Here is a 55,846-nt window from a genome sequence, read left to right as displayed (position 1 = left end):
CGGTGTGGTAGCCGGAGGACCACATGCTGCCGGCGACCTTGTACTGGGTGGAGATGCCACCGCCGACCGGGGCCACGAAGGCACCCGACCGCGGCGCTGCGGCCGGGGCCTCGGCCTGGGGCTCGGCGGCGGCCTCCGGCTGCGCCGGGGCGGCCCGCTCGGCCTGCTCGCGGACCGGCTTCGGCGCGGCCTGCTCGGCCGGCGCGGCGTCGGGCTCGGCCTCGGGGGCCGGGGCGGCCTCGGCCTCGGCCTCGGACGGAGCCGGCTCGCCGGGGCCGCCGAGGTGGAGCTTCAGGCCCGGGTGGATCAGCGACGGGTTGCCACCGACGGCCTCGCGGTTGTCGGCGTACAGCTGCTCCCAGCCGCCCGCCAGGTGGCGCTCGGCGGCGATCTTGGAGAGGTAGTCGCCCGGCACGACGGTGTAGACGGTCGGGGCGGACTGCACGGCGGCGGCGGGCGCCGACCGGAGAGCGAGGGGGGCCTGCGTCGCCACCGCGGGGGTCACCGCGGGGGCTGCGGTCGGGGCGCCGGCAGCGTGGGCGCCGGCGGCACCGATCAGCGGCAGGGCGAGGGCCGCGCCACCGGTTCCGGCGACGGCGAAGCCGCGGGAAAGGGAAAGGGACTTGGGACGGCGGTGCTTACCCTTTGCAGGCATGACGAATTCCTCTCCGGCGCCTGCGAGGTGAGCTGTCGGGTTCGGACTGGAGATGTCCGGCCGCACCTGTACGAGACATGAACGACTTCACCCCGAGCCGTCCCGGAGAAAAGATCCCCGGAACAGCGGCTTACCTGGTTCCCCCGCTCCTGCCGCGCGAATAGGTCGGATGCGGTTTCCGGGAGGCGGCAGGATTTGGCGGTCCACCCGGATCGATCGCGAAGGTAATCCCTTGCGGCCACACGGAACAAGCCGTGAATTCCCTGACGGAATCACAGGCATGAGGGACCGACGGAATTACCGTCACCCTCCGTCCATTCCGCACCGCCAACAGCCGCCCCGACGGGGCCATTCGCCTTCGACGATCAGGCACTCACGGTCACCGTATGATCTGGCTCACGGGGGCGCGCCCGATCTCGCCTCCGGATATGGCAAGTTGGCGCCAAGTAGTGTAATTCGGACAGAGGGCCCACGACGTGGCGGAGGAATCGCTTTGACCCAGCAGATACAGGAGCCGGAGCTGTCCGGAGTGCGCAATTTCCGCGATGTGGGCGGATTGCCGACTTCTGACGGACGAACGGTCAGGACGGGACGACTGTTCCGAAGCGGACATCTCGCACATGCCACCGAAAGTGATGCAGACTTCCTCGCCTCACTCGGCCTCCACACCATCTTCGACTTCCGCAACGGCGCCGACCACGCGCTGGAGGGGCCGGACGTCGAGCTGCCCGGCGTCCGGAACGTCAACATCCCGCTCTCGGACCCGGCGGACGGGCGGGAGTTCTGGCGGCTGGTCCGCGACGGCGACCTCGTGCAGCTCCGCGAGATCCTGGGCGACGGCAAGGCCGCGGCCCGGATGTCGAACTCGTACCGCGGGATCATCCGGCAGCGCACCGCCGAGCACAGTCGGGTCGTGCACGCCCTCGCCGAGGACAGCGTCCCCGCGCTCATGCACTGCGCGGCGGGCAAGGACCGGGCCGGCCTGTCGATCGCCGTCACCCTGCTCGCGCTGGGCGTCGAGCGCGCGGCGATCGTGAGGGACTACCTGGAGTCGAACGCCCCGCACCGCCGCTATCGCGTACGCCGCACCGACGAGTCGGCGAGCGCCCGCTCCCCTGAGGTGATGGAGCTGCTCGCGCCGCTCTTCGACGCCCGCGCCGAGTACCTGGTGGCCGCCTTCGACACCATCGACGAGGTCTGGGGCGGGGTGGACCGTTATCTGGCGGAGGGCCTCGGGCTGACGCCCGAGACCCTCGACCGACTGCGCGACCGGCTCCTCGTCTGACGCGGGCGGGACCGGCCGGACCGGTTCCGCCACGGGGTGGGTGGGCCGTCAGCGCGTGGCGACGGCCTGCTTCACCAGCGTCCTGCCGAAGTCCCAGATCAGTCCGGACCCGCCGTGCGCCTCGTCCATGACCTCACGGAAGGCGCCCACGAACCGGTCCACGTCCTCCTCGTCCACGATCAGCGGCGGGATCAGCTTGATCACCTCCAGGTGGTCCCCGGAGACCTGGGTGAGGATCCGGTGCTTCTGCAGCAGGGGCACCACGACCATCTGCGCGAAGAGCCCCTTGCGGGCCGCCTGCAGCATGGCCCACCGGCTGCGCAGGCCCAGCGAGGACGGCCGGCCGAACTCGATGCCGATCATCAGCCCGCGCCCCCGCACCTCGTGCAGCAGCTCGTACTCGTCCACCAGCGCGGCGAGGCGCCCGCGGAGCAGGTCGCCCATGACCCGGGCGTTCGCCACGACCTCCTCGTCCTCCATGACGGACAGGACCGCGAGGCCCGCCGCCATGGCCTGGGCGTTGGAACCGAAGCTCGCGGAGTGCACGAGCACCCGGTCCATGGACGAGTAGACCTTCTTGAAGATCCAGTCCCTGCCCAGGGTCGCGCCGACCGGGACGTAGCCGCCCGAGAGCGCCTTCGCCACGCACACCAGGTCCGGCTCCACGCCCGGCTCGTGCTGGTACGCGTAGAAGTCGCCGGTGCGGCCGAGGCCGGTCTGCACCTCGTCCGCGATGAGCAGCGCGCCCCGCCGGTGCAGCATCTCCTGCGCGGCGAGCAGGAATCCGGGCGGGGCGGCCAGGACCCCCTTGCCCTGGATCGGCTCGACGACGAGGGCGGCCACGTCCCCGCGCTTCAGCTCCCGCTCCAGGGCCGCGAGGTCCCCGAGCGTGATCCTCGTGTCGGGGAGCAGCGGTGCGAAGCCGTCCCGGAACCCGCTCTCCCCGTTCACCGAGAGGGAGCCCGCGGTCAGCCCGTGGAAGGCGTGGTCGCAGTAGAGGATCCTGGGGCGCCCGGTGGCGTACCGGGCGAACTTCAGGGCGGTCTCCACCGCCTCGGTGCCGCTGTTGCCGAAGAAGACCCGGTCCAGGTGCGGGCTGTACGAGAGCAGTTTCTCGGCCAGCAGTCCCGGCAGCGGCTGGCAGTCGAAGCGCGTGAGGTCGGCGAGCTGGGCGTCCAGGACGTCGTGCAGGGCCCGGCGCACGACCGGGTGGTGCCGACCGAGGCCCATCACCCCGAACCCGGCCAGCATGTCCAGGTAGTCGTTGCCCTCGGCGTCCCAGAAGTGGGCGCCCTCGGCCCGCTCGTAGACCTTGTCGAAGCCGATGGTGTGCAGCATGCGGGGCAGCTGGTGGTTGAGGTGCCGGGCGTGCAGCTCGTACCGCTCGGCGCCGCGCTCGGCCAGTAGGGCGCCGAGGTCGAAGCCTTGGCCCCGGCCGCCCCCTTCCTCCCGTGACCGCCCGGTCATGCCGACGTGTCCCGGTTGCCGGCGACCGCTTCCCGGGCCGCGCGCAGGGATTCCTTGAGGGAGCCCATGGTGGCGAGGACGGCGGTGGGCTCGTAGCCGCAGTGCGCCATGCAGTTCGCGCAGCGCGGGTCCTTTCCGCGGCCGTACTTGTCCCAGTCGGTGTCGTTGATGAGCTCGCGGTACGTCGGTACGTATCCGTCGCTCATCAGATAGCAGGGGCGCTGCCAACCGAAGAGGGAATAATTCGGAATGGCCCAGGCCGTGCAGGGGAAGTCGGCCTTCCCTTCCAGGAAGTCCAGGAAGAGCGGGGAGTGGTTGAGCCGCCAGCGCCGCCGGTTGCCGCCCGCGAAGGCCTTCCTGAAGAGCTCTCGGGTCTGTTCGACGCCGAGGAAGTGCTCCTGGTCGGGCGCCTTCTCGTAGGCATAGGCGGGAGAGATCATCATTTCGTCGACCCGGAGGTCGTCATTGAGGTAGTTGAGCACCTCGATGATGGTCTGCGGGGTGTCGGTGTTGAAGAAGGTGGAGTTGGTCGTCACCCGGAACCCGCGCTTCTTCGCCTCCTTGATGGCGGCGACCGCTTCGTCGAAGACGCCTTCCTTGGCCACCGACTCGTCGTGGCGCTCGCGCAGACCGTCGATGTGCACGGCGAAGGCGAAATACGGGGAAGGGGTGAACTTCTCGATCTTCTTGCGCAGCAGCATCGCGTTGGTGCAGAGGAATACGTACTTCCGCCTGGCCACCAACTGTCGGACGATCTCGTGGATCTGCGGGTGCATCAAGGGCTCGCCGCCCGCGATGGACACCATGGGGGCACCCGACTCCAGCACGGCGCCGACGGCCTGGGCGACCGGCATGCGCTGCTTGAGCACCCCGGCCGGGTGCTGGATCTTCCCGCACCCCTCACAGGCCAGGTTGCAGGCGTAGAGCGGTTCCAGTTCGACGATCAGGGGGAACTTCTCGCGCTTGCGGAGCTTCTGTTCGAGAAGATATGTCCCGACCCTGATGGACTGGCGCAGCGGCATGGCCATCTGGCTCACCTCCTGGGGAGCAGCAACGAACGGTGCCATTCATGAAACGCGGGCAGTACGGCACGCAGGACACGGAAGGCCGATATTCCCCCGCGAACCGTGCCGATACGGACGAGCTCGTGCTCCGGAGCGTCCACGATCACCCGGACGGCCGCAACCGGACGGCCACCGCCCCGGGTAGCGGTCCACAGGGTGGCCGCGGACTCCATGTCGACCGCGACGGCTCCGGTGGCGCGCAGCTGCGCGCGCTCCTGGCCGCGGACGACGTGGTCGGATCCGGTCAGCGCGCCGCGGTGCACGGTCCGGCCGGGCGCGGCCCGGGCCAGTGCCTCGGCGAGCAGGGCGCTACCGGTGCAGGTGACGATCCCCCGCGGGTCCCGGGCCTCGTCGGCGACGACCAGGTCTCCGGGGTGCATGCCGGGGACCAGCCCGGCGCAGAAGCCCGTCGCGAGGACGGCGGCCCCGTCCATCCCCGGTCGCTCCAGTGCCCGGCCGACGGCCCGCTCGGCCGCGCGCGGGCCCATCCCGGTGCGCAGCAGGACGTGCCCACCGGTCGACCCGCGACCCGAGCCGCGCCCGGCGCTGCGCAACGCCACCTGCTCGATGCGCAGCGCGCAGGCCACCAGCAGCGGGTCGGTCCCGCGGCCCCGGTCGCCGTCGGCGGCGGACATCACGCCTCCCCGGCCGCTGCCGGGTGCGCTCCGGCCGGGGCGAACGGTTCCCCGTAGAGGTAGCGGCCGAGCGCGGTGAGCGGGAAGACCTGCCGGTACAGGTGGTAGTTGATGGAGAAGTCCCAGGGGAAGCCGGTGCCGGTGAAGTACGGCTCGTCCCAGGTGCCGTCCTCCTTCTGGGTCTCCACGAGGTGGGCGACGCCCCGCTCGACGGCCTTGCCCTCGCGCTCGCCCGCCGACAGCAGGGCCATCAGCGCCCAGGCGGTCTGTGAGGGGGTGGAGGCGCCCTTCCCGGCCCAGGACGGGTCCTTGTAGGAGCGCTGGTCCTCGCCCCATCCGCCGTCCTCGTTCTGTACGGATTCCAGCCAGCGCACGGCCCGCCGGATCGCGGGATGTCCCGGGGCGATCCCGGCGGCGACCAGGGCCGGGAGCACCGAGCCGGTGCCGTAGACGTAGTTGGTGCCCCAGCGGCCGAACCAGGCGCCGCTCCGCTCCTGCTCGGCCAGCAGCCAGGCGATGCCACGCCGGGTCCGGGCATCTCCCGCCCGGCCCTCGAAAGCGAGCATCTCCACCACGTGCGCGGTGACGTCGGCGGAGGGCGGGTCGATGACCTCGCCGAAGTCGCAGAAGGGCAGCTTGTTCGGCAGGGGGCTGGTGTTGTCGGCATCGAAGGCGCCCCACGCGCCGTTCCTCGACTGCATGCCGAGGGTCCAGGACACCCCGCGGGCGATGGCCCCCTCGACCCGGGCCGGGTCCGGGTGCTTGATCCGGCGCAGCGCGAGGACCACCTCGGCCGTGTCGTCGATGTCGGGGTAGGTGTCGTTGTGGAACTCGAACGCCCAGCCGCCGGGGGCGAGTCCGGGCCGGCGCACGGCCCAGTCGCCCGTGCGGACGATCTCCTCGCCGAGCATCCAGTCGGCGGCCTTGACCAGCGCCGGGTGGTCGGGGCGCAGGCCCGCGTCGGCCAGGGCGATCGCGGCCAGGCAGGTGTCCCACACCGGGGACTGGCAGGCCTCGATCATCCGGGCGCCGTCCGCGCGCCACACCGCGAACCGCTCCAGGGACTCCAGCCCGGCACGCATCACCGGATGCCCGAGGTCGTAGCCGAGCAGGTGCAGGGCGATGACCGAGTACACGGCGGGCGGCTGGATCCCGCCCCAGCAGCCGTCGTTCTCCTGGCGTTCGACGATCCAACGGCCGGCGCCTGCCATCGCCGCCTTGCGCAGTCGGCGCGGGGCGAACCGCCGGTAGACGTGCAGGGCCTTGTCCATCCGTTGGAAGGCGCCGTCCCAACTGGTCAGCGGGGCGAGTCTTCTGGCGGGGTTGGGTGTCCGCGCGTCGGCGTGCAGCTCGTCGAGGGTGAAGGGGGCCGGGCGGACCGGGCGCAGTGCGGAGACCACGGTGAGCGGGACGATGGTCTGGCGGGCCCAGCAGCCGAAGTCGTAGATGTTCAGGGGCACCCAGGGCGGCAGGAAGACCAGCTCGGGCGGGAGTTCGGGCAGGTGCTCCCAGTTCCACCAGCCGAAGAGGGCCAGCCAGATCCGGGTGAAGACGCGGGCGGCGGCGATCCCGCCGTGGGCCCGGATCCAGGCCGAGGCGCGCGTCATGTGCGGGGCGTCCGGGGCGTCCCCGGCGAGGCGCAGTGCGACGTAGGCCTCGATGGTGGCGGACAGTTCCGGCGGTCCGCCGTGGAAGGTGGCCCAGGTGCCGTCCTCGCGCTGTTCGCCGCGGATGAAGAGGGCGGCGGCCCGGGTGGTGGCCTCGTCCTGGATCCCGAGGAACTGCCGTAGCAGCAGGTCCTCCGCGTCCATGGTGACGTTGGTCTCCAGGTCGCCCTTCCACCAGCCCTCGGAGTCCTGGCGGTCCAGCAGGTTCCGGGTGGCGCGCGCGGCGGCCTCGTACACCCCCGGCCGGGTGCCGTCCGGCGGGCGGCGCAGATCGGCGGTGGTCCGCGCGGCGTCCCGTACCGTGTCGCGCATCGTGTCCCGGGCGGGGTCCATAGCTGTGTCCCGGGCGGTGTCCCGGGGCGTGGTCCGCCCTGTCCCGGGGCGGGTGGGGCGGCCGAGCAGACCCGGCACGCCCGGTGGGGCGTACTCGGCGCGCGGGCCCGCCCGGCCGGAGCGGGCCGGCGCATGGGGGGCCGGGGGCGGTGCCGGAGGTCCGGCGGCCAGGCCCGCGGTGCGGCCCGTGGGGCCGGGCGGCACGGCGCCCGGGGTGGATTCGCTGCCGGCGCCGGCGCCCTCGGCGCTGCCGTCGGTCGTCGCTGTCATGGCTTCCCCTTAGAACAGTGTCCTCTGCTGTGCTGGGGTCTGCCGTCGGCCGGTGCGCGCCACGTTCAGGTGGCGGCCCCGGCCGGCGACTCGCGATTCATATCCGCTGTCGGGTGGCGATCACCTCTTGCGCACGACGACGAAGTCCGCGAGGGCGACGAGCTGGTCGCGCACGCGCTGCGGCATGTCGACGTCGTCCAGGGCCCGGATGGCCACGGCGTGCTGGCGGCGCGCCTCGTCGGCGGTCCATCCGCGGCCGCCGGCCGCCTCGATGAGGGCCGCGCGGTGGGCGAACTCGGCCTCGGAGAAGTTCTCGAAGTCGCTGCTCTTGGCGTCCTCGGCGAGGAGCCGGGCGAGTTCCTCGGAGGCCTCGCCGCCGGCCGCGAGGGCGGCGACCACCGGCAGGGACTTCTTGCGCTGGCGCAGGTCGCTCCAGGTCTGCTTGCCGGTCGCCTCCGGATCGCCCCAGATGCCGAGCAGGTCGTCGACGGCCTGGAAGGCGAGGCCCAGGTGGTAGCCGTACTCCTCCAGCTTGTCGGCGGTACGGTCGTCCGCGCCGCCGAGCACGGCGCCGATGGAGACCGCGCAGGCGAGCAGGGCGCCGGTCTTGTTGCCCTCCATCTCCAGGCACTCCTCGACGCTGACGCGCTCGCGGTGCTCGTAGGAGATGTCCTGCGCCTGGCCGTCGATGAGCTTGCGGCTGGCGGTGGTCAGGCGGCGGGTCGCGCGGCCGGCCTCCACGGTGCCGAGCTCCAGCAGCACCTCGTTGGCGAGGGCGAACAGGGCGTCACCGACCAGGATCGCGAGGGCGGGTCCGTGCACCTTCCACACCGTGTCGCGGTGGCGGCGCTGTTCGTCGCCGTCCATCAGGTCGTCGTGCAGCAGCGAGAAGTTGTGCACGAGCTCGACCGCGACGGCGCCCGGGATGCCGACCTCGGCCGCGGCGCCCGCGGCCTCGGCGGAGAGCAGCGCGAGCGCGGGACGCACGGCCTTGCCGCCGTCGCCGTCCGCCACGTTGCCCTGGGCGTCGATCCAGCCGAAGTGGTAGGCGGCGACGGTGTCCATGGGCGCCGCGAGCCGCTCGACGGCGGCGCGGAGCGCGGGGGTCGAGAGCGTACGGCCGCGTTCCAGGAGCGCGATCGTGTCCGCCTTCTCCACGCCCCCTCCGGCTGTGCCCACAGTGGCATCCGTGTTCTCGACAGCCGGGTTCCCCGGATTCACTGGCTCTCCTCTTGTTCCTGTACGTGCTGTGCTCGTGGTGCTGGTGGTGCCGGTGCTGCTGATGGTGCTCGTCATGCCGCCTCCTGCAGAGGGTGTTCGCGGTGGCGGCCGAGCGCGGCGAGTGCGGCGTGGGCCGCGCTCAGTCCGCTCCGGACGGCGCTCTCCATGGTCGCGGGCCAGCCCGTGGCAGTCCACGCACCGGCGAGGTAGAGCCCCGGCGTGTCGGTGCGCGCCCCGGGGCGCAGCCGGCCGACGCCGGGGGTGGGGGCGAAGGTTGCCGTCCGCTCCCGGGTGACGAAGAAGTCCCGTACCTTGGCGCCGCGCGCGGCGGGCAGCAGCCGCTCCAGCTCGGGCAGGTACTTGGCGCGCAGGACCGAGACGGGCTCGTCGATGTCGTCCTGGGCGACGGACTGGGACAGTGCCAGGTACTGGCCGCCGTCCGGGAGTCCGGAGGATTCGGTGCGGTCGAAGACCCACTGGACCGGGGAGCCGAGGGCGGCGAAGAAGGGCTGCTTGAGCACCTTGCGGTCGTAGACCACGTGGACGTTGAGGATGGGCGCGGTGCCGATGTCCAGGAGCTTGTCGGGGTCCGGGAGGGCGCCGGCGGGCAACAGTCCGTGCGCCTCGCGCTGCGGGACGGCCAGGACGACGGTGCCCGCCTCCAGGCACTCCTCCTCGGTGTCGATCCGCCACGCCCCCTCGGGCATGCGGGAGATGTCCGTGACCCGGGCGCGCAGCTCGGTCCGTACGCCGGCGGCGTCGAGGGCCTTGCGGGCGAGGGTGTCGTGCAGTTCGCCCAGGGGTACCCGGGCCCAGCCGATGTCGGCGGCGCCGTTCTCGGAGAGCAGGCCGGTCTTGAACACCATGGCGGCCAGTCCCAACGAGGACTGCTCGGCGGTGGCGTTCAGGGTGGCGATGCCGACCAGGTCCCAGAGCGCCTCGATCGTGCGGGCGGACTGCCCGTAGCGGCCGAGCCAGGTCGCGAAGTCCAGGCCGTCCAGCGCCGGGTCGGCGGGGTCCAGGCGGCGCAGCGCGAGGGCGGCGCGCCCGACGCTCAGGCGCTCGGCGAAGGAGAGGTGCGGGTAGCGGGCGAGCGATCCGGCCAGGTGCAAGGGCACGGGCAGGGCGCTGCGGCGCAGCCGGCCGAGCCGCGGACCGCCGGGGCGGGCCACGTCCAGGACGGGTACGTCGAGCCGGTCCTGCAGGGGCGCGAGGGCGGCGCCGTCGACGCGGTCGAGGAACCACCGGTAGGCGGTGCAGCACCGCAGGTAGACGTGCTGGCCGTTGTCGACCTCGAGGTCGCCGCGCTTGAAGGAGAAGGCCAGCCCGCCGAGCCGGGGACGCCCCTCCAGCAGGGTCACGCGCAGTCCGGCGTCGGCGAGTTCGAGGGCGGTGGTGACCCCGGCGAGTCCGCCACCCACGACGACGGCGTGCTCTTCGAAGCCGGTCATGCGCCCTCCCCCGTGGTGCGGTGGCCCTCCGGGCCCGCGGGAAGAGACGCGGCTCCCGCCGAGGTGGTTGCCCGGGCGTCGACCCGACCGGGTCGGACCGGCGTGCGCAGCCGCGCGCGCACCGCGGCAGCGCGCGCCGGGCGTGCGCCCTGGGCGCGGGAGCCCGCACTCGCGCCGCACGGGGTGACGGCGGTCATCAGGCTCGCCTCCGGGTGTTCCGGCGGGAGACGGTTCGGGCGTCGAGCCCGGACAGGCCGCGCACGGCGACGTACGCCTTCTCGTGCGGCGGCAGCGACACGCGGCCCCGCAGCACCGCCTCCGGCTCCCGTTCGATGCGGTCCAGCAGTCGCCGGTAGATACCGGCCATGGCGGCCACGCAGGCGCCGCTGCGCCGGTCGAGCATCGGCAGCAGTCGGTAGCCCTCGGCGAACAGGGCGCGGGCGCGCCGGACTTCGTGGTGGACGAGCCCGGCGAAGTCGGCGCCGGCGGGCATCCGCTCGCTGCGGAAGCCGTCCGAGCAGCCGAACTTGGCGAGGTCCTCGGCGGGCAGGTAGGTGCGTCCGTTGCCGGCGTCCTCGCGAACGTCCCGGAGGATGTTGGTGAGTTGCAGGGCGAGGCCGAGGGTGTCGGCGTACTCCCCGGCGCGTTCGGCGTCGGCCGCGGCCAGGCCCGAGCCGTTCACGGTGCCGAACACGCCGAGCGAGAGCCGCCCGATGGCCCCGGCCACGCAGCGGCAGTAGGTCCTGAGGTCGTCCCAGGTCTCGTAGGTCTCGCCGCGGACGTCCATCAGGACCCCGTCGATGAGTTCGTCGAGGCCGCCGAGCGGGATCGGGAAGCGGCGCGCGGCGTGCGTGAGGGCGACGGCGACCGGGTCGGTGTCGTCCTCGTCGATCTCCTCGGCGCGGATCCGGCCGAGCAGGGCGCGGGTCTCCTCGAGGCGGGCGAACTTGGCCTCGGGCGCCAGCGTGCCGTCGCCGATGTCGTCGACCCGCCGCGAGAAGGCGTACAGCGCGGACATCGCCTGCCGCTTGTCGGTCGGCAGCAGTCGGATGCCGTAGGCGAAGTTGCGTGCCTGGGCACCGGTGACGGCCTCGCAGTAGCTGTAGGCGGCCTGGACCGGTGCGGACGCGTGTGTGAGGCCCTCCACGGTCGGGCTCACCCCTTTCTCGGCGCTGTGCGCAGGACGGCGGCCACCTCGCGGAGCAGGCCGCTCTTGGTGGGCTTGGGCGGGCCGGGGAGTACGTCGAAACCGGCGGCGGTGACGGCTCGTAGAGCCGCCCGGCCCCCTCCCACGAAGCCCGCGAGCAGCAGCCGGAGTCGGCCGTGCACGCTCCCCACGAGCGGGGTGCCCTCGTCGAGCAGCTCGCGTGCGCGCTCGGTCTCGAAGGCGATCAGGGAGCGTACGGACGCGCCGGCGGACGGGGCCGCGAGCTCGGCCTCGGTCACGTGGAAGCGACGCAGGTCCTCGGCGGGCAGGTAGATCCGGTCGCGGCCGAGGTCCTCGGCGACGTCCTGGAGGTGTTCGACGATCTGCAGGGCGGTGCAGACGGCGTCGGAGCGGCGGACGCGCTCGGGCGTGCTGGTGCCGGTGAGGGAGAGCACGAGGCGGCCGACCGGGTTCGCGGACAGCTCGCAGTAGCCGACGAGGTCGGCGTACGTCTCGTAGCGCGCGACGTGCTGGTCCTGGCGGTTGGCCTCGATCAGGGCGAGGAACGGCTCGGGGGTCAGGTCGTGGGCGCGCACGACGGGCCGCAGGGCCTGCAGCAGCGGGTGCCGCGGCGGGCCGGCAGGGCCGCCGGAACCGTTGAAGACGCGGTGCAGGTCCGCTTCGAGGGCGTCGAGCATGGCGAGCCGGTCGTCGACCGCGGCGGGGTCGAGACCGAGGAGTACGGCGTCGTGTCCGCCGGGGGCGAGGTCGCCGTCGCCGATGTCGTCGACGAGGCGGGCGTACCCGTAGACAGCCGTCAGCCCGTCGCGCCATTCGCGGGGCAGGAAGACGGGGGCGACGGGGAAGTTCTCCGCCGTCGCCTTGTCGAGGGTGGCGCTCACGTGGACGGTGTCGGCCAGGGGTCGGATGCCGTGCCCCGGGGTCACCGCCCGCCGCCCGGGGCGGGGACGGCCGTCGTGCCTGGGGGCCGGAGAATTCCCGTAGCCATTGCCGTCACATCTCCCGTTCTACACTGCCGACCCATTACATCCTATTTCGGACACGCCGCCGCGGGGATTCCCCGGGCTGCCCCAAGGCCCTTCACCTGCGGGGAATCGTCCCCTCTTGCCGCGATTGAGGACCGCCTCAGCTTACGCTGCGGAACGTCGCGGAGCCCTCCGGGGTATTCGCTCCGCCACCGAATGTCGCCGCGAAATACAAGAACACGATTGAGGCCCCCGCCGCGCTGAGCGTCGGGGGCCTTCGGGTGAAGCGGAAAAGCGCCGGAAGTGGGCGCCGCGCGACCCGGAGGTCAGCCGTTGGTGGCCTTCTCGTATGCCGAGACGACTTCTTCGGTGGGCCCGTCCATCAGGAGCTCACCCTTCTCCAGCCACAGCACCCGGTCACAGGTGTCACGGATGGACTTGTTGTTGTGGCTCACCAGGAAGACCGTGCCGGCCTTCTGCCGCAGTTCGCGGATCCGGTCCTCCGAACGCACCTGGAAGCTGCGGTCACCGGTGGCCAGGGCCTCGTCGATCATCAGAACGTCGTGGTCCTTGGCGGCCGCGATGGAGAAGCGCAGACGCGCGGCCATGCCGGAGGAATAGGTACGCATCGGAAGGGAGATGAAGTCGCCCTTCTCGTTGATGCCCGAGAAGTCGACGATGCTCTGGTATCGCTGCTTGATCTGCTCGCGGCTCATACCCATCGCGAGACCGCCGAGAACGACGTTCCGCTCGCCGGTGAGGTCGTTCATCAGGGCCGCGTTGACACCCAGCAGCGAGGGCTGGCCGTCGGTGTAGACCTTGCCCTCCTCACAGGGCAGCAGGCCCGCGATGGCGCGCAGCAGGGTCGACTTGCCGGAGCCGTTGGAGCCGATGAGGCCGATGGCCTCGCCGCGGTAGGCGGTGAAGGAGACCCCGCGCACGGCGTGGACCCGGCGGACGCCGGGGGCGTCGCCCTTCTTCCGGCGCACGATCTTGCTGAGCGCGGCGGTGGCCGCGCCCTTGCCGGAGCTGCCGGTGTTGACCCGGTAGACGATGTGGACGCCGTCCGCGATCACGGTGGGGACGCGCCCCTGGGTGTTGTCAGCCACGGCCGTAACGCTCCTCAGACTTCCAGAAGTACACGAAGCCACCGATGCCGATCACCGCGGCCCAGCCCACCGCGAAGGCCCACACGTGCGGGGGCAGGTTGTCGGCCGTGTAGTCGTCGATCAGCGCGAACCGGATGAGGTCCATGTAGATCGCGACCGGGTTCCACAGCAGCAGGTCACTGATCCACGCGGGCTGTTCCTTGAGGTAGATCCCGATCGGGAACATGACGCCGGAGGCGTACATCCAGGTACGCATCACGAACGGCATCAGCTGCGCGAGGTCGGGGGTCTTGGACCCCGCCCGCGCGAAGATCATGGCGAGGCCGGTGTTGAAGACGAACTGGAGCGCCAGGGTCGGGATCACCAGCAGCCAGGAAAGCTGCGGGTAGTTGCCGAAGCAGACGGCGATCACGAAGACGACGATCATCGAGTACAGCAGCTGCTGGAGCTGCTGGAGCGAGAAGGACACCGGCAGCGCGGCGCGCGGGAAGTGCAGCGCCCGCACCAGTCCGAGGTTGCCCGAGATCGCCCGGACGCCCGCCATCAGGGAGCTCTGGGTGAAGGTGAAGACGAAGATGCCCATCACCAGGAACGGGATGTAGACGTCCTTCGGCATCTCGCGGCCGGCCTTGAGGATCAGGCCGAAGATCAGCCAGTAGACGACCGCGTTCAGCAGCGGGGTCGCGACCTGCCAGACCTGGCCGAGCTTCGCCTGGCTGTACTGCGCGACCAGCTTGGCCCTGGAGAAGGCCATGATGAAGTGGCGCCGGCCCCAGAGCTGCCGTACGTACTCGCCCAGCCCCGGCCGGGCGCCGCTGACCGAGAGGCCGTACTTCCTGGCGAGCTCCGCGGGGCTCAGCCCCGCGTCGTCGGACAGTGGCCTGCTCGTGGCGAGGGCACCGTCGTGGGTTGTGTCACTCACAAGTTGAAACTTTCGTCTTCAAGATGCGGCCAGGTGGGCATCAGGCTGGTGGCTCGAGGCCCGTGATCGCGTCATGTTCCCAGACGCGGGCTGGTCAGATGACAGGAGGTCGGCCCAGCCGGGTCAACCGCCAGACCGTTCGCCATCTCATCGGGCGGCGGGGTCCGCAGGGAGTGGTCCATCCCTCCCGGAATCCGCCGAACCAGGCCTTCAACGCGGGCGCCGACGGCCTGCGTACGAGCGTCAGCAGGAGCCAGACGCCCAGGTAGACCGGGACCAGCGGGGCGGGCAGGTTGCGGCGGGCGAGCCACACCCGGTTACGAGCCACCATACGGTGATAGACCGCGTGCCGGGAGGGGGCAGTTGTCGGGTGCAGCAGCACCATGTCCGACCGGTAGTCGATCAACCACCCTGCGTCGAGGGCCCGCCAGGCCAGATCGGTCTCCTCGTGCGCGTAGAAGAACTCCCCCGGCAGCGCTCCGACCTGCTCGAACACGGTCGTGCGGACGGCGTTGGCGCCGCCCAGGAAGGTGGTCACGCGGGAGGAGCGCATGGGGTCGGACGCGCGCAGTCGCGGTACGTGCCGGCGCTGGGTCACACCGGTCTCCGGATCGGCGATCCGGAAGCTGATGATCCCGAGCGCGGGGTCCTCGGCGAAGGCCTGCCGGCACAGCTCGGCGGTGTCGGTGCGCTCCAGCAGACCGTCGTCGTCGAGGAAGAGCAGCACGTCCACGTCGGCGCCACCGGGGCCGAAGGCCTCGATGCCGACGTTGCGCCCGCCCGGGATGCCCAGGTTCTCGGGGAGGTCGATGCTGCGGACCCCCTCGGGCAGGCCGGTGACCCGCACGCCCTGGCCCACGACGACCACGTCGATCGGGGCGCCTTCCTGGCGGGCCACCGAGTCGAGGAGCGCCTTGAGCTCGTCGGGCCGGTTGCCCATGGTGATGATCACGGCGCCCAGCCGCAGCGGGGCGCTCACTTGAGCCTGCTGGAGGCGAGGATGGACACCAGGTGCAGCACGGTCTGGAGCATCGCGATGCCGGCCAGTACGGCGACCCCGACGCGGGACCAGTACAGGTCTCCCTGCACCTGGTCCACGACGGCCAGCACCAGGATGAGCAGCGAGGCCTCGATGCCCAGGATCAGGCGGTGGAACTTGAGCGCGGCGGCGGCCCGGCGGGCGAAGGCCATGCCCTTCGCGCGCGGCTCGGCGGCCGCGTCCTTGACCACGGGCTTGCCGGCCTGGTGGCGGGCGACGCCGACCAGGTCGGTCTCGGCCTTGATCAGAATGGCGCCGAGGGCGGCCAGGGTGCCCAGGAAAGCCCACAGCCAGTCGGCGCCGCCGGGGCCCCACAGGTCGGCGGCGCGCAGGCCGAAGCCGACCAGGACCGCGGCGTCGCACAGGTAGGCGCCGACCCGGTCCAGGTAGACCCCGGAGAGCGAGAACTGCTTCTTCCAGCGGGCGACCTCGCCGTCGACGCAGTCGAGCAGCAGGTACATCTGGACCGCGACCACGCCGAGGACGGCGCCCAGGACGCCCGGCACGAGCAGGGCCGGGAGGGCGAGGACGCCGGCGAGGGTCATCAGGTAGGTCAGCTGGTTGGGCGTGACCTTGGTGGTGACCAGGTAGCGGGTGATGCGCAGGGAGATCTCGCGCATGTAGAGGCGCCCGCCCCAGTGCTCGCCGCTGACCCGGTCCTTCACACCCGCGGGGTGGACGACAGGCCGCAGTTCAGCTACGGATGGTCTTGACATAGTCGGCGTAAGCGTCCCTGATCTCGGCGGCGGACAGGTTGAGGTGCTCCAGGATCGTGAAGCGTCCCGGGCGGGTCTGGGGGGCGTACTCGACGGCCGCGACGAACTCGTCGACGCTGAAGCCGATCTCCTCGGGCCCGGCCGGCAGACCGTGCCGGCGCAGCACCTCGACGAAGAGGCCGGACTGCTCGGCGGCCCCGCGCAGGTGCATCGCGAAGGCGGCGCCGATGCCGACCTGCTCGCCGTGGAGCGCGGAGCGCCCGGGGTGGAGCAGGTCGAAGGCGTGGCTGATCTCGTGGCAGGCGCCGGACGACGGGCGGGAGTCCCCGCTGATCGACATGGCGATGCCGGAGAGCACCAGGGCCTCGGAGAGCACGGTGAGGAACTCGTCGTCGCCGCAGCCGCCGGGGTGACGCAGCACGGACTCGCCGGCGGTACGGGCCATGGCGGCGGCCAAGCCGTCGACGGGCTCGCCGGTGATCTTGTGCGAGAGCTCCCAGTCGGCGATCGCCGAGATGTTGGAGATCGCGTCACCGATGCCGGCGCGGATGAACCGGACCGGGGCTTCCTTGATCACGTCGAGGTCGATCACCATGGCGATCGGCGTCGGCACACCGTAGGAGCCGCGGCCGTTGTCGTTGTCCAGGATGGACACCGGCGAGCAGATGCCGTCGTGCGAGAGGTTGGTGGCGACGGCCACCATGGGCAGCCCGACCCGCGCCGCGGCGTACTTGGCCACGTCGATGATCTTGCCGCCGCCCAGGCCCACGACGGCGTCGTAGCGGCGGCCCTTTATGTCGTCGGCCAGCTTGACCGCGGAGTCGATGGTGCCGTCGACGACCGCGTACCAGTCGGCGTGCGGCAGTACGGGCTCCAGCTTCGCGCGCAGCGCCACGCCGGAGCCTCCGCTGATCGCGATGGCCAGCTTGCCGGAGGCGGAGATCCGCTGGTCGGCCAGGAGGCCGGCCAGGTCGTCCATCGCCCCGCGACTGACGTCGACGACGACGGGCGAGGGGATGAGCCTCGTCAGTACTGGCATGCGATCGTCCGGCCCTTGGCGAGGTCGTCGTGGTTGTCGATCTCGACCCACTTGACGTCGCCGATGGGGGCCACGTCGATGGTGAAGCCGTCGTTGACGAGCTGCTGGTAGCCGTCCTCGTAGTAGAGGTCGGGGTCGCGCTCGAAGGTGGTCTTCAGGGCCTCGGCCAGCTGCTCGGCGGCCTCGGGCTCGATGAGGGTCACACCGATGTACTCGCCGGTGGCGTCGGCGGGGTCCATCAGCTTGGTGATCTTCTGGACGCCCTTGCCGTCGGCCGTGACGACCTTCATCTCCTCGTCGGCCAGGTTCTTGACCGTGTCCAGGGCGAGGATGATCTTCTGGCCGTTGCCGCGGGCGGCGAGCAGGGTCTTCTCGACGGAGACCGGGTGGACGGTGTCGCCGTTGGCGAGGATCACACCCTGCTTGAGGACCTCACGCGCGCACCACAGGGAGTAGGCGTTGTTCCACTCCTCGGCCTTGTCGTTGTCGATCAGCGTGATCTTGACGCCGTACTTGGCCTCCAGGGCCTCGCGGCGGGCGTACACGGCTTCCTTGCGGTAGCCGACGACGATCGCGACCTCGGTCAGGCCGACCTCGGCGAAGTTGCCCAGCGTGAGGTCGAGGACCGTCAGGCTCTCCTCGTCGCCCTCGGGGCCGACCGGCACGAGCGCCTTGGGCAGGGTGTCGGTGTAGGGACGCAGACGGCGTCCGGCACCGGCAGCGAGTACAAGGCCGATCATGCTGGTTCTCCTTCGTCATGTACGGCGGGTGCTCCGGAGGAGACCCAGAATCGGATGCTCTCCACGAGCACCACGAGTGCCACGAACACGGCCAGGGCCGTGAGCGCGACGGGGAAGTCCGCTTCGCGCGACGCGAGGACGGCCGCCAGGACCGTGATCAGCAGGACCCGGCCTTCGTGGCCGCCGATCGTCCGCACCAGCCAGTGCGGGGGCGCGCCGGTGCCACCGCGGATGCGGTACACCGTGTCGTAGTGATGGTAGGCGACCGCCGCGATCAGGCCGAATGCCGCGGGAAGGGCCCCGGGGACGTCCGCCTTGACGGCGAGCGCGAGGACGGTGACGTACTCGGCCGCCCGGAACAGCGGCGGGATCAGCCAATCCAGGGCGCCCTTGAGCGGCGCGGCGACGGCGAGCCCGGCCGCCATGACATAGATCACCGCTACGGCGATCAGTCGGGGGTCGCCGAACGGCAGGAACACGGCGCCCGCGATCATCACCAGCGTGCCGAGGGCCGCCACGTACACGGAGCCGAAGGATCCGGCGCGGCCGCGCAGCAGGCGGGCCTGGAGCTCGGCGAGCGGGCCCGAGTCGGCCAGGTCGGCCAGCGCCTGGGCGGCCCGGTCGGTGCGGGTGGCCTTGCGCGTCAGGGAGCGCAGGACCCGACCGGCGGTGGTGTAGAGCGCGCCGAAGGCGCAGCCGACGAGCAGGGCGTAGAAGACGATCCGGGGGGTGGTGAAGGCGGTCAGCACCGCGATCATCGCCCAGCGCTCACCGATCGGGAGGATGATCATCCGGCGGACCCACACGGTCCAGCCGACGCTGTCGAGCCGGCCGGACAGGGCGGCCGTGGGAGACGTGTTGGCGGTGGCGTCGTGGTTGGCCTCGTTGAAGGAGAAGTCCACCACGTGCCGGCAGGTCATGAGGATCATGGAGCCGACGGCCAGGGCCCAGACGTCGTCGCCGTTCCGGGCCGCGCCGAGGGCGAGGCCCGCGTAGAAGGCGTACTCCTTCGCGCGGTCGAAGGTGGCGTCGAGCCAGGCGCCCATCGTCGAGTACTGGAGCGAGTAGCGGGCGAGCTGCCCGTCGGTGCAGTCCAGCACGAAGGAGACGAGGAGCAGCACGCCGGCCGCCACATAGCCCCAGCGTTCGCCGGTGGCCGCGCAGCCGGCCGCGATCAGCGCGGTGATCAGCGAGGCGGTGGTGACCTGGTTCGGGGTCAGGCCGCGGCGCGCGCACCAGCGGGCGATGTAGCGCGAGTACGGGCTGATGCAGAAGGTGGTGAAGAAACCGTCCCGGGACTTCACGGCGGTCCGCAGACGGACCGCCTCGTCGTCGACGGCGGCGACGGCGGCGACCGCCGCGTCCCGCTCCGCCCGGGCGGCGGGGACGGCCGCGACGAGCGTGCCCAGCTCGGGGCGCTGGACGGTGGTCCCGGCGGCCTCGACGGCGGCCGCGAGCCGGTCCGCGTACGGGCCCGCCTCGTCGGTGGCCGCGCCGGCCGCCTCGGCGGCGGCCTTGTCGAGGGCGCCGCGGGCCCCGGCCTGCACGGCCAGGGCGCCGGTGACGGCGCAGGCGTCGAAGCGCGGGTCGGTCAGCGCGAGGCGCAGCGCGTGCACGTGCCCGACGAAGGCACTGTCCACGACGGCCACCCGCTGGTCGGCGGGTACGTCCGCCAGCGCGGCGGCGGCGTCCTGGGGACCGGCGGCCGGGCGGACGTCGAAGCCGAGGGAGCGCAGCTCGTCCGCGAGCGGTGATCCGGGGACCGGCAGGCCGGTGAGGATGACGGTCGGCAGACGAACTCACTCCTTGTAACGGATTCCGAACGCGCGCCCTTATGGGGCGGCGGCACGTCGGCAGAGGCTATCGGATGAATGGAAGCAGGGGTTCACCACCCGTTTACGCCCTGATAAGCCGAATATTCGGGCCTCGGGCCGGGTTCCGATCATCATTGACGATCACGGCGCGGTACCACAAACGGCCCGGATGTTACGGTGGACACGCCCTTGAACGTGTCGAGTGGGAAGAGGTGGGTCGATGACCGTCGTAGTGGTCGCTGCCATGCGCGGCGAACTCCGGTACATCTCCCCTTCCTTCCGGGCGTCCGGCCGGGCCTGACCACACAGCTGGGCCTCGTCGGCCGGAGCCCCCGTTCCAAGGGTTCACGTTGACCGACAGCAATTCCACCGACGGCAATTCCACCGACAGCGCTTCCTTCGACGACACCGTCGACCTCGACGGCGCCGACGACTTCACGCACGCCTTCTTCGCCCTGCACCACGGCCTGCCCCGACAGGCTCCGGGCTCCGACGCGAGCACCCGCCATCTGCTCTCCCTGTGCGGACCGCTGCCCGAGCGGCCGCGCGTCCTCGACCTGGGCTGCGGTCCGGGCCGCAGCGCACTGCTGCTCGCCGCCGAGGCGGGCGGGGCCGGGACGGACGGCGCCGAGGTGACCGCCGTCGACCTGCACGCCCCCTTCCTCGACGAGCTCCGCGCGGCCGCCGCGGCTCGCGGTCTGGCCGACCGGGTCCGCACCGTGGAGGCGGACATGGGCGCCCTCCCGGGCGGGGGCTTCGAGGACGGCTCCTTCGACCTGGTGTGGGCGGAGGGCTCGGCCTACATCCTCGGATTCGACGCCGCGCTCGCGCGGTGGAAGCGGCTGCTCGCCCCGGGCGGCACCCTCGTCCTGACCGAGTGCCAGTGGTCGGTCGCGCGGCCGTCCGCGGGCGCCCGCGCCTTCTGGGACCCGCACTACGCGCTGCGCAGCACGGCCGGCAACCTCGCGGCCGCCCAGGCGGCCGGGTACCGGGTGCTCGGCGTGCACGACCTGCCCGACTCCGACTGGGCCGAGTACTACGGCCCGCTCGCCGAGCGGGTCCGTGCCCTGTCCGGCAGCGGGGGTCCGGCGATGGCGCGGGCCGTGGCCGCGACGCGCGAGGAGCTCGACGTACGGGCCCGCCACGGGCACGAGTACGGGTACACGGGCTACGTCCTGCGCCCGGTGAGCGCCGGGGACGGCGACGCCTGGCCCGCCCGGCCGGAGACCGCGGCCGACGTGGCGGCCGTACGGGAGGTGAATCTGGCGGCGTTCGGAACTCCGCTGGAGGCCGACCTCGTGGACGCGCTGCGCGCCGACGACGCCTGGCTGCCCGGGCTGTCGTACGTGGCCGAGGCCCCGGACGGTTCGGTGGCGGCGCACGCCCTGCTGACCCGGTGCGAGGTCGGCGGCGCCCCGGCGCTCGCGCTCGCCCCGGTGGCGGCCGATCCCGCGCGGCAGCGTTCGGGCGCGGGCAGCTCGGTCGTACGGGCCCTGCTCGCGGCGGCCAGGGAGCGCGGGGAATCGCTGGTCCTCGTCCTGGGACACCCGGAGTACTACCCGCGCTTCGGTTTCCTGCCCGCGTCGCACTTCGGGATCCGGGCACCCTTCGAGGTACCGGACGAGGCCATGATGGCGCTGGTGCTGGATGATTCCCGCCCGGTGCCGGTGGGAACGATCGGCTATCCGGCCCCGTTCGGAGTCTGACGCGCATACGGTCACATGAGTGACACATGAGGTGATCCGCCCTCGTCGCCTAGCACGCGACGGGGGGCGGACATGCGTGGATCTCCGAAGTGGGGACAAGCCGCTTTTGTACGGCAGACTGAAGGCCGAAGTCCGAAGCGAAGGATGGGTATGCCGACCACACCAGCCACCGCCGCGAACAGCGCGTCCACCGGCACCGGTACTCAAGAACCGATCATGCTTGAACTGGTCGACGAGGCCGGCAACACCATCGGCACGGCGGAGAAGCTCTCCGCCCATCAGGCGCCCGGTCAGTTGCACCGGGCGTTCTCCGTGTTCCTCTTCGACGAGCAGGGCCGTCTGCTGCTCCAGCAGCGGGCCCTCGGGAAGTACCACTCCCCCGGCGTCTGGTCGAACACCTGTTGCGGTCACCCGTACCCCGGCGAGTCGCCGTTCGCGGCCGCCGCCCGTCGGACCCATGAGGAGCTGGGGCTGTCGCCCTCGCTGCTCGCGCAGGCGGGGACGGTGCGCTACAACCACCCGGACCCGGCGTCGGGTCTGGTGGAGCAGGAGTTCAATCACCTGTTCGTGGGACTCGCGCAGACCGTCGTGCGGCCGGATCCGGAGGAGGTCGAGGACACCGCCTTCGTCACCGCCGAGGAACTGGCGAAGCGGCACGCCGAAGTGCCGTTCTCGGCCTGGTTCATGACCGTGCTGGACGCGGCGCGGCCCGCGATCCGCGAGCTGACCGGCGACGCGGCGGGCTGGTAGCCCGTACGCCGTCCCGCTGTCCGCCCGCCCCGGCGGCCGCCGCTCAGCCGGCGGTCGGCGGGACGGCGAGCGGCAGGGCCGCCCAGATCACCTTGCCGCCGGTGGAGGTGTGCTCGACGTCGCAGACCCCGCCGGCCTCCAGGGTGATCTCCCGGACCAGGAGCAGGCCGCGGCCGCCGGTCTGGCCGAAGTCGGCCTCGAGCGCCTTGGGGCGGTAGGGGTGGTTGTCCTCCACGGCCACCCGCACCCACTCCCGGCCGATCGCGACCTCGACCGCGACCTCCGGCGAGAGCAGGGCGGCGTGCCGGACCGAGTTCGTCACCAGCTCGGAGACGATCAGGAGCAGGGAGTACACGAGGTCCTGATGGGCCGGCACCCCCTGGCGCCCGAGCAGGTCCCGGACCGCGCGGCGGGCCTGCGGAACGGATTCTTCAACGGCGGGCGCGGTGAACCTCCACACTCCCTCGTAGGCGAGGGGGTCGGCCGGAGCCTCCACCTCACCCGCCTTGGCTGGCGGGACGCTCCCGCTGACATCCATCTTCCGTCCCCCGTCTTCACGCTCGATCGTCTCCACGCGACAAGAGTGGGGAACGGGCTGGTCCGGACCCGCCGGCTGACCATAAGTCAGCGCCTATCGGACACTTTCTGACCGCCGGCGTATGACGGAGTCAGTTGTTGGACTGTTCCTGATCTTCTGCGGGCCGCTTCGCGGCCGTCTCGCCCGACCCGTCCACCGCCCCACCCGCGGCCGCTGCCTCCGCCGGCCCCTCGTCGTCCCTGACCAAGCCCAGGATGCGCCGGGATCCCATGCCCATCGCCACCAGGCTCAGCCCGTCGAACAGCAGGGCGAGGGAGAAGAACGTTCCGATCACGTACAGACTGTTGCCCGGCCAGTTGGAGAGGATCAGGAAGCCCAGCAGGATGCCGAACGCGCCCTGCACGACGGCCAGCCCGAAGTGGGAGCCCCGCACCACCAGGGCCCCCACCAGCCGGAACACCCCGCCGATGAGGAAGAGCAGTGCCGCGAACATCGTCAGCGCCTCGGCGCTCGCCTCGGGGCGACGCAGGATCACGAAGCCCGCGGCGAGATTGATCGCGGCGACGACCACGGCGAGCCAGAAGTAGTTGCTCCTGCGCGATTGCACGGCCAGCAGCAGGCCCACCACGCCGCCGATCAGCAGCAACCACCCGAAGAGGAACATCGAGGTGAGCGTGGCCAGACCGGTGTAGACGAGACCGACGAGGCCGGCCAGCACCAGGATCACCCCGAGCCCCGTCATCAGCGCGAAGCTGCGGCTGAGCTTCTTCTTCTCCCGCTGCGGTTCCGGGCCGCCGATCTTCGCCCCGGTACGGTCTGCACGGTCTGTGCCCATGGACGCGCCACCTCCTCGCACCCCCGACGGACTCCCTTGATCATAGGTATGACCGCCCGGGATAGCATCCGGCGCATGGACGCAGCCCTCGACGCACACCTCCTGCACACGGTCGCCGACGGGGTGGCCACGGTCGTCATCTCGCATCCCGCCAAGCGCAACGCCATGACCGCCGCCATGTGGCGGGCGCTCCCGGAGCTGGTGGCGGGCCTGGCGGACGATCCGGCCGTACGGGTGCTCGTGCTGACCGGGGCCGGACCGACCTTCTGCGCGGGCGCCGACATCTCCTCGCTGACCGGGGACCCCGACGCTGCCGGGGCCGAGGACCCGCGAGCCTTGGCGGTGGCCGCCGAGGAGGCCCTGGCCGCCTTCCCCAAGCCCACCCTGGCGGCGATCCGCGGCTTCTGCGTGGGCGGCGGCAGCCAGCTGGCGGCCGCCTGCGACCTGCGCTTCGCCGAGGAGGGCGCCTCCTTCGGAGTGACCCCGGCCAAGCTCGGCATCGTCTACCCGGCGTCCTCCACCCGCAGGCTCGCGTCGCTGGTCGGCCCGGCCTGGGCCAAGTACCTCCTCTACTCCGCGGAGCTGGTCGACGCCGGGACGGCCTTGCGCGCGGGGTTCCTGAACGAGCTGCTGCCGGCCGGTCGACTGGACGAGCGGGTCACCGAGTTCGCCCGGATCCTGGCCACGCGCTCGCAGCTGACGCAGGCGGCGGCCAAGGAGTTCGCGGACGGCCGGACCGACCGGGACGCGTACTGGGAGGACCAGGCCGCCGGCAGTGCGGACACCGCCGAAGGGGTCGCCGCGTTCCTGGAGCGCCGGACCCCGCGCTTCACCTGGACCCCGTGACGGTCGGGCCGGCGCCTCAGCCGGGCATGTTGTTCGCCCGCATCATCTCGACGAGGGCGGCCGGGGCCTTCTCGGGCGAGCCGGCGTCGTAGGGCGGCTGGGGGTCGTACTCGGTCATCAGCTGCACGGCGCGGGCGTAGTCGTCCCCGGCGATCCGGCCGAGCAGCGTGAGCCCCATGTCGATCCCGGAGGACACCCCGGCGGCGGTGACGTACTTCCCGTCGAACACCACCCGCTCGCCGGTGGGCTCGACCCCGAGCTTCGGCAGCTGGTCCAGGTACAGCCAGTGGCTGGTGGCCCGCCGGCCGTCGAGCAGCCCGGCGGCGCCCAGCAGCAGGGATCCGGTGCACACCGAGGTGGTCCAGGTGGTGGTGGCGTCGACGGCGCGCAGCCAGTCCATGACCACGGGATTGGCCATCTCCCGCTCGGGATGCGGCCCGCCGGGCACGATCACGATGTCGGGGCGGGTGACCTCGTCGAGCCCCTTGTCTGCGACGAGCGCGAGTGCGCCGTTGTCGGTCCGCACGGGGCCCGGCCGCTCGGAGACGAAGACGACCTCGGCGTCGGACAGCCGGCCGAGGGTGTCGAAGGGGCCGATGGCGTCGAGGGCGGTGAAGTGGTCGTAGAGCAGTACGGCGATCTGCATGGCTCCTCCGGAGCGTCGGTCGGAACACGGCTCCGCCCCCTTGCGGGGCGGCTCTTTCTTCTCGGACTCGGACGGCCGGGCCGTCAGGGGCGCGAGGTGCCGAAGCGGCGGCGGTACTCGGCAGGCGGCTGGCCGAGGGTCCGTACGAAGGCCCGGCGCAACGCCTCCGGGGTCCCGTACCCGCAGGCCCGGGCTATCTGTGCGATCCCTTCCCCGCTCTCCTCCAGCAGCCGCCGCGCGTGGTCCACCCGGACCCGTTCGACGTACCGGCCGGGCGTCACCCCGGTCTCCGCCTGGAAGGCACGCGCGAAGTGCCGCGGTGACAGTCGGGCACGGGCGGCGAGGTGCTCGACGCCCAGCTGCTCCCCCGGGTGCTCGGCGATCCATTGCTGCACGTCCCTGAGCGGGTCCCGGCGGGCCGTCTGGGCGGCCAGGTGCGCGCTGAACTGCGCCTGGTTGCCGGGCCTGCGCAGGAACACCACCAGGTGCCGGGCGATCGTCAGGGCGACGTCCTGCCCGTGGTCCTCCTCCACCAGGGCCAGGGCGAGGTCGATCCCCGCCGTGACCCCGGCCGAGGTGGCCACCGGCCCGTCCCGTACGTAGATCGGGTCGGGCTCGACGGCGACGGCCGGGTAGTCCCGCGCCATCCGCTCGCAGGCGTACCAGTGCGTCGTCGCCCGCCGCCCGTCCAGCAGGCCCGCCTCGGCCAGCAGCAGTCCTCCCGTACAGACGGAGACCAGCCGTTCCGCGCCACCCCCGTGGGTACGGAGCCAGTCGGTGAGCCGGGGCTCGAAGTCCCCCGTGAAGCGTCCGCCGGGGACCAGCACCGTGGTCCCGGGCCCCGGCCGGGCGCTCTCCAGGTCCCCGTCCGGCACCAGCGTCAGCCCGCTGCCGGTGCGGACGGGAACTCCGCCGGGAGAGACGGTCCGGATCTCGTACGGGGCCCGCGCGGGAAAGCGGTCGAGTGCGGCGAACACCTCCACCGGCCCCGTCACGTCCAGGCTCTGGACCCCGTCGTGGAGGAGGACGAGGACGTTGCGCGGCGATGACGACATGACTTCATGGTGTTCCGCCCCCGCGGTGGCCGCAATGACGGGCTTCCCACCTATCCGGCCATCCCGGGCGCCGTCCGGGCGCGGATAGGATCGGCACATCATGACTGCAACCCTCGTCGCCAAGAAGCTCACCGCCGCGCACGGTGAGCGCACCCTGTTCGCCGATCTCGACCTCGTCGTCGCCCCCGGCGACGTCATCGGCCTCGTCGGCGTGAACGGCGCCGGGAAGTCCACCCTGCTGCGGATGCTCGCCGGGCTGGACACCCCCGAGACGGGCGAGCTGCGGCTCTCCCCGCCCGGTGCGGCCGTCGGCCACCTCCCGCAGGAGCCGGAGCGCCGGCCCGAGGAGTCGGTCCGGGAGTTCCTGGCCCGCCGTACGGGTGTGGCGGCCGCCCAGGCCGAGCTCGACGCGGCGACGCAGGGCCTGGTCGACGGAACGCCGGGGGCGGACGACGCGTACGCGGACGCGCTGGACACGTGGCTGAACCTCGGCGGCGCCGACCTCGACGAGCGGGCCCAGGAGGTCGCCGACGAGCTCGGCCTCGCCGTCGGTCTCGACCTGCCCATGACGGCGCTCTCCGGAGGCCAGGCGGCCCGCGCGGGGCTCGCCTCGCTCCTCCTCTCCCGCTACGACGTCTTCCTGCTCGACGAGCCCACCAACGATCTGGACCTGGAGGGTCTGGAGCGGCTGGAGCGGTTCGTCAAGGGGCTGCGGGCCGGCACGGTCGTGATCAGTCACGACCGCGAGTTCCTCACCCGGACGGTCACCAAGGTCCTCGAACTCGACCTCGCCCAGCAGCAGATCAACCTCTACGGCGGCGGCTACGACTCGTACCTGGAGGAGCGCGAGCGCGCCCGCGACCACGCCCGTGAGGAGTACGAGGAGTACGCGGGCAAGAAGTCGGCGCTCGAGGGCCGGGCCCAGATGCAGCGCAACTGGATGGACAAGGGCGTGCGCAACGCCCGCCGCAAGTCCTCCGACAACGACAAGATCGGCAAGAACCTGCGCGGCGAGTCCAGCGAGAAGCAGGCCGCCAAGGCCCGCCAGACCGCGCGGGCCATCGAGCGGCTGGAGGTCGTCGACGAGCCCCGCAAGGAGTGGGAGCTGCGCATGGAGATCGCCGCGGCCCCCCGCTCGGGGTCCGTGGTGGCCACCCTGCGTGAGGCGGCCGTGCGGCGCGGGGACTTCTCCTTCGGCCCGGCGAGCCTCCAGATCGACTGGGCGGACCGGGTGGCGATCACCGGGGCCAACGGCGCCGGCAAGTCCACGCTCCTCGCCGTCCTGCTGGGCCGGCTGGCCCCGGACTCCGGATCCGCCACCCTCGGCTCGGGCGTGCTGGTCGGCGAGGTGGACCAGGCGCGCGGCCTGTTCCTCGGCGACGAACCGCTGCTGGAGGCCTTCTGCGCGGCGGTCCCCGACACCGAGCCGGCCGAGGTCCGCACCCTGCTGGCCAAGTTCGGCCTCAAGGCGGCCCACGTCCTGCGCCCGGCGGCCACCCTCTCCCCGGGCGAGCGCACCCGTGCGGCGCTGGCCCTGCTCCAGGGCCGTGGGGTGAACCTCCTGGTCCTGGACGAGCCGACCAACCACCTCGACCTCCCGGCGATCGAGCAGCTGGAGGCCGCGCTCGACGCCTACGAGGGCACCCTCCTGCTGGTCACGCACGACCGCCGGATGCTGGACGCGGTGCACGTGACCCGCCGCCTGGAGGTCTCCGGCGGCAAGGTCACCGAGCTCTAGGTCCGACCCGTCGGGTGGATACGACTACGGCTCCGCCCGTGCGACGGGCCGGTCGCCGGTCGTGCCGTCGAGCATCTCGCGCAGAATGTCCAGGTGGCCGTTGTGGCGGGCCGTCTCCTCGGTGAGGTGGAGGAGGATCCAGCGCAGGTCGACGTGGAGGCCGTCGCGGACGGCCCGCCGGGCCCGCTCGTCCAGGCCGTGCCCGGCGGCAAGTTCGCGGTAGCGGGTGCTCTGTTCGGCGTATTCGTCGAGCAACTGCGGGAGCGGGAAGTCGACGGCGATACGCATCTCGCGGTCGGGATCCTCGTCGGTCCAGGGGCCCCGGTCCTCCTCGCCGAGGAAGACCACCTGGAACCAGTAGTACTCGACCCAGCGGAGATGGTTGATCAGTCCGCTCATGGTCATCAGCGGTGACCCCGGCAGGAGGGCCTTGCGCGCGTTCTCCGCGGAGACGCCGAGGCACTTGGCGCGGGCGGTGTCACGTGCGTAGTCGAGAAACGTGGAGAGCTGGGTGCGCTCGTCCCACGCGGGCGGTGTGTCGTCGATTCCGGTCATCACGCGAAGCGTCCCCGATCACCGCGACCGATGTCGAGGCGTTTTCCGACGGACCCCGGCTCCACCCGGCTCCGCCTTCCTGCCGGTCACCGCGGTGACTCGGCGCCGGAGGTGCTAGGACCAGACCGGGCCCTGGTCGGTCCAGGTGACGCCCTTGTTGCGGCACAGGCAGAAGGGGTGGCCGACCGGGTCCGTGTAGATCCGCCAGCCGTAGCCTTCGGGACCGATGAAGTCCTGCCGCAGCGTCGCGCCGAGGGCCAGGACGCGACGCTGCTCCGGCTCGATCTCGTCCACTTCGAAATCGAGGTGGAACTGCTTGGGATGCTCGCTGTCGGGCCACTGCGGAGCCCGGTGGTCGTCCACCCGGATGAAGGCCAGCTCGATCTCGCCGAACGTGATGCCGGCCCAGTGCTCGTCGCTGCCTTCCTTGATCGGGCGGCCCGTCACCTCGGAGTAGAAGCCCGCCAGCTTCATCGTGTCCGGGCAGTCGATGATGAAATCGGTGAGTCGCAGCATCCCGCGATCCTGTCACATGATCAAGAAAGCGGTGGGGTGGATTTCGCGGGCCCGCTCACGTGGCCGGTCCGGCGGGAGCCCGGCGTGCGCGGGCCATCCTGGCGGCCACGAACGTGCGCGGGAGGTGCCGGACGGCGAGGGCGTAGGCGCGGTAGCGGCGACCGGTGATGCTGACCGGGCGCCGCAGGGCGAGGTCCTTCAGGGCCTGGGCGACCACGGCCTCCGGCTCCAGCCAGACCGCGTCGCGCAGTGCGCTGACGTCCATCCCGGCCCGCTCCTGGAACTCGGTGCGGGTGAAGCCGGGGACCACGGCCAGCACCCGGACCCCGTACGGTGCCATGTCCACCCGCAGCGACTCGCTGAAGGCGGTGATCCAGGCCTTGGCGGCCCCGTAGGTCCCCGTCGGCAGGAGGCCGGCCACCGAGGAGACGTTGAGGACCGCGCCCCGGCGGCGGGCGCGCAGGCCCGGCAGGAGGGCGTGGGTGAGCCGCAGCGGGACCTTGACCAACAGGTCGAGCATCCGCTCCTCGTCCTCGACCGGGCTGTACGGGAAGGGCGCGGGCAGCCCGAAGCCCGCGTTGTTGACCAGGATGTCCACGGGCCGCCTCGACGCGGCGAGCCGCTCGGTGACGGCCGCGCAGTCCGCCGGGTCCAGCAGGTCGGCGGGCAGCACCTCGGACGCGGTGCCGTACTCCCGGGCCAGTTCGGCGGCGACGGCGTCGAGCCGGTCCTTGTCGCGGGCGACGAGGACCAGGTCGCAGCCCTTGGCGGCGAAGCCCCGGGCGAAGGCGGCACCCAGTCCGGCACTGGCGCCGGTGATCAGTACGGTGGTCACGGCTGTTTCACTTCCTTGTGGTGGCGGGCGCGGAGTACGCCTGGGCGACGTCGACGAGGAACCGGGCCTCGTCCGCCAGGTCCCCGCCCTCCTGCGAGGTGTGGATCGCGGCGGGCAGTTCCAGCGCGGCCGCCTCCCCCGGCTGTCCGGGCGCTCCCTCGAGCTTGGCCTGCCGGGCCTCCTTCAGTACGCGGGCCAGCGCGGCGGCGGTGGCCCGCTGCTCGGGGACCCCGATCCCGGTGACCTGGCCGCGGGCCTCTTCCAGGGCGCCCGGGGCCACGTACTCGCCCAGGATCAGGATCGCGTCGCGGGTCTCGATGACCTTGCGGTACACGAGCAGGTTGCGCGGGACCGGCGGCCACAGCAGCTCCATCACACGCCAGGCGCGCGGCTTGTTGAGGGCCACGTGCGGCACGGCTTCGACGAGGTCGCGCCACAGCGGCCACAGCCGCCAGGTCGTGGCGATGTCGGCGCAGGTGCGGCGGAGCGTGAACAGGGTGGGTACGAGGATGGCGGCGGCGCGCAGCAGGCCGTGCAGGTTCATGAGCAGCGGGAGGGCGGGCATCGCCCAGGTGCTGCCGAAGAGGGCCTTGAGCAGGTACGCCAGCCAGAACAGTCCGGCGAGCGCGGTACCGAGGCCGAACAGCCGCAGCCCGGCGGCCAGGCCCCGGCTCTCGGTACGGCGGCTGTAGCGTGAACACAGGCTCACGCAGACGATGTTGGCGACCACGTGCGCGGAGATCAGCACGAGCCAGTACGCGAGGGAGGGCACCGGGTCGCCGACCGGGGGCATGGTGTGCGTGCCGTGGTCGGGCGCGGCGGCGTCCAGGGCGACGAGGGTGGCGAGCCAGGCCACCGTGGCGACGCAGGCGGCGAGTTGGAGCTTCCGGCCGCGGGTGGTGGCGGCCACGAAGTAGAGCACGGCGCCGGCCGACAGCACGCCGATGAGGTTGCGGACGAGGCCGATGCTGTGGGCGTAGCCCGGGCCGCGGCTCATCGCGTACGAGACGACGTCGGGAAGGTTGAGGGTCATCGCGGCGGCGGCGGTGGCGACGGCCAGCCACAGGCCGCGCTGCTGGGGGGAGCGCAGGGCTCCGGGGGCGCGGAGCAGGACGGCGGCCCACAGGCACACCACACTGGGGACGGCGAGCCAGTTGCCGAAGTCGGTCAGGTCAGTTGCCATCGGTACCCCGCTCGTATCCCATGGCGGACTCCAGCCGGGCCAGGGTGCCGCGTGCGCCGTTCGTGGACCGCGGGCCGAGGTGCGCCGTGCGGATGCGGATCATGCTGGCGAGCATCTCCGCCTCCTGCTCCTGCCGGGTGGTGTAGTTGGTGCGCCCGAGCACCACGGGGGCGTGCCCGTCGGTCTCCTCCCCTTCCAGGGAGTGGTGTCCGAAGAGGATGTGGCCCAGCTCGTGCAGGACGATGTGCTCACGGTGCAGCGGGGTGGTCTGCGCCTCGTAGAAGACGTAGTCGACCCTTGCCGTGCCCACCCACAATCCACAGACTCCGGACTCGGCCGCCTCCTTGGGGAGCGGGTGGAGCCGGATGGGGCGACCGCGCCGCTCGGCTATCCGGTGGCACAGGTCGTCGAGGGAGAAGGGGTGGGTCAGATCCAGATGGCCGAGAATCTGCTCGCACCTTTTGCGAATGCTGAGTTGCCGGTGAGGCATGTGATCCCTCTTCGGACCCTTTCCGGGGCAACGGCGGTAGGCGTGTGGGGGCATGGGCATGGCGTCCTGTGCCTTCGAGGCGGCCTCGGGGAATACGGTCCTGAGGGGAAAACGCGGAAGCCCGTCCGCCGGGTGACGAACGGGCGTTCCACCATGCCTACAGATCTTGTACGGGAGTTGGCAAGGCAAGTCCCCAGGTGGGGAAGCTATTCGGCCACTCCGTACGCGGACCCACCTGTGCCGGGTGGCTTCAAGCCACCCTTGACGGCCGTTATTTCTTGCGGCGCTCCTCGGGGGAGGTGAGGCCCGCGCGGCGCAGGGCGTCCGCCATCGCGCTGTTGGCGGGGGCGGGGGCGCCGCCGCCCTGCCGACGGCCCTGACCGCCCTGACCACGTTCGCCCTGGCCCTGGTTCCGGCCGCCCTCGCGGGCACCGGACCCACCGCGCTGCTGCGGCGGTCGGCCACCTCCACCGCCGCCGCGCCGGTCCTCGCTCCGGCGGGGAGTGCCCGCGCCGCGCTCCGCACCGGCCTCGTCCTCCAGCCGCAGGGTCAGCGAGATGCGCTTGCGCGGGATGTCCACCTCCATGACCTTGACCCGGACGATGTCACCCGGCTTGACCACGTCCCGGGGGTCCTTGACGAAGTTCTTCGACAGCGCCGAGACGTGCGCGAGCCCGTCCTGGTGGACGCCGATGTCGATGAAGGCGCCGAAGGCGGCCACGTTGGTGACGACGCCCTCCAGGATCATCCCGGGGGCCAGGTCGCCGATCTTCTCGACGCCCTCCTTGAAGGTGGCCGTCCTGAAGGCCGGGCGCGGGTCGCGGCCCGGCTTCTCCAGCTCGCGCAGGATGTCCGTGACAGTGGGCAGACCGAAGGCCTCGGTGACGAACTGTTCCGGCCGCAGCGAGCGCAGGACACCGGAGTTGCCGATCAGGGCCGCCACCTCGCTGCCCGCCGTCTTGGCCATGCCCCGGACCACCGGATAGGCCTCGGGGTGCACGCTGGAGAAGTCCAGCGGGTCGTCCCCGCCGCGGATCCGCAGGAAGCCCGCGCACTGCTCGTACGCCTTGGGGCCGAGTCGGGCCACGTCCTTGAGCCCCTTGCGGCTGCGGAAGGGGCCGTTGGCGTCACGGTGGGCCACGATGTTCTCGGCGAGGCCGCCGCTGATGCCCGACACCCGCGAGAGCAGCGGCGCGGAGGCGGTGTTGACGTCCACGCCGACGCCGTTCACGCAGTCCTCGACGACCGCGTCGAGCGAGCGGGAGAGCTTCACCTCGGACAGGTCGTGCTGGTACTGGCCGACGCCGATCGACTTGGGGTCGATCTTGACGAGTTCGGCGAGCGGGTCCTGCAGCCGGCGCGCGATGGAGACGGCGCCGCGCAGCGACACGTCCATGTCCGGCAGTTCCTGCGAGGCGAAGGCGGAGGCCGAGTACACGGAGGCGCCCGCCTCCGAGACCATCACCTTGGTGAGCTTCAGCTCCGGGTGCCGCGTGATGAGGTCCCCGGCCAGCTTGTCGGTCTCGCGGGAGGCGGTGCCGTTGCCGATGGCGACCAGCTCGACGGCGTGCTCCTTCGCCAGGCGGGCCAGCTTGGCGAGGGACTCGTCCCACTTGTTGGCGGGGACGTGCGGGTAGATCACGTCCGTGGCCACGACCTTGCCGGTCGCGTCCACGACGGCGACCTTCACGCCGGTACGGAAGCCCGGGTCCAGGCCGAGCGTCGCCCGGGTGCCGGCGGGCGCCGCGAGCAGCAGGTCGCGCAGGTTCGAGGCGAAGACCCGTACGGCCTCGTCCTCGGCGGCCTGGCGCAGCCGCATCCGCAGGTCGATGCCGAGGTGCACCTGGATCTTCGTACGCCAGGCCCAGCGGACGGTGTCGGCGAGCCACTTGTCGCCGGGGCGGCCGCGGTCGCCGACGCCGAAGCGACGGGCGATCATGCCCTCGTACGTGGACGGGCCGGGCACCGCTGTGTCTTCGAGGTCCTCCGGCTCCAGGGTGAGGTCGAGGACGTCCTCCTTCTCGCCGCGCAGCATGGCGAGGACGCGGTGCGAGGGCAGGGCGGTGAACGGCTCGGCGAAGTCGAAGTAGTCGGCGAACTTGGCGCCCGCCTCCTCCTTGCCCTCGCGGACCTTCGCCGCGAGCCGGCCGCGGCCCCACATGCGCTCGCGCAGCTCGCCGATCAGGTCGGCGTCCTCGCCGAACCGCTCGGTGAGGATCGCCCGGGCGCCCTCCAGGGCGGCCGCCGGGTCGGCGACGCCCTTGTCGGCGTCGACGAACGCGGCCGCGGCGGCGGCCGGTTCCACCGACGGGTCGGCCAGCAGCCCCTCGGCGAGCGGCTCCAGACCGGCCTCGCGGGCGATCTGCGCCTTGGTGCGCCGCTTGGGCTTGAAGGGCAGGTAGATGTCCTCCAGCCGGGCCTTGGTGTCGGCCGCGGCGATCCGCGCCGCCAGTTCGTCGGTGAGCTTGCCCTGCTCCCGTACGGAGTCCAGGACCGCCGCGCGGCGGTCCTCCAGCTCCCGCAGATACCTCAGCCGCTCCTCGAGGGTGCGCAGCTGGGCGTCGTCGAGCATCTCGGTCGCTTCCTTGCGGTAGCGCGCGATGAACGGCACGGTGGAGCCGCCGTCGAGCAGCTCGACGGCGGCCTTGACCTGCCGCTCCCGTACGCCGAGCTCCTCGGCGATCCTGCCTTCGATGGACGTCGTCACGATCGGGTCCCGCCTGCCTTCGTTTGCACTGGAAGGCTGCCAATTGTGGCAGGTGGCGGTGGCGGACGGCGGGAGCCCTGCCCGTCAGGCCCTGCCCATGAGGTCCCTCGGGAAGGCCCCGGCGGTCACGGCCTTGACGACGAGGGCGCCGCCGAGCTCGGTCAGGCGGGCCAGGCCGTCCGTGCCGAGGTGCTCGTAGGGCGCGGCGTCGAGGCGGTCGGTGTCGCTCTCCAGCCGCTCCCGCAGGGCCGTGCCCTCCTCGGTCAGCCCGCCGGTGGCGTCGAGGACGCCGCGCTCGCGGAGCCTGCCGGCCGCGGCGTCGAGGTCGTCCTGCGTCCAGCCGCGCATGGCCTTGAGCCACTTCGGGGTCATGCCCTTGCCGGTGGCGGTGTGGCTGACCAGGGCCTCCACCGGGTCCAGGCCCGCGAGCAGCAGGGCGGCGAGGTGGCCGTCGCCGCGGTGCTCGCGCAGCAGGGTGGTGGCGTGCCACAGCCGCAGGTGCGGCTCCTCGGGTACGGGGAGGTCGGCGTGGGCGGCGTACAGGGTGCGGGCGTGCCGGGTACAGGCCTCGGTGGCCCGCATCGCCAGGTCGGCGGCCTCGGCCACTTCGGGGGACTTCACGGTCTCGGCGCCGAGGAGGCGGGTCAGGGCGGCGTCGGCCGCGCGCAGCCGGGCGGCGAGGGCCTGCTCGGGGGCGACGGCGTCCCAGACGGCGGGCAGGTGCCGGGCGACGAGGTCGTGCCGGTAGTTGTAGAAGGTGGCGGTGACCGCACCGGCGCCGACGGCGCCCATCGCGGCGGAGCGGTGCGCCAGGTTCACGGCGACGGGGTCGGTCATCCCGTGGGCGGCGAACTCCTCGGCGATCTCCGGCGAGAAGTAGACGGTGGAGTGCAGCGGGTTGATCGCAGCATGCCAACAGCGACGGGCGGCGAGCGGGTGAAGGGTCATGCGCGGCAGGTTACCGACTGTTCGGTATGGCGGGTAGACCGATCCGGTGGCGCGTCTGGCCGGTGCCGTGTCAGCGGCCGGGCAACCGCCAGGACCGACTCTCCGCCCGAGCCCGCTCGGGCGGCACCTCCCGGACGAGGTGGTAGAGGTTCTCGAAGTACTCCTGCCACCGGTTGGGATCCGGCAGGGAGTTCTGAGCCCGCCGGGACCGCTCCGCCGCCACCAGCGGCTGCATCTTCTCCCACACCGTGATCACCGATCCGCCCAGATAGCCGGAGACGGGCTCGATCTCCACCACGCCGTGCGTCACGAGCGCGCCGAGGTTGTCGTAGTACCAGGCCAGTTCGCGGACGAGTTCCTGCCCTTCGGCGGGCAGGCCGGCGAGCCCCAGCGACAGGTCGCAGGCGGGCAGTTCCTCGTGCACGAAGGTGCGCGCCCGTGCCAGCCGTACGCTGCGGTGCTCCCTGAACAGGTCGACCACCACAGGCAGCGTGTTGGCATGCTCCGTGAGCCGCAGTTGTCGCCACGACACCGCGCCCGAAATCGCGAGCGCCACCAACGACACCGCCAATGCCGCGATCTCCATGACGTCCCCCTCCGGCCGACACTCACGAACCTGCGTTCCCCACCCGGTATCGCCCCACACCGCCGAGCGGGCTCGAGAGTCACCGCACACCCACCGGAGCGGCTGCGCTGCGCGGGGGCGTCGTGTCGATCCGGACGTTCCCGTGGGCGGGGTCGAGCGCTCGCCGGCGGCTTCGGGGCCGGGGCTCCGGGCGGCCGGGCCGCAGGCCGGGGCGGGTATGGCGCGGTGGGCGGTAGCCGCGCGGCCGGCCTCGACACCGTTCCACGCGCGGACGCGTGTCGGCCGAATGGCGATCGTGTGACAGCAGGGGCCATGGACATGACCTGAGCGGTCAAGGGTGAATACGGTCGAGCGACAAGGCCTTGGACCACTCTGTGAACCGATCTGTCTCCCCTACCACTTGGAGCCATTCGTGCACCGCAAAGTCATCGCCCCGAGCGTGCTCGCCGCTTCCCTCCTGCTGGTGATCCCGGCATCGGCGGCGGGTTCGGGTTCGGGCGCCCCGGGTATCGGCGATCCCTACTACCCGGCGAGCGGCAACGGCGGATACGACGTGTCGCACTACGACCTGCGCCTGCAGTACCAGCCGAAGACGGACCTGCTGGAGGGCACGGCCACCCTGCTGGCCACCGCCAAGCAGGACCTGTCCCGCTTCAACCTGGACTTCGGGCTCCAGGTCAGCGAGATCCGGGTCAACGGGGTCAAGGCGAAGTTCGCCACGTCCGGCTCCCACGAGTTGGAGGTCACCCCGGCGAAGCCGCTGGCGCGCAACACTCCCCTGTCCGTCGTCGTCAAGTACGCCGGCAAGCCCTCCGAGCTGAAGGTGGACGGCTGGACGGCCTGGCAGCGCACGCCCGACGGCGGGGTCGCGGCGCAGGAGCCCGACTCGGCGGTCTGGTGGTTCCCGAGCAACGACCACCCGCTGGACAAGGCCACCTTCGACGTCTCGATCAACGTGCCCGACGGCACCCAGGCGATCAGCAACGGCGTGCTGCAGTCCCAGACCTCACGCCTCGGCTGGACCCGGTACAACTGGCGTTCCAACAAGCCGCAGGCCACCTACCTGGCCACCCTCGCCGTCGGCAAGTTCGACATCACCACGGACAGGACGGCGAGCGGACTGCCGATCCTCAACGCGTACAGCAAGGACCTCGGCGACAACGCCGGCGCGGCCCGGGCGAGCGTGGAACGCACCGGGGAGGTCGCCGAGTGGCTGGAGGGGGTCTTCGGGCCGTACCCCTTCAACGCGCTGGGCGGCTACGTGCCGAACGTGACCGCCGGTTTCGCCCTGGAGACCCAGACGCGGCCGTTCTACGGTCCGGCGCAGTTCCGCAACGGCGCCAACGTCTCGGTGGTCGTGCACGAGCTGGCGCACCAGTGGTACGGCGACAGCGTGTCCGTCGAGGGGTGGAAGGACATCTGGATCAACGAGGGCTTCGCCCGCTACAGCCAGTGGCTGTGGTCGGAGAAGGAGGGCGAGGGCACGGCGCAGGAGCTGGCCGACTGGGCCTACGCCCTGCGCCCGGCCGAGGACACGTTCTGGCAGGTCAAGCCGGGTGACCCGGGTCCGGAGAACCAGTTCCACGGGGCCGTCTACGACCGAGGTGCCATCGCGCTGCAGGCGCTGCGCAACGAGATCGGCGACGAGAAGTTCTTCGAGATCCTCAAGGGCTGGCCGACCGAGCGGGCGTACGGCAACGCGAAGGTCGGGGACTTCGTCCGGTACGCCGAGAAGGTCTCGAAGAAGCCCCTCGCCCAGCTCTTCGAGACGTGGCTGTACACCCCGGGCAAGCCGGAGGCCTCGGCGCTCGCCCCGTCGGCGGCGGCCAAGCCCTCGGCCCGTTCACCGCAGTCCGCTCCGGCGAAGCCGGGGCAGCAGAAGGAGCCCAGGTCCTGGAAGAAGATCGCTGAGACGAACACGATCCACCAGCACGACGAGCACTGAGTCCGGGCCCCGTCAGCGGGCGGCGGCGCGCCGACGGGCGCGCGCCGCCCGCGCGATGGGCAGGTACCGCAACCGCTCGGGCAGCAGCGGTACGAGGAGTCGTACGGCCGTGCTGAACCGCCGGAGCGTGCGTTCCTGCGCCGGGCTCCACTCCAGCCCGATCGCGGCGCGGGCCTCGGGCGGCATGTAGCCGACGGTGACGAAGGCCCGTAGGCGCAGGAAGGCGGCGCGCAGCACCGGCCAGGTCAGCCGCAGCAGCAGGCGCAGGGCGGGCGAGTCGACCTCCGGCCGGGGCAGCCGGACCTCGGTGGAGATCAGCTCGCGGGCGACCGCGGTGGGTTCGATCTCCTCGGCCAGCATCCGGCCCCAGTAGGTCCAGTACTCCTCGATGCTCTGCGGCATGTCCCGGTCGCGCAGGCCGAGGATGCGCCCCACCTGGAGCCACTCCTGGTAGAGCTGCCGCTCCTGGGCGGGGGTGAAGCGGCGCAGCAGGTAGCGCCCCGCGTAGAGGTAGACCGGGAAGCCGGTGGCGTGGACCCAGGCGTAGCAGGCGGGGTCGAGGGAGTGGTAGCGGCGGCCGCGGGTGTCGGTGCCCTGGATGTCCTTGTGCAGGCGGCGCACCCGGCGCCCCTCCTCGGCGGCCTCCTCCCCGCCGTACACCCACAGCTGGACCGAGCGCAGGGAGCGCTCGCCGCGGCCCCAGGGGTCGGTGCGGAAGACGGAGTACTGGTCGACGCCGGCCGCGATCGCGGGGTGGGCGACCTGCATGGTGAAGGCGGCCGGCAGCATCAGCAGGGCCCGGACGTCACCGGCGATGGTCCACAGCACCCCGCCGGGCGGCGGCGGCTCGGGATCGGCGCGGCGCGCGGCCGCAGGTCCGGCGGGGTGTACGGAGTCCGTCTTCGTCATACGACAAGTATGCGAGCACCGGACGGCCGTCTCACGGACAGAAAGTCTCTGCACGGGTGTTACCCAGAGGTAACTGCTGCTGCTTGTATGACGGGCGTCGATCTTCCCCCGCAGGAATGATGGAGACCTCCATGCTGCTTTCCTCGCCCCGCTCGCGCCGCGCCGCCGCCACGGCCGTCGCCGCGGTCGCCGCAGGCGCGCTGGCCGCCACCACCGCGCCCGCCGCCTCGGCGGCGGAGACCGCCGCCGCGCAGCCGCGGCTCAGCGTCCTGTCGTACAACGTGTTCCTGATGAGCAAGAACCTGTACCCGAACTGGGGCCAGGACCACCGGGCCGCCGCGATCCCCAGGACCTCCTTCTACCAGGGTCACGACGTGGTCGTGCTCCAGGAGGCCTTCGACAACAGCTCCTCGGACGCGCTGAAGGCGAACTCCGCGGCGCAGTACCCGTACCAGACCCCGGTCGTGGGCCGCAGCAAGAGCGGTTGGGACGCCACGGGCGGCGCGTACTCCGCCACCACCCCGGAGGACGGCGGGGTCACGATCCTCAGCAAGTGGCCGATCCTGCGCAAGGAGCAGGTCGTCTACAAGGACGCCTGCGGCGCCGACTGGTGGTCCAACAAGGGCTTCGCCTATGTCGTGCTGAACGTGAACGGCACCAAGGTGCACGTGGTCGGCACGCACGCGCAGTCCACCGACCCGGGCTGCGGCGCGGGCGAGGCCGCGGAGATGCGTGCCCGTCAGTTCCGTGCCGTGGACGCCTTCCTGGACGGGAAGAACATCCCGGCGAGCGAGCAGGTCATCGTGGCGGGCGACCTGAACGTCGACTCGCGCACCCCCGAGTACGCGAGCCTGCTCGCCAACGCCGACCTGGCCGACTCCGACAGCCGCACCGGGCACCCGTACTCCTTCGACACCGCGCTGAACTCGATAGCGAACGACCGCTACCCGACCGACCCGCGTGAGGATCTGGACTACGTCCTCTACCGCAAGGGCAACGCCCGCCCGGCGGGTTGGGAGAACAACGTGGTCAAGGAGCAGTCGGCGCCCTGGACGGTCTCCAGCTGGGGCACCTCCTACACGTACACGAACCTCTCCGACCACTACCCGCTGATCGGACGCTGAGGGCGCGCCGGCGGACCGGGCCGGCCCTTCCCGGGCCGGTCCGGTCCGACAGCCCCGCCGGGTCAGCGCCGGTCGTCGGGCGGCGAGGACACCACCGGCGGCCGGTCCGCGTCCGCCTCCGGTTCGCCGGAGGGGCCGATGCGGATCTCGAACGCGCCGCCGTACTCCTCGTGGCCCGCGGCGACGGCCACCGCCACGGCCTCCTCCCCCTGTTCGCCCTGGATGATGAGGGGGTCCCGGCGCAGGTCGCGCATGAGTGCCACGCACATACCGATCATGACCACGGTGAACGGTGCCGCCACGAGGATCGTCAGGTTCTGCAGTCCGGCGAGCGCGTCGCCCTCGCCGTTGCCGATGAGCAGCATGACGGCCGCGACGGCGCCGGTGACCACTCCCCAGAAGACGACCACCGGCTTGGCCGGTTCGAGGACGCCCTTCTGCGAGAGCGTGCCCATCACGATGGAGGCGGCGTCCGCGCCGGAGACGAAGAAGATCGCGACGAGGACCATGACCAGCAGGCTCATCACGGTGGCGGCGGGGAACTGCTGGAGCAGTCCGAAGAGCTGTCCCTCGGGGGTGTTCTCGCGGGGGAGGTCGCCGCTTTCCTGGAGCTTCATGGCCGTGCCTCCGAAGACGCAGAACCACAGCAGGCTGACCGTGCTCGGTACGAGGATGACGCCGCCGATGAACTGCCGGATGGTGCGGCCGCGGCTGATCCGGGCGATGAACATGCCGACGAACGGGGTCCAGGAGATCCACCAGGCCCAGTAGAAGACCGTCCAGCTGCCCAGCCAGTCGGCGACCTCACCGGCGCCCGTGGCCTCGGTGCGACCCACGAGCTGCGGGAGGTCGCCGAGGTAGGCGCCCAGGGACGTGGGCAGGAGGTCGAGCACGATGATGGTCGGCCCGGCGATGAACACGAAGACCACGAGCACGAGGGCGAGCACCATGTTGATGTTCGACAGCCACTGGATGCCCCGCTCCACGCCGGAGACCGCGGACGCGACGAAAGCGACGGTCAGGACGGCGATGATCGCCACGAGGAGTCCGGTGCCGACCGAGTCCATCCACCCCAGCTGACTGATCCCGCTGCCGATCTGGAGGGCACCGAGGCCCAGCGAGGCGGCCGAGCCGAAGAGGGTGGCGAAGATCGCCACGATGTCGATGACCCGGCCGGCGCCGCCATGGGCGTGCCGGGCGCCGATCAGCGGCTCGAACACGGCACTGATCGTCTGGCGCCGGTCGCGACGGAAGGTGCTGTAGGCGATGGCGAGCCCGACGACCGCGTAGATGGCCCACGGGTGGAGCGTCCAGTGGAACAAGGTGGTGGCCATCGCCGTCTGCATCCGCTCGGCGGAATCGACCGGATGCGTGCCGGGCGGGGGCGTCCCGTAGTGCGCCAGGGGTTCGCTGACGCCGTAGAACATGAGCCCGATGCCCATGCCGGCGCTGAACATCATGGCGACCCAGGAGACGGTCCGGAACTCCGGGACCTCGTCCTCGTGGCCGAGGCGGATCCGGCCGTAGCGGCTGATCGCCAGCCAGAGGGCGAAGACCACGAAGCCGCTGGCGGCCAGCATGAAGGCCCAGCCGCCGTTGTGGATGAGCCCTTCGAGCAGGCTGCTCGACACGCTCTCCAGCGAGTCCGTCGCCACGGCGCCCCAGAGCACGAAGGCGAGGGTCAGGCCCGCGGTGACCCCGAAGACCACCTTGTCCGTGCGGGAAGACTGATCGGCCGGCAACGAAGCCCCCTTCCCCGAAGGGCTGGAACCGCACATCCTGACAGAGCATTATGTTCTCAACATTTAAGCCCATATCGGACGATGAGGGTCGCAGGGCGGCGGTGCGGCGGGTCCCACCGCTCCGCGGCACCGGTGCGGTGGGCTCGATCCCGCCCACCGCACCGGTGCGTCCGCGCTACGCGGACGCGTGCGGCTCCTGGTACGACTCCTCGTACGGCTCCTCGTACGGCTCCTCGTACAGGCCGTCGATCAGTGCGCCGTACTTGTCGCGGACCACCCGGCGGCGGAGCTTGAGCGAGGGCGTGAGTTCCCCGGTCTCGGGGCCCCACTCCTCGGTCAGCAGTCGGTACCGCTTGATCTGCTCGGTCCGGTTGAGCCGGGCGTTCGCCGCCTCCACCGCACGGGCGATCTCCTCCCGGACGGTGGGGTGCGCGGCGAGCTCGGTCAGGGAGGCCGCGTCGATGCCGCGGGCGGCGGCCCAGACCGGCGCCAGCTCCGGGTCCAGGACCAGCAGGGCGACGAGGTAGGAGCGGCCGTCGCCGTGCACGAGCGCCTGGCCGATCAGCGGGTTCTCCTTGACCGTGTTCTCCACCAGGGCGGGCGAGACGTTCTTGCCGTTCGAGGTGATGATCAGTTCCTTCTTGCGGTCGGTCAGCCAGAGGAACCCGTCCTCGTCGACCCGCCCGATGTCACCCGTGGGGAACCACCCCTCGGTGTCCGCGGCGCTCTCCACCGAGCCGTCCGGCCGCAGGTAGCCACCGAAGACGGTCGCCCCACGGGTGAGGATCTCCCCGTCCTCGGCCAGCCGCAGCTCCAGCCCCTCGATCGGGCGGCCCACCGAGCCGAGCCGGAAGCCGTCCGGGCTGTTGACCGTGCACACCCCCGAGGTCTCGGTGAGCCCCCAGGCGTCCATGATCGTGATGCCCCAGCCCGCCCAGAAGCGGACCACGTCGATCGGCATCGGCGCGGTGGCGCTGGCCGTCCACATCAGCCGGTCCATTCCCGCGAGCCGCAGCAGCGGGTCCAGCACCTGCTCCTTGGCCCCGGCGTACGAGGCTTCGAGCGCGGCCGGCACCTCCTCGCCCCGCTCCCGGTGGGCGGCCCGGGCGCGGGCCAGGTCGTTCGCCGCCTCGATGGCCGCGCGCTGCGCCTCGGGAAGCCGGGCGAGGACCGCGCGGACCGAGGCGGCGAGCTTCTCCCACACCCGGGGCACCCCGAAGAACTGCACCGGGCGCAGCTCACGGACCGCCCCCGACACGGCGGCGGGATCCGCGCACAGCCGTACGTGCGAGGCCCTCAGCAGGGGCAGGTAGATCCCGAGCACCCGCTCGGCAATGTGGGCGAAGGGCAGGTAGCAGATGTGCTCGGCGTGCTCGGGCAGCTCCACGTGCCGATCGAGGCGGATCGCCTGGAGCATGAGGTTGCGGTGCGTCAGCCGCACGCCCTTCGGGTCCCCGGTGGTCCCTGAGGTGTAGACGACCGTCAGCGGGTCCTCGGGGCGCGTCTCCCGCCAGGCCTTCTCGAAGGCGTCGGCGCGGTGGAGCCGGACCCCGCCGGCGTGCAGGGAGCCGTAGGTGGAGTGCGCTCCGGCCTCGGCGGCCTCGGCCACGACGAGCCGCTCCAGGGGCACGTCGGGGTCGGCCAGCAGCGGTTCCCACCGCAGGAGTTCGCGGGCGCCCTCGACGACGGCGACCCGGGCGCGGCTGTGCCGGGCGATGTGGGCGATCTGCTCGGGCGCGGAGGTCCCGTACACGGTGACGGGTACGGCGCCGAGGTGGACGAGGGCGAGGTCGCTGAGCCAGTGCTCGGGGCGGTTGCCCATCATCATCAGCACGTGTTCGCCGCGCTCGACACCGAGCGCGGCGTATCCGGAGGCGAGGACGGCGACCTTGCGGCGCACCTCGCCCCAGGTGAGGGTCGTCCACCCGTCGGCGTCGGGGCCGGACCGCCAGGACAGGGCGGGGAGCTCCCTGTACTCGGCGGCGTTGCGGGCCAGCAGGGCCGGCAGGGTGATCTCTTCGGGTCGTCCGGGCAGTCGCAGGTTCGTGGTCATGGGCAGCTCCTGGCCGTTTCACATCGTTGGTGCGACAGCAATACTGTTGAACCCAAGCTGTGGAGCAGAGAGCGAGGCGCAGACGATGGCCGACCAGGCACCCGAGCCGATGCTCACCGTCGACGAGCTGGCGGCCAGGGCGGGGGTCACCGTGCGCACCGTTCGTTTCTACAGCACCCGCGGGCTTTTGCCCCCTCCCGTGATCGGCCCTCGTCGGGTGGGGCACTACGGACCGGAACACCTGTCGCGGTTGGCCCTGATCGAGGAGCTCCAGCACCAGGGCATGACCCTGTCCGCCATCGAGCGCTATCTGGACGCGTTGCCCGACGACCTGAGCGCCCACGACCTGGCGATCCACCGGGCGATGGTGGCCAGTTGGGCTCCGGACGCGGCCCAGACGGTGTCGCGGGAGGAGCTGGAGAAGCGGGCGGGGCGGAACCTGTCGGACACCGATGTCCGGCGGCTGACGGCGATGAACGTGCTCGCCGCCGCGGGGGACGGGTTCCGGGTGGACGTGGGGCTGCTGAGGCTCGGGGTCGCGCTGCTCGACGTACCGATCGCCCACGAGACGATCCTGGCGGCGCGCGGGGTGCTGATGGAGCACACCAGGTCGGCGGCGCACGAGTTGACGGCGCTGTTCCGGGACGAGGTGTGGGGGCCTTTCACCCGGGACGAGAGCGATCCGGAGCGGGTGGAGTCGATGAAGGCGCTCTCCGCGCACATGCAGCCGATGGTGGTCCAGGCGCTGGTGACGGCCTTCCAGCGGTCGCTACGGGAGGAACTGCGGGCGGCGTTCGCCTCGGAACCGGAGGTTTAGGGCGGCCCGATCGGCCGGTCGTCACCGCTGCCGCCCGGGTAGGTTGCGGATCATGGCTGTCATCCACCGCACCACCATGTCGCCCGGCAAGCTCGAACTCCTGGCCGGCTGGTTGCCCCCGCGCCCCTGGTACCGGGGCGGGTCGGGCCCTCCCCAGCTCGCCAAGGCCGGTGGTTTCCGGCTCGACGACCGCGAGGGTGAGGTGGGCATCGAGTTCATGGTGGTCACCGACACCGCCGGGGACGGACCGGTGAGCTACCTGGTCCCGCTGACCTACCGCGGAGCACCGCTGAAGGGCGCCGAGGACGGCCTGATCGGCACCTCCGAGCACGGGGTGCTGGGCCGTCGCTGGATCTACGACGGGGCCCACGACCCGGTCCTGGTCGAGCAGTTGCTGTCCCTGCTCGCGGGCCGTACGACGGCCCAGGACCAGAACGAGAACGACACCCCCGACCCGACGGTCGAGGTCCTCGGCGAGGGGGCCGGGGTGCCGCACGGCCTGACCGGCCCCGGGACGGTGACGGACACCGCCGACGCGAGCCTCGTCACCATGGGCCCGCTGATGTCGGAAGGCCCGGTGTCGACCCTGACCGTGTCCCGCGTGCTGCACGACGGTGGCGCCACGGCGGGTGACGGCGCGGGGCGACGGGTCCTGGCCGGCTGGACCGCCCCGGACGGCTCCCGACGGCACGGGGTGTTCGCCCACCTGGCCGTGTCCGAGGGCTGACCGGAGGAACACCTCGGGCCCGCCCCTGCGGGCGGGCCCGAGGCCGTCACCGGATCAGTCGGCGTAGGTCTCGCCGCGCTCCGCCTTCGCGACCAGCGAGGCCGGCGGGATGAAGCGCTCGCCGTACGTGTCGGCGAGCTCGCGAGCCCGGGCCACGAAGCCGGACAGGCCGCCCTCGTAGCCGTTGATGTACTGGATCACGCCGCCCGTCCAGGCCGGGAAGCCGATGCCCATGATGGAGCCGATGTTGGCGTCGGCGATCGAGGTGAGCACGCCCTCGTCGAGGCAGCGGACGGTGTCCAGGGCCTCGGAGAAGAGCATCCGCTCCTTCATGTCCTCGAACGGGATCTCGTACCCGGGCTTGGCGAAGTGCTCGCGCAGGCCCGGCCAGATGCGGGCGCGCTTGCCGGCCTCGTCGTACTCGTAGAAGCCCGCCCCGCCGCTGCGCCCGGGGCGCCCGAACTCGTCCACCATGCGGTCGATGACCGCGTCGGCGGGGTGCTCGGTCCACGCCTTGCCCTCGGCCTCGAAGGCCTTGCGGCTCTCGTTGCGGATCTTGCGCGGCAGGGTGAGGGTCAGCTCGTCCATCAGCGAGAGCACCTTGGCCGGGTACCCGGCCTGGGCGGCGGCCTGCTCGATCGAGGCGGGCTCGGCGCCCTCGCCGATCATCGCGACGCCCTCGTTGATGAACTGGCCGATGACGCGCGAGGTGAAGAAGCCGCGCGAGTCGTTGACCACGATCGGGGTCTTGTTGATCTGGCGGACCAGGTCGAAGGCGCGGGCGATGGCCTCGTCGCCCGTCCGCTCCCCCTTGATGATCTCCACCAGCGGCATCTTGTCGACCGGCGAGAAGAAGTGCAGCCCGATGAAGTCGACCGGCCGCGAAACACCTTCCGCGAGGCCCGTGATGGGCAGCGTGGAGGTGTTGGAGCACAGCAGCGCGTCCGGCTCGATGACGTCCTGGATCTCCTGGAACACCTTGTGCTTGAGGGCGGTGTCCTCGAAGACGGCCTCGATGACGGCGTCGCAGCCCGCGAGGTCGGCCGCGTTCGCGGTCGGGGTGATCCGGGCGAGCAGCTCGGCGCGCGCGGCCTCGGTGGTCCGGCCCCGGGAGAGCGCCTTGTCGAGCAGCTTCTCGGAGTACGCCTTGCCCTTGGCGGCGGCCTCGGCGGTGACGTCCTTGAGCACCACCTCGATGCCCGCGCGGGCACAGGAGTAGGCGATGCCCGCGCCCATCATCCCGGCGCCGAGGACGGCGACCTTGCGGACCTTGCGCGGCGCGACGCCCTGCGGGCGGCTGCGGCCCGCGTTGACGGCCTGGAGGTCGAAGAAGAACGCCTGGATCATGTTCTTGGCCGTCTGGCCGGTGACCAGCTCGGTGAAGTAGCGGGCCTCGATGGTCAGCGCGGTCTCGAAGTCCACCTGGGAGCCCTCGACGGCGCAGGCCAGGATGTTGCGCGGCGCCGGGTACGGGGCCCCGTTCAGCTGCTTCTTCAGGTTGGCCGGGAAGGCCGGGAGGTTGGCGGCGAACCGCGGGTTGGACGGCGTACCGCCCGGGATCTTGTAGCCGGGTACGTCCCAGGGCTGCTTCGACTCGGGGTTCGCGTCGATGAAGGCGCGGGCCTTGGTCAGCATCTCCTCGGGGGTGGTGGCCAGTTCGTGCACGAGGCCGTTGTCCAGGGCGCGCTGCGGGGTGTACTGGGTGCCCTGGAGCAGGACCTTGAGCAGCGCGTCGGCGATGCCCATCAGGCGCACGGTACGGGTGACACCACCACCGGCGGGGAGCAGGCCCAGGGTGACCTCGGGCAGGCCGATCTTGGAGCCGGGCGCGTCGAGGGCGACGCGGTGGTGGGAGGCGAGGGCGATCTCGTAACCGCCGCCGAGGGCCGCGCCGTTGATGGCGGCGACGACGGGCTTGCCGAGGGTCTCGATGCGGCGCAGCGAGCGCTTGATCTCGGTGCCGGTGTCGAAGGCGATCTGCGCGTGCTCCGGGCGGAGCCGGATCATGTCCTTGAGGTCGCCGCCGGCGAAGAAGGTCTTCTTGGCGGAGGTGTAGATGATGCCGCGGATGGAGTCCTTCTCGGCCTCGGCGCGGTCGGCGATCGCCGCGATGGAGTCCTTGAAGGCCTGGTTCATCGTGTTGGCGGACTGGTCGGGGTCGTCGAGGATCAGGGTGACGACGCCGGTCTCGTCCTGTTCCCAGCGGATCGTGGTGGACTCGCTCATGGTCACTGCTTTCGTTTCGGAAGGTCCGGTGGGCAGGGGGAACAGGACGGATCAGAGGCGTTCGACGATGGTGGCGACGCCCATGCCGCCGCCGACGCACAGGGTGACGAGCCCGTAGCGCTTGTCCTGGCGCTCCAGCTCGTCGACGATCGTGCCGAGGATCATCGCGCCGGTGGCGCCGAGCGGGTGGCCGAGCGCGATGGCGCCGCCGTTGACGTTGACCTTGTCGAGGGACAGGCCCATGTCCTTGACGAAACGCAGGACGACGCCCGCGAAGGCCTCGTTGATCTCGACGAGGTCGATGTCGTCGATGGTCAGTCCGGCCTTGGCGAGGGCCTTGCGGGTGGCGGGGGCGGGCCCGGTGAGCATGATGGTGGGCTCGGAGCCGGAGACGGCCGCCGAGACGATCCGGGCGCGCGGGGTCAGACCGTTGCGCTCGCCCGCCTCGCGGGAGCCGATCGCGACGAGCGAGGCGCCGTCGACGATGCCGGAGGAGTTGCCCGCGTGGTGGACGTGGTCGATCTTCTCGACCCAGTGGTACTTCTGCAGCGCGACCGCGTCGAAGCCGCCGAGCTCGCCGATGTCGGCGAAGGAGGGCTTCAGCTTGGCGAGGGTGTCGGCGGTGGTGCCGGGGCGGACGAACTCGTCGTGGTCCAGGACGATCAGGCCGTTGCGGTCGGTGACCGGGACCACGGACTTCGCGAAGCGGCCGTCCTTGATGGCGGCGGCGGCCCGCTCCTGCGACAGGGCCGCGTACTCGTCGACGTCGCGCCGGGAGAAGCCCTCGATGGTGGCGATCAGGTCGGCGCCGATGCCCTGCGGGACGAAGCCGGTGTCCCAGTTGGTCATCGGGTCGGCGAACCAGGCACCGCCGTCGGAGGCCATGGGCACGCGGGACATGGACTCCACGCCACCGGCGAGGACCAGGTCCTCCCAGCCGGAGCGGACCTTCGCGGCGGCCAGGTTGACGGCCTCCAGGCCGGAGGCGCAGAAGCGGTTCTCCTGTACGCCGGCCACGGTGTCCGGGAGTCCGGCGGCGATGGCCGCGATACGGGCGATGTCGGAGCCCTGGTCGCCGACCGGGCCGACGACGCCGAGCACGATGTCGTCGATGGTGGCGGGGTCGAGGCCCGGGTTGCGCTCGCGCAGGGCGTCGATGAGTCCGACGACCAGGTCGATCGGCTTGGTGCCGTGCAGGGCGCCATTGGCCTTGCCGCGGCCGCGCGGGGTGCGGATCGCGTCGTATACGTAAGCTTCGGTGCTCACTGGTCAAGCCTTTCGGAGGTGTCCAAGGAGGAGGTGTCCAGGGGGAGGTGTCGAGGAGGAGGCCTCGAAGAGGAGGCGTCGAGGGGAGGTCAGCCGAGCAGGGACCGGCCGATGATCTCCTTCATGATCTCGGTCGTGCCTCCGTAGATGGTCTGGATGCGACCGTCGGTGAAGGCGCGGGCGACCCGGTATTCGGTCATGTAGCCGTAGCCGCCGTGCAGTTGCAGGCAGCGGTCGGCGACGCGCTTCTGCAGTTCGGTGGCCCACCACTTGGCCATCGAGGCGTGCACGTGGTCCAGTTCGCCGTTGGAGTGGTCGGTGATGCAGCGGTCGAGGAAGGTCCGGGTGACGGCGACCTCGGTGGCCATCTCCGCTATCTCGAACCGGATGTGCTGGAGCTTGGCCAGCGGCCGCCCGAAGGCCTCGCGCTCCTTCACGTAGCGGGTGGTGATCTCCAACAGGTGCTCGGCGGCGGCGATGCCGGCCATGGCGATGCCCATCCGCTCCTGGGCGAGGTTGGTCATCAGGTGGACGAAGGCGCCGTTCAGCTCACCGAGCAGGTTCTCCTTCGGGACGCGTACGTCGTCGAAGAACAGCTCGGCGGTGTCCTGGGACTTCTGGCCGATCTTGTCGAGGTTGCGGCCGCGCTCGAAGCCCTCCGTGCCGCGCTCGACGACCAGCAGCGACAGGCCGTGCGCCCCGCCCTCGGGGGTGGTCTTCGCGACCACGATCACCAGGTCGGCGAGGATGCCGTTGGAGATGAACGTCTTGGAACCGTTCAACACCCAGTGGTCGCCGCGGTCCTCGGCGGTGGTCCGGATGCCCTGGAGGTCGGAGCCGGCGCCCGGTTCGGTCATCGCGATGGCGGTGATGGTCTCCCCGGAGCAGAAGCCGGGCAACCAGCGGCGCTTCTGCTCCTCGGTGGCGAGCGAGGTCAGGTAGGGCCCGATGATGTCGTTGTGCAGGCCGATGGCCAGGCCGGGGGCGCCCGCGCGGGTGAACTCCTCGGCGATCACGGCGGCGTAGCGGAAGTCGGTGTTCCCGCCACCGCCGTACTCCTCCGGGACGGCGAGGCCCAGCAGCCCCTGCCGGCCCGCGGCCCGCCAGGCCTCGCGGCTGACGATGCCGTCCTTCTCCCACTGCTCGTAGTGCGGCAGCACCTCCTTGCCGAGGAAGGTGCGTACGGTCTCGCGGAACGCCTCGTGGTCGGCGTCGAAGATCTGGCGTTTCATCGGACGGCTCCCTAAAGCCAGTTCTTGACGGTTTCGATCAGCTTGGCCGGCTCGGGCCCGACCGGGGTGACGTTGAGCATGGTGACGCCCGCCTCCCGGAAGGCCTCGACGCGCTCGCGTACGTAGCCCTCGGGCCCGCACAGCGTCATCAGCTCGCAGAACTCGTCCGGGACGGCGGCGGCGGCGTCGCGCTTGCGCCCGGCGAGGTACAACTCCTGGATCCGCCGGGCCTCTTCCTCGTATCCGTAGGCGACGGCCAGGTCGTTGTAGAAGTTCTTGCCGACCGCGCCCATCCCGCCGACGTACAGCGCGATCTGCGGGCGCGCGAGGTCCCGTACGGCCGCCGCGTCCGCGCCGATGGCCAGCAGGCCGCCCGCGACGGTCTGCAGCGGGCCGAGCTCCGGCGCGCGCTCTGCCGTGCCCTCGGCGAGCGGGCCGCCCCATACGGCGGCGGCCTTCTCGGGGATGAAGAGGGTGGGCAGCCAGCCGTCCGCGATCTCGGCGGTCATCCGCACGTTGACCGGGCCGAGCGAGGCGATGTACACGGGCACGGTGGGGCGCACCGGCCGGGTGAGGATCTTCAGCGGCTTACCGAGCCCGGTGCCCCGGTCCGGGGGTAGCGGCATGTGGGTGATGCCGTGGTGGTCGATCGTCTCGCGGCGCCAGATGCGCCGGCACAGCTCGACCGTCTCGCGGGTCCGGCCGAGCGGCTTGTCGTACGGCATCCCGTGCCAGCCCTCGACGACCTGCGGTCCGGAGGCCCCGAGACCGAGCATCGCCCGGCCGCCCGAGAGCGCGTCGAGGCCCGCGGCGGTCTGGGCGATGAGGCCGGGGGTGCGCGAGTAGACGTTGAGGATCGCCGAGCCGATCTTCAGCCGTTCGGTGCGGGCGGCGAGGTAACCCATGATCGTCGGGGAGTCGAACCCCCATGCCTCGGCCACCCATACGGCGTCGAGCCCGGCCGACTCCAGCGCGGCCGCCTGGTCGGCGGCCCGGCGCGGGTCCCCGGCGTAGTCGAGCATCATGGACAGTTCCATCAGTTCTCCCCCTTCTCCCGCACGAGCAGTGCCGGCACGTCCCAGTCGGCCGCGACCGACCCGGTGTGCGCACCCGGCCGCGCCGGTCCTGTGGTGAGGGCGCCCGGGGTCGTCGAGAAGCGCGGTGCGGGCGCGGGCTGGACGATCCCGCCGAAGTCGGTGAAGGTCCCGCGGGCGGCGAGGTGCGGGTGGTCCGGGGCCTCGCGCAGCGAGAGCACGGGCGCCACGCAGGCGTCGCTCCCCTCGAAGACGGCCGTCCATTCCGCGCGCGTACGGGTTCTGAAGCGCTCGGCGACGACCTCCCGCAGTTCGCCCCAGCGGGCGAGGTCCTTGCGGGCCGGGGCCCGGTCCTGGATGCCGAGGAGCTCGACGAAGGTGTCGTAGAACTGCTGCTCCAGCGCGCCGACCGCCATGTGGCCGCCGTCCGAGGTCTCGTAGGTGCCGTAGAAGGGGCAGCCGCCGTCGAGGAGGTTGGCCCCTCGGCGGTCCTGCCAGCCGCCCGCCGCCATCATGCCGTGGATCATGGCGGTGAGGTGGGCGGTGCCGTCGACGATGGCCGCGTCGACGACCTGGCCGGTACCGGTGGCGCGGGCGTGGTGCAGGGCGGCGAGGACCCCGATCACGAGGTAGAGCGAGCCGCCCGCGTAGTCCCCGACCAGGTTGGCGGGGACGGCCGGCGGCTCGCCCGGCTTTCCGATCATGCCGAGGGCGCCGGTGACGGCGATGTACGCGATGTCGTGCCCGGCGGTCTCGGCGAGCGGGCCGTCCTGGCCCCAGCCGGTCATCCGGCCGTAGACGAGCTTCGGATTGCGGGCGTGGCACTCGGCCGGTCCGACCCCGAGGCGCTCGGCCACCCCCGGCCGGAACCCCTCGACGAGCACGTCGGCCCGTTCGACCAGGTCCAGGACGCGGGCGGGCCCGTCGGCGGACTTGAGGTCGAGCAGGACGGAGCGTTTGCCGCGGTTGGTGATGTCGTAGGCCGGATCGACCGCGAGCCCGCCGCCGCCAGGCCGGTCCACCCGTACGACGTCGGCGCCCAGGTCGGCGAGGAGCATGGCCGCGAACGGTCCGGGGCCGATGCCCGCCAGCTCGACGACGCGCACCCCGGCGAGCGGGCCGGGCCCGCTCGCGTCCCGGTTCCCGTTCCCTGTCACTGCCATCGGGCCCCCAGCGGCTCTGGTGTGCATGGTGTGCGTGGTGTGCGGCTATGTGACACAACTGATGTAACACCAGTGATGCTAGGAACGTGTTCCATCGAACACAAGCCCCCCGGGCGGGGCTCCTGGGGGATCGCGCCGCCCCGGAGTCTCCGGCTCCGCGCGTCGTTCTCCCCCGCCCGGCGCGCCGTACCCCGCTCGTACCCGCCCGTGCCGGCGGCCGGGCGTCACGCTAGCCTCGGCCACCGACACCCCCTGGGAGGAGCCGCTCATGAACGCAACTGTCCCGCACGACCGGCCGGAACGCGCCTATGACGTCGTGTTGTTCGGCGCCACCGGGTTCGTGGGCGCGCTCACCGCCGAGTACCTCGCCGCGCACGCGCCCGCCGGCTGCCGGTGGGCCCTCGCCGGCCGGGACACCGCGAAGCTGGAGCGGCTGCGCGAACGGCTGGCCTCGATCGACCCGGCGTGCGCGCGGCTGCCGCTGCTGCGGGCCGACGCCCAGGATCCCGCGGCCGTGCGCGAGCTGGCCGCGTCCACCCGGGTACTGGCCACGACCGTGGGACCGTACATCTGGTACGGGGCCGAGCTGGTGGCCGCGTGCGCCGAGTCGGGCACGGACTACGTGGACCTCACCGGCGAGCCCGAGTTCGTGGACCGCATGTACGTCGAGCACGACGCACGGGCCCGGGAGACCGGGGCCCGGATCGTGCACGCCTGCGGCTTCGACTCGATCCCGGCCGACCTCGGCGCGTACTTCACGGTCCGGCAGCTGCCGCAGGGGGTACCGCTGGCGGTCGACGGGTTCATGCGGTCCAACGCCTTCTTCTCCGGCGGCACCCTGGCCTCCGCGCTGACCGCCCTGAGCCGCGGCCCCCAGACCCTGGCCGCGGCGCGCGAGCGCCGGCTGCACGAGCCCCGGCTGCTGGGGCGGCGGGCCCGCGGTCCGGTGGGGGTACCGCGCTTCAGCCGGGAGACCGGTACATGGGCGATGCCGCTGCCCTCGCTGGACCCGCGGATCGTGGCCCGGTCGGCGGCCGCGCTGGAGCGGTACGGCCCGGACTTCCGCTACCGGCACTACGCCTCCGTCCAGCACCTGCCCGTCGCGGTGGGCGGTACGGCGGCGCTCGGCGCGACGGTGGCGCTGGCCCAGGTGCCGCCGGCCCGGCGGTGGCTGATGAACCGCTGGGAGCCGGGCCAGGGGCCGGACGCGGAACGCCGCGCACGCAGCTGGTTCACCGTGCGGTTCGTGGGCGAGGGCGGCGGCCGGCGCGTGTTCACCGAGGTCGCGGGCGGCGACCCCGGCTACGGGGAGACGGCGAAGATGCTGGCCGAGTCGGCGCTGTGCCTCGCCCACGACGCCCTGCCGGAGGTGGCCGGACAGCTGACGACGGCCGTGGCGATGGGCGACGCCCTGATCGCCCGCCTCCAGAAGGCCGGGATCACCTTCCGGGTGGCGGACGCCCGCTGACGGGCGGGGTCCCGTGGACCCGACCCGGGTGCAGGCGGCCCGGGGGCAGGCCCGGGTGGGTCAGGAGGCCTCCCGCAGCGCCTTGCGGCACAGGGAGTCGGCGTGGCGGGTGGTCTCGGGGATCCGGAAGCGGGGGCTCAGCGCCAGGGCGTGCGCGCAGGCGTTGTCCAGCGAGACCCGGTGCCCGACGGACACGTAGACCGGCTTGATCCCGTCCTGCGTGCGCAGCGCCCGCCCGACCTCGGTCCCGTCGGCCGCGAGCAGCGCGGCGCCGTCGCCCCGCCGGGCGCCCGGTTCCTCGTAGGTGAAGGTGAACGGGTTCTTCGCGACGCCGATGGTCGGGAGCCCGGTGACCACCCCGAGGTGGCAGGCGAGTCCGAAGCCACGGGGGTGCGCGAGGCCGTAGCCGTCGCAGACGACGAGGCCGGGACCGGTCCTCAGGGAGTCGAGGGCGGCCAGTACGGTCGGCAGCTCGCGGAAGGCGAGCAGCCCGGGCACGTAGGGGAAGCTGACGTGCCCGACGGCGGTGGCCTCCTCGACGACCTCCAGGGTGGCGGCGTCGAGCACCACGGCCGCGGCCGCGACCAGGTCGCGCGCGTCGTCGTAGGCGACGTCGACTCCCGTGACGAGGCCGCTGCCGGGTGGCGGGCCGGGCTCGGTGAGCACGACCTGGTGGCGTAGTTCGTCCTGTATCGCCCGGGCCTCGGCCTCGTCGGCGGGGGTCTTCACACTCGTCATGATGGAGCGAGAGTAGCCTGGCGATCATGTTCGTCATGGAGCTCACCTACACCGCCCCCATCGAGTCCGTCGAAGAACAGCTGGACGCTCACAACGCCTGGCTGGACGGCTACTACGCCGCCGGAATCTTCCTCGCGTCGGGGCGCAAGGTCCCGCGTGACGGCGGGGTGATCCTGGCCGGTGGGGTGTCCCGGGCCGAGATCGAGCGGATCTCGGCCGAGGACCCCTTCACCCTGGCGGGCGTCTGCACCTACTCCATCACCGAGTTCCTCGCCACGAAGACCTCCGCGGACCTGGCGACGGTACGGGAGAACCCGGTCGTCTAGGCCGTCTCCTCCGGATCTTGACTGACCCGCGCCGCCCGGCACCACACCTCGTCCCCTGGACTCCGTCCGGGGGACCCCCGGGTTGTCGAGGCACCCGAGTACGTCCGGTACACGGGCGCCTCTCCGCCTTGCGATGCTTCCCCCCGGCCCTGGCGGGCCTGGGGAGACCCCGTGGCACCGGACGACGCGGGCTCGATCGGCACGATCCGAAAGGGACGACCAGGTGCCGTGCCGGGCGCGGTCCCACCGGGTGGCGACGCCCGGCACGCCGCCCCGGGGCCCAGACCCCGTCCGGGGCCCCTCCCGGCCGTGGCCGAGGAAGACGCACCGCGCCGGATGCCACGGCCCGGCAAGCGCTTCCGACCACGGCACAGCCGAGGGAGGACGGCGCCGACCCTGGAGGGCCCACCCTCCTCCGCCCTTCGTCCGACCCGTCCGACGGGCCCGACCCCGCCGCATCGGCCCGACCGTCCGCCTCGCCCCCGCCGGAGTTCCCATGCAGCCCCGCCTCGCCGTTCCCGCCGACGTCCCCGAGCTCATACGCCTGCGCGCCGTCGCCCTCGACGCCCTCGGGGTCGATCCCGGGCCCGCCGACGCCGCCTGGCGGCAGGTCGCCCGCACCTGGTTCCTCGCACGCGTCGGCGAACGCCCCGACGTGCGCTGCCTGGTCGTCGGCGGCGCTCCCGGGGAACCGCTGCTCGCCACCGGCATGGCCTGGGTCACCCACCACCTGCCCGGCCCGCTGTGGACCGACGGTCGGCGCGGCTACCTCGACGGGATCGTCACCGACGCGCCCGCCCGCGGGCGGGGTCACGGCCGCCGGATCGTCGACGCGCTGGTCGCCTGGCTCGACGGCATCGGCATCCACTACGTCCAACTGCACGCCAGTCCCGACGGCGAGCCCGTCTACCGGGCCGCGGGCTTCACCGCCGGGCGCTACCCGGGAATGGACCTCGTCACCACCTCGGCGCCCCCGGCCCCGCCCGTCGCGACCGCATCCGAGAGCTGATCAGCGCCGCCGTTCCAGCCGCGCCACCCGTCCCTTCTCCCCCGCCGCCCAACATCCCGTGTCGGCAGCGCAGTCGACCGTGTCGAAGGAGCCCGTCTCCAGGGACCGCCAGCCGCGGCCCCCGTCCGTGGTCACATCGGTGCCCGTGGGTCCCACCGCGAGCGCCGTCCCCCGGCTGTACGGGAACCAGGCCGCGCCCGAGCGGTAGGCCGGCGGCGGCGTCGCGGCCTGGCGCCAGGTGCGGCCCCCGTCGGCGGAGACGGCCGCGGCCTGCGGGGAGGCCTGCCCGGTGCGGTAGTCACCGCCGACCGCGAGTCCCCTCGTACGGTCCCGGAAGGCGAGGGCGAAGACCCCGCGCGCCGGGTCGCCCGCCGGGACGGTGGATTCGGCGACGCGCCAGGTCAGGCCGCGGTCCGCGGAGTGCAGCACGCGGGCCCGCGCGCCGCCGCCGGTGGCCAGCCAGACGTCGCGCGGGCCGGAGCTCACCAGGCACTGGCCGCTCGCGGCGAAGCCCGCCTCGCCCGGCAGGGCCTCGGGCATGCCCTCGTTCGACCGGACCCGCCAGTTCCGGCC

General features: G+C 72.1%; 51 protein-coding genes and 1 riboswitch (2 of these 52 running past the window's edge). Of the genes, 13 read left to right on the top strand and 38 right to left on the bottom strand.

The window, feature by feature from the left end:
• Window positions 1-655, bottom strand: partial view of a peptidoglycan DD-metalloendopeptidase family protein gene (locus ACGFYY_RS12550; protein ID WP_393708784.1) — the 5' portion only. 320 nt of this gene lie to the left of the window's left edge; the window shows 655 of its 975 coding nt (coding positions 1-655); it begins with the start codon at window positions 653-655; the stop codon falls past the left edge of the window.
• 4 nt (window positions 656-659) lie between these two features.
• A riboswitch (cyclic di-AMP (ydaO/yuaA leader) is annotated at window positions 660-856 on the bottom strand.
• A 292-nt stretch (window positions 857-1,148) separates the two neighbouring features.
• Between ACGFYY_RS12550 and ACGFYY_RS12545 the strand changes: the two genes are divergently transcribed.
• Complete coding sequence (locus ACGFYY_RS12545) at window positions 1,149-1,940, top strand: tyrosine-protein phosphatase (RefSeq protein WP_393708782.1); 792 nt, start codon at window positions 1,149-1,151, stop codon at window positions 1,938-1,940.
• Window positions 1,941-1,988: 48 nt separating this feature from the next.
• On the opposite strand, the gene ACGFYY_RS12540 is transcribed toward ACGFYY_RS12545, so the two are convergent.
• The 15 genes from ACGFYY_RS12540 to ACGFYY_RS12470 all read right to left on the bottom strand — a co-directional run bounded on the left by ACGFYY_RS12540 (window position 1,989) and on the right by ACGFYY_RS12470 (window position 19,386).
• Window positions 1,989-3,407: an aspartate aminotransferase family protein gene (locus tag ACGFYY_RS12540; RefSeq protein WP_393708780.1), complete on the bottom strand. Its 1,419-nt coding sequence runs from the start codon at window positions 3,405-3,407 to the stop codon at window positions 1,989-1,991.
• A complete protein-coding gene (gene hpnH, locus ACGFYY_RS12535) occupies window positions 3,404-4,435 on the bottom strand; it encodes an adenosyl-hopene transferase HpnH (protein ID WP_365277590.1) in 1,032 nt (343 codons plus the stop codon). Before hpnH ends, ACGFYY_RS12540 begins: the two co-directional genes overlap by 4 nt.
• A gap of 5 nt (window positions 4,436-4,440) precedes the next feature.
• Window positions 4,441-5,106 carry a 1-hydroxy-2-methyl-2-butenyl 4-diphosphate reductase gene (locus ACGFYY_RS12530; RefSeq protein WP_393708777.1) on the bottom strand — a complete coding sequence of 222 codons (666 nt, stop codon included), beginning with the start codon at window positions 5,104-5,106 and terminating at the stop codon, window positions 4,441-4,443.
• Entirely contained in the window at window positions 5,106-7,106 is a 2,001-nt protein-coding gene (gene shc / locus ACGFYY_RS12525; protein ID WP_393708943.1) for a squalene--hopene cyclase, read from the bottom strand. Before shc ends, ACGFYY_RS12530 begins: the two co-directional genes overlap by 1 nt.
• Before the next feature lie 390 nt (window positions 7,107-7,496).
• A complete protein-coding gene (locus ACGFYY_RS12520; RefSeq protein WP_365277599.1) occupies window positions 7,497-8,672 on the bottom strand; it encodes a polyprenyl synthetase family protein in 1,176 nt (391 codons plus the stop codon).
• Window positions 8,669-10,048: a hydroxysqualene dehydroxylase HpnE gene (gene hpnE, locus ACGFYY_RS12515; RefSeq protein ID WP_365277601.1), complete on the bottom strand. Its 1,380-nt coding sequence runs from the start codon at window positions 10,046-10,048 to the stop codon at window positions 8,669-8,671. Before hpnE ends, ACGFYY_RS12520 begins: the two co-directional genes overlap by 4 nt.
• A 196-nt stretch (window positions 10,049-10,244) precedes the next feature.
• Window positions 10,245-11,207 (bottom strand): presqualene diphosphate synthase HpnD, encoded by a 963-nt coding sequence (hpnD, locus tag ACGFYY_RS12510; RefSeq protein WP_393708774.1) that lies wholly within the window; start codon window positions 11,205-11,207, stop codon window positions 10,245-10,247.
• Complete coding sequence (hpnC, locus tag ACGFYY_RS12505; protein ID WP_393708772.1) at window positions 11,204-12,097, bottom strand: squalene synthase HpnC; 894 nt, start codon at window positions 12,095-12,097, stop codon at window positions 11,204-11,206. The genes hpnD and hpnC overlap by 4 nt, the downstream gene beginning before the upstream one ends.
• A gap of 410 nt (window positions 12,098-12,507) precedes the next feature.
• Entirely contained in the window at window positions 12,508-13,290 is a 783-nt protein-coding gene (locus ACGFYY_RS12500) for an ABC transporter ATP-binding protein (protein WP_030010274.1), read from the bottom strand.
• Window positions 13,283-14,212 carry an ABC transporter permease gene (locus tag ACGFYY_RS12495; protein WP_393708769.1) on the bottom strand — a complete coding sequence of 310 codons (930 nt, stop codon included), beginning with the start codon at window positions 14,210-14,212 and terminating at the stop codon, window positions 13,283-13,285. Before ACGFYY_RS12495 ends, ACGFYY_RS12500 begins: the two co-directional genes overlap by 8 nt.
• Before the next feature lie 94 nt (window positions 14,213-14,306).
• On the bottom strand, window positions 14,307-15,191 hold the full coding sequence (locus tag ACGFYY_RS12490; RefSeq protein ID WP_393708767.1) for a glycosyltransferase family 2 protein: 885 nt from the start codon (window positions 15,189-15,191) through the stop codon (window positions 14,307-14,309).
• The gene (locus ACGFYY_RS12485; protein WP_365277616.1) at window positions 15,188-15,967 is read right to left on the bottom strand and encodes a CDP-alcohol phosphatidyltransferase family protein; all 780 of its coding nucleotides are present in this window, start codon (window positions 15,965-15,967) and stop codon (window positions 15,188-15,190) included. Before ACGFYY_RS12485 ends, ACGFYY_RS12490 begins: the two co-directional genes overlap by 4 nt.
• The gene (locus ACGFYY_RS12480) at window positions 15,945-17,006 is read right to left on the bottom strand and encodes an iron-containing alcohol dehydrogenase family protein (RefSeq protein WP_365277619.1); all 1,062 of its coding nucleotides are present in this window, start codon (window positions 17,004-17,006) and stop codon (window positions 15,945-15,947) included. The genes ACGFYY_RS12485 and ACGFYY_RS12480 overlap by 23 nt, the downstream gene beginning before the upstream one ends.
• Window positions 16,994-17,746: a sugar phosphate nucleotidyltransferase gene (locus ACGFYY_RS12475; RefSeq protein ID WP_393708763.1), complete on the bottom strand. Its 753-nt coding sequence runs from the start codon at window positions 17,744-17,746 to the stop codon at window positions 16,994-16,996. Before ACGFYY_RS12475 ends, ACGFYY_RS12480 begins: the two co-directional genes overlap by 13 nt.
• The gene (locus tag ACGFYY_RS12470) at window positions 17,743-19,386 is read right to left on the bottom strand and encodes a DUF5941 domain-containing protein (RefSeq protein WP_393708761.1); all 1,644 of its coding nucleotides are present in this window, start codon (window positions 19,384-19,386) and stop codon (window positions 17,743-17,745) included. The genes ACGFYY_RS12475 and ACGFYY_RS12470 overlap by 4 nt, the downstream gene beginning before the upstream one ends.
• Between ACGFYY_RS12470 and ACGFYY_RS12465 the strand changes: the two genes are divergently transcribed.
• The 3 genes from ACGFYY_RS12465 (at window position 19,363) to idi (ending at window position 22,016) form a co-directional block, all read left to right on the top strand.
• Window positions 19,363-19,500 (top strand): hypothetical protein, encoded by a 138-nt coding sequence (locus tag ACGFYY_RS12465; RefSeq protein ID WP_365277628.1) that lies wholly within the window; start codon window positions 19,363-19,365, stop codon window positions 19,498-19,500. The two genes, ACGFYY_RS12470 and ACGFYY_RS12465, sit on opposite strands and share 24 nt — an antisense overlap.
• Before the next feature lie 515 nt (window positions 19,501-20,015).
• Entirely contained in the window at window positions 20,016-21,266 is a 1,251-nt protein-coding gene (locus ACGFYY_RS12460; protein WP_393708941.1) for a GNAT family N-acetyltransferase, read from the top strand.
• A 150-nt stretch (window positions 21,267-21,416) separates the two neighbouring features.
• Window positions 21,417-22,016, top strand: coding sequence for an isopentenyl-diphosphate Delta-isomerase (gene idi, locus ACGFYY_RS12455; RefSeq protein ID WP_365268580.1), 600 nt, complete (start codon window positions 21,417-21,419; stop codon window positions 22,014-22,016).
• 43 nt (window positions 22,017-22,059) lie between these two features.
• Here idi and ACGFYY_RS12450 read toward each other — a convergent pair whose 3' ends face one another.
• On the bottom strand, window positions 22,060-22,554 hold the full coding sequence (locus ACGFYY_RS12450; RefSeq protein WP_393708939.1) for an ATP-binding protein: 495 nt from the start codon (window positions 22,552-22,554) through the stop codon (window positions 22,060-22,062).
• Between the two features lie 130 nt (window positions 22,555-22,684).
• The gene (locus ACGFYY_RS12445) at window positions 22,685-23,389 is read right to left on the bottom strand and encodes an HdeD family acid-resistance protein (protein WP_393708758.1); all 705 of its coding nucleotides are present in this window, start codon (window positions 23,387-23,389) and stop codon (window positions 22,685-22,687) included.
• A 75-nt stretch (window positions 23,390-23,464) separates the two neighbouring features.
• On the opposite strand from ACGFYY_RS12445, the gene ACGFYY_RS12440 reads away from it, so the two are divergent.
• On the top strand, window positions 23,465-24,235 hold the full coding sequence (locus ACGFYY_RS12440; RefSeq protein ID WP_393708756.1) for an enoyl-CoA hydratase/isomerase family protein: 771 nt from the start codon (window positions 23,465-23,467) through the stop codon (window positions 24,233-24,235).
• Window positions 24,236-24,251: 16 nt separating this feature from the next.
• Here ACGFYY_RS12440 and ACGFYY_RS12435 read toward each other — a convergent pair whose 3' ends face one another.
• Together ACGFYY_RS12435 and ACGFYY_RS12430 are read right to left on the bottom strand one after the other, a co-directional pair.
• Complete coding sequence (locus ACGFYY_RS12435) at window positions 24,252-24,881, bottom strand: DJ-1/PfpI family protein (RefSeq protein ID WP_365268569.1); 630 nt, start codon at window positions 24,879-24,881, stop codon at window positions 24,252-24,254.
• Between the two features lie 83 nt (window positions 24,882-24,964).
• Entirely contained in the window at window positions 24,965-25,936 is a 972-nt protein-coding gene (locus ACGFYY_RS12430; RefSeq protein WP_393708753.1) for a GlxA family transcriptional regulator, read from the bottom strand.
• 100 nt (window positions 25,937-26,036) lie between these two features.
• On the opposite strand from ACGFYY_RS12430, the gene ACGFYY_RS12425 reads away from it, so the two are divergent.
• Entirely contained in the window at window positions 26,037-27,674 is a 1,638-nt protein-coding gene (locus tag ACGFYY_RS12425) for an ABC-F family ATP-binding cassette domain-containing protein (RefSeq protein WP_393708751.1), read from the top strand.
• A gap of 24 nt (window positions 27,675-27,698) precedes the next feature.
• Here ACGFYY_RS12425 and ACGFYY_RS12420 read toward each other — a convergent pair whose 3' ends face one another.
• From ACGFYY_RS12420 to ACGFYY_RS12385, 8 genes are all read right to left on the bottom strand, one after another.
• Window positions 27,699-28,229 (bottom strand): DinB family protein, encoded by a 531-nt coding sequence (locus tag ACGFYY_RS12420; protein WP_365268561.1) that lies wholly within the window; start codon window positions 28,227-28,229, stop codon window positions 27,699-27,701.
• A 114-nt stretch (window positions 28,230-28,343) separates the two neighbouring features.
• Complete coding sequence (locus tag ACGFYY_RS12415; RefSeq protein WP_393708749.1) at window positions 28,344-28,745, bottom strand: VOC family protein; 402 nt, start codon at window positions 28,743-28,745, stop codon at window positions 28,344-28,346.
• 55 nt (window positions 28,746-28,800) lie between these two features.
• Window positions 28,801-29,580, bottom strand: a complete 780-nt coding sequence (locus ACGFYY_RS12410; RefSeq protein WP_393708746.1) for an SDR family NAD(P)-dependent oxidoreductase — start codon at window positions 29,578-29,580, stop codon at window positions 28,801-28,803.
• A gap of 7 nt (window positions 29,581-29,587) precedes the next feature.
• Window positions 29,588-30,763 (bottom strand): MAB_1171c family putative transporter, encoded by a 1,176-nt coding sequence (locus ACGFYY_RS12405; protein WP_393708744.1) that lies wholly within the window; start codon window positions 30,761-30,763, stop codon window positions 29,588-29,590.
• Window positions 30,753-31,253 carry a hypothetical protein gene (locus tag ACGFYY_RS12400; protein WP_393708742.1) on the bottom strand — a complete coding sequence of 167 codons (501 nt, stop codon included), beginning with the start codon at window positions 31,251-31,253 and terminating at the stop codon, window positions 30,753-30,755. Before ACGFYY_RS12400 ends, ACGFYY_RS12405 begins: the two co-directional genes overlap by 11 nt.
• A 271-nt stretch (window positions 31,254-31,524) precedes the next feature.
• Window positions 31,525-33,960 carry a Tex family protein gene (locus tag ACGFYY_RS12395; protein ID WP_393708740.1) on the bottom strand — a complete coding sequence of 812 codons (2,436 nt, stop codon included), beginning with the start codon at window positions 33,958-33,960 and terminating at the stop codon, window positions 31,525-31,527.
• Between the two features lie 84 nt (window positions 33,961-34,044).
• Entirely contained in the window at window positions 34,045-34,908 is an 864-nt protein-coding gene (locus tag ACGFYY_RS12390; protein WP_393708738.1) for a hypothetical protein, read from the bottom strand.
• Between the two features lie 70 nt (window positions 34,909-34,978).
• Window positions 34,979-35,494, bottom strand: a complete 516-nt coding sequence (locus tag ACGFYY_RS12385) for a hypothetical protein (RefSeq protein ID WP_365268541.1) — start codon at window positions 35,492-35,494, stop codon at window positions 34,979-34,981.
• A 412-nt stretch (window positions 35,495-35,906) separates the two neighbouring features.
• Between ACGFYY_RS12385 and ACGFYY_RS12380 the strand changes: the two genes are divergently transcribed.
• Complete coding sequence (locus ACGFYY_RS12380) at window positions 35,907-37,439, top strand: M1 family metallopeptidase (protein ID WP_393708735.1); 1,533 nt, start codon at window positions 35,907-35,909, stop codon at window positions 37,437-37,439.
• A 12-nt stretch (window positions 37,440-37,451) separates the two neighbouring features.
• Here the strand turns inward: ACGFYY_RS12380 and ACGFYY_RS12375 are convergent, their stop codons facing one another.
• Window positions 37,452-38,348 carry an oxygenase MpaB family protein gene (locus tag ACGFYY_RS12375; RefSeq protein WP_365268535.1) on the bottom strand — a complete coding sequence of 299 codons (897 nt, stop codon included), beginning with the start codon at window positions 38,346-38,348 and terminating at the stop codon, window positions 37,452-37,454.
• A gap of 131 nt (window positions 38,349-38,479) precedes the next feature.
• Between ACGFYY_RS12375 and sph the strand changes: the two genes are divergently transcribed.
• On the top strand, window positions 38,480-39,472 hold the full coding sequence (gene sph, locus ACGFYY_RS12370; RefSeq protein WP_393708732.1) for a sphingomyelin phosphodiesterase: 993 nt from the start codon (window positions 38,480-38,482) through the stop codon (window positions 39,470-39,472).
• A 62-nt stretch (window positions 39,473-39,534) separates the two neighbouring features.
• Here sph and ACGFYY_RS12365 read toward each other — a convergent pair whose 3' ends face one another.
• Together ACGFYY_RS12365 and ACGFYY_RS12360 are read right to left on the bottom strand one after the other, a co-directional pair.
• Window positions 39,535-41,250: a BCCT family transporter gene (locus ACGFYY_RS12365; RefSeq protein WP_393708730.1), complete on the bottom strand. Its 1,716-nt coding sequence runs from the start codon at window positions 41,248-41,250 to the stop codon at window positions 39,535-39,537.
• 139 nt (window positions 41,251-41,389) lie between these two features.
• The gene (locus ACGFYY_RS12360; RefSeq protein ID WP_393708728.1) at window positions 41,390-43,267 is read right to left on the bottom strand and encodes an AMP-dependent synthetase/ligase; all 1,878 of its coding nucleotides are present in this window, start codon (window positions 43,265-43,267) and stop codon (window positions 41,390-41,392) included.
• Between the two features lie 85 nt (window positions 43,268-43,352).
• On the opposite strand from ACGFYY_RS12360, the gene ACGFYY_RS12355 reads away from it, so the two are divergent.
• On the top strand, window positions 43,353-44,084 hold the full coding sequence (locus tag ACGFYY_RS12355) for a MerR family transcriptional regulator (protein WP_393708726.1): 732 nt from the start codon (window positions 43,353-43,355) through the stop codon (window positions 44,082-44,084).
• Between the two features lie 52 nt (window positions 44,085-44,136).
• On the top strand, window positions 44,137-44,811 hold the full coding sequence (locus tag ACGFYY_RS12350) for a 1,4-alpha-glucan branching protein (protein WP_393708724.1): 675 nt from the start codon (window positions 44,137-44,139) through the stop codon (window positions 44,809-44,811).
• A gap of 54 nt (window positions 44,812-44,865) precedes the next feature.
• Here the strand turns inward: ACGFYY_RS12350 and ACGFYY_RS12345 are convergent, their stop codons facing one another.
• From ACGFYY_RS12345 to ACGFYY_RS12325, 5 genes are all read right to left on the bottom strand, one after another.
• Complete coding sequence (locus ACGFYY_RS12345; RefSeq protein WP_393708722.1) at window positions 44,866-47,037, bottom strand: 3-hydroxyacyl-CoA dehydrogenase NAD-binding domain-containing protein; 2,172 nt, start codon at window positions 47,035-47,037, stop codon at window positions 44,866-44,868.
• A gap of 51 nt (window positions 47,038-47,088) precedes the next feature.
• Window positions 47,089-48,303 carry an acetyl-CoA C-acetyltransferase gene (locus ACGFYY_RS12340; RefSeq protein WP_030008979.1) on the bottom strand — a complete coding sequence of 405 codons (1,215 nt, stop codon included), beginning with the start codon at window positions 48,301-48,303 and terminating at the stop codon, window positions 47,089-47,091.
• An 89-nt stretch (window positions 48,304-48,392) separates the two neighbouring features.
• Window positions 48,393-49,535, bottom strand: coding sequence for an acyl-CoA dehydrogenase family protein (locus ACGFYY_RS12335; protein WP_365268515.1), 1,143 nt, complete (start codon window positions 49,533-49,535; stop codon window positions 48,393-48,395).
• Window positions 49,536-49,546: 11 nt separating this feature from the next.
• A complete protein-coding gene (locus ACGFYY_RS12330) occupies window positions 49,547-50,572 on the bottom strand; it encodes an LLM class F420-dependent oxidoreductase (protein WP_393708718.1) in 1,026 nt (341 codons plus the stop codon).
• A complete protein-coding gene (locus ACGFYY_RS12325) occupies window positions 50,572-51,732 on the bottom strand; it encodes a CaiB/BaiF CoA transferase family protein (protein ID WP_393708716.1) in 1,161 nt (386 codons plus the stop codon). Before ACGFYY_RS12325 ends, ACGFYY_RS12330 begins: the two co-directional genes overlap by 1 nt.
• A 268-nt stretch (window positions 51,733-52,000) precedes the next feature.
• On the opposite strand from ACGFYY_RS12325, the gene ACGFYY_RS12320 reads away from it, so the two are divergent.
• Complete coding sequence (locus tag ACGFYY_RS12320) at window positions 52,001-53,200, top strand: saccharopine dehydrogenase family protein (RefSeq protein ID WP_393708714.1); 1,200 nt, start codon at window positions 52,001-52,003, stop codon at window positions 53,198-53,200.
• A gap of 60 nt (window positions 53,201-53,260) precedes the next feature.
• Here ACGFYY_RS12320 and ACGFYY_RS12315 read toward each other — a convergent pair whose 3' ends face one another.
• Window positions 53,261-53,938, bottom strand: a complete 678-nt coding sequence (locus tag ACGFYY_RS12315; protein ID WP_393708712.1) for an endonuclease V — start codon at window positions 53,936-53,938, stop codon at window positions 53,261-53,263.
• A 26-nt stretch (window positions 53,939-53,964) separates the two neighbouring features.
• Here ACGFYY_RS12315 and ACGFYY_RS12310 point away from each other — a divergent pair, with 26 nt between their 5' ends.
• Entirely contained in the window at window positions 53,965-54,264 is a 300-nt protein-coding gene (locus tag ACGFYY_RS12310) for a YciI family protein (protein ID WP_365268501.1), read from the top strand.
• Window positions 54,265-54,760: 496 nt separating this feature from the next.
• A complete protein-coding gene (locus ACGFYY_RS12305; protein WP_393708710.1) occupies window positions 54,761-55,273 on the top strand; it encodes a GNAT family N-acetyltransferase in 513 nt (170 codons plus the stop codon).
• Here the strand turns inward: ACGFYY_RS12305 and ACGFYY_RS12300 are convergent, their stop codons facing one another.
• Window positions 55,274-55,846: the 3' portion of a WD40/YVTN/BNR-like repeat-containing protein gene (locus tag ACGFYY_RS12300; RefSeq protein WP_393708937.1), read on the bottom strand. 513 nt of this gene lie beyond the right edge of the window; 573 of the gene's 1,086 nt are visible here — the last part of the coding sequence; the start codon falls outside the window, past its right edge; it ends in the stop codon at window positions 55,274-55,276.

Origin of the sequence: Streptomyces sp. NPDC048331 (assembly GCF_043201215.1) — a bacterium.
GTDB lineage: Bacteria > Actinomycetota > Actinomycetes > Streptomycetales > Streptomycetaceae > Streptomyces.
This window is presented reverse-complemented; position numbering and strand designations above follow the sequence as displayed.

Bases quoted from the DNA above. Each gene is read 5' to 3' on its own strand.
- ACGFYY_RS12365 (WP_393708730.1), bottom strand. From the start codon at position 41,250: ATGTGCGGTTCCAGCCCTTCGGGGAAGGGGGCTTCGTTGCCGGCCGAT.
- hpnH (WP_365277590.1), bottom strand. From the start codon at position 4,435: ATGGCCATGCCGCTGCGCCAGTCCATCAGGGTCGGGACATATCTTCTC.
- ACGFYY_RS12350 (WP_393708724.1), top strand. From the start codon at position 44,137: ATGGCTGTCATCCACCGCACCACCATGTCGCCCGGCAAGCTCGAACTC.
- shc (WP_393708943.1), bottom strand. From the start codon at position 7,106: ATGGACCCCGCCCGGGACACGATGCGCGACACGGTACGGGACGCCGCG.
- ACGFYY_RS12530 (WP_393708777.1), bottom strand. From the start codon at position 5,106: ATGTCCGCCGCCGACGGCGACCGGGGCCGCGGGACCGACCCGCTGCTG.
- ACGFYY_RS12435 (WP_365268569.1), bottom strand. From the start codon at position 24,881: ATGCAGATCGCCGTACTGCTCTACGACCACTTCACCGCCCTCGACGCC.
- ACGFYY_RS12485 (WP_365277616.1), bottom strand. From the start codon at position 15,967: ATGTCAAGACCATCCGTAGCTGAACTGCGGCCTGTCGTCCACCCCGCG.
- sph (WP_393708732.1), top strand. From the start codon at position 38,480: ATGCTGCTTTCCTCGCCCCGCTCGCGCCGCGCCGCCGCCACGGCCGTC.
- ACGFYY_RS12405 (WP_393708744.1), bottom strand. From the start codon at position 30,763: ATGGCAACTGACCTGACCGACTTCGGCAACTGGCTCGCCGTCCCCAGT.
- idi (WP_365268580.1), top strand. From the start codon at position 21,417: ATGCCGACCACACCAGCCACCGCCGCGAACAGCGCGTCCACCGGCACC.
- ACGFYY_RS12315 (WP_393708712.1), bottom strand. From the start codon at position 53,938: ATGACGAGTGTGAAGACCCCCGCCGACGAGGCCGAGGCCCGGGCGATA.
- ACGFYY_RS12480 (WP_365277619.1), bottom strand. From the start codon at position 17,006: ATGCCAGTACTGACGAGGCTCATCCCCTCGCCCGTCGTCGTCGACGTC.
- ACGFYY_RS12475 (WP_393708763.1), bottom strand. From the start codon at position 17,746: ATGATCGGCCTTGTACTCGCTGCCGGTGCCGGACGCCGTCTGCGTCCC.
- ACGFYY_RS12540 (WP_393708780.1), bottom strand. From the start codon at position 3,407: ATGACCGGGCGGTCACGGGAGGAAGGGGGCGGCCGGGGCCAAGGCTTC.
- ACGFYY_RS12355 (WP_393708726.1), top strand. From the start codon at position 43,353: ATGGCCGACCAGGCACCCGAGCCGATGCTCACCGTCGACGAGCTGGCG.
- ACGFYY_RS12450 (WP_393708939.1), bottom strand. From the start codon at position 22,554: ATGGATGTCAGCGGGAGCGTCCCGCCAGCCAAGGCGGGTGAGGTGGAG.
- ACGFYY_RS12310 (WP_365268501.1), top strand. From the start codon at position 53,965: ATGTTCGTCATGGAGCTCACCTACACCGCCCCCATCGAGTCCGTCGAA.
- ACGFYY_RS12520 (WP_365277599.1), bottom strand. From the start codon at position 8,672: ATGACGAGCACCATCAGCAGCACCGGCACCACCAGCACCACGAGCACA.
- ACGFYY_RS12335 (WP_365268515.1), bottom strand. From the start codon at position 49,535: ATGAAACGCCAGATCTTCGACGCCGACCACGAGGCGTTCCGCGAGACC.
- ACGFYY_RS12390 (WP_393708738.1), bottom strand. From the start codon at position 34,908: ATGACCCTTCACCCGCTCGCCGCCCGTCGCTGTTGGCATGCTGCGATC.
- ACGFYY_RS12305 (WP_393708710.1), top strand. From the start codon at position 54,761: ATGCAGCCCCGCCTCGCCGTTCCCGCCGACGTCCCCGAGCTCATACGC.
- ACGFYY_RS12400 (WP_393708742.1), bottom strand. From the start codon at position 31,253: ATGCCTCACCGGCAACTCAGCATTCGCAAAAGGTGCGAGCAGATTCTC.
- ACGFYY_RS12430 (WP_393708753.1), bottom strand. From the start codon at position 25,936: ATGTCGTCATCGCCGCGCAACGTCCTCGTCCTCCTCCACGACGGGGTC.
- ACGFYY_RS12385 (WP_365268541.1), bottom strand. From the start codon at position 35,494: ATGGAGATCGCGGCATTGGCGGTGTCGTTGGTGGCGCTCGCGATTTCG.
- ACGFYY_RS12330 (WP_393708718.1), bottom strand. From the start codon at position 50,572: ATGGAACTGTCCATGATGCTCGACTACGCCGGGGACCCGCGCCGGGCC.
- ACGFYY_RS12360 (WP_393708728.1), bottom strand. From the start codon at position 43,267: ATGACCACGAACCTGCGACTGCCCGGACGACCCGAAGAGATCACCCTG.
- ACGFYY_RS12445 (WP_393708758.1), bottom strand. From the start codon at position 23,389: ATGGGCACAGACCGTGCAGACCGTACCGGGGCGAAGATCGGCGGCCCG.
- ACGFYY_RS12415 (WP_393708749.1), bottom strand. From the start codon at position 28,745: ATGCTGCGACTCACCGATTTCATCATCGACTGCCCGGACACGATGAAG.
- ACGFYY_RS12375 (WP_365268535.1), bottom strand. From the start codon at position 38,348: ATGACGAAGACGGACTCCGTACACCCCGCCGGACCTGCGGCCGCGCGC.
- ACGFYY_RS12425 (WP_393708751.1), top strand. From the start codon at position 26,037: ATGACTGCAACCCTCGTCGCCAAGAAGCTCACCGCCGCGCACGGTGAG.
- ACGFYY_RS12320 (WP_393708714.1), top strand. From the start codon at position 52,001: ATGAACGCAACTGTCCCGCACGACCGGCCGGAACGCGCCTATGACGTC.
- hpnE (WP_365277601.1), bottom strand. From the start codon at position 10,048: ATGACCGGCTTCGAAGAGCACGCCGTCGTCGTGGGTGGCGGACTCGCC.
- ACGFYY_RS12325 (WP_393708716.1), bottom strand. From the start codon at position 51,732: ATGGCAGTGACAGGGAACGGGAACCGGGACGCGAGCGGGCCCGGCCCG.
- ACGFYY_RS12345 (WP_393708722.1), bottom strand. From the start codon at position 47,037: ATGAGCGAGTCCACCACGATCCGCTGGGAACAGGACGAGACCGGCGTC.
- ACGFYY_RS12440 (WP_393708756.1), top strand. From the start codon at position 23,465: ATGGACGCAGCCCTCGACGCACACCTCCTGCACACGGTCGCCGACGGG.
- ACGFYY_RS12420 (WP_365268561.1), bottom strand. From the start codon at position 28,229: ATGACCGGAATCGACGACACACCGCCCGCGTGGGACGAGCGCACCCAG.